The organism is Idiomarina piscisalsi, assembly GCF_003987095.1.
GTDB classification, from domain to species: domain Bacteria; phylum Pseudomonadota; class Gammaproteobacteria; order Enterobacterales; family Alteromonadaceae; genus Idiomarina; species Idiomarina piscisalsi.
In genome coordinates this window covers 1-50,710 of sequence record NZ_PIQA01000015.1, presented here as the reverse complement: position 1 = coordinate 50,710, position 50,710 = coordinate 1, and the positions used below count along the sequence as shown (strand labels likewise).

At 46.0% G+C, this 50,710-nt stretch carries 44 protein-coding genes and 1 tRNA gene; 37 read left to right on the top strand and 8 right to left on the bottom strand.

Annotated elements, in window-relative coordinates; translation table 11 throughout:
* Positions 1 to 157 precede the first annotated feature (157 nt).
* From CWI73_RS11910 to CWI73_RS11865, 10 genes are all read left to right on the top strand, one after another.
* On the top strand, positions 158 to 424 hold the full coding sequence (locus CWI73_RS11910) for a DUF4212 domain-containing protein (protein WP_088768705.1): 267 nt from the start codon (positions 158 to 160) through the stop codon (positions 422 to 424).
* A gap of 6 nt (positions 425 to 430) precedes the next feature.
* Positions 431 to 2,146 (top strand): sodium:solute symporter family protein, encoded by a 1,716-nt coding sequence (locus CWI73_RS11905; protein WP_126752992.1) that lies wholly within the window; start codon positions 431 to 433, stop codon positions 2,144 to 2,146.
* Positions 2,147 to 2,217: 71 nt separating this feature from the next.
* Entirely contained in the window at positions 2,218 to 4,050 is a 1,833-nt protein-coding gene (locus CWI73_RS11900) for a DUF294 nucleotidyltransferase-like domain-containing protein (protein WP_126752991.1), read from the top strand.
* The gene (locus CWI73_RS11895; protein WP_126752990.1) at positions 4,050 to 4,691 is read left to right on the top strand and encodes a 3'-5' exonuclease; all 642 of its coding nucleotides are present in this window, start codon (positions 4,050 to 4,052) and stop codon (positions 4,689 to 4,691) included. The genes CWI73_RS11900 and CWI73_RS11895 overlap by 1 nt, the downstream gene beginning before the upstream one ends.
* Before the next feature lie 210 nt (positions 4,692 to 4,901).
* Positions 4,902 to 7,736 carry a TonB-dependent receptor plug domain-containing protein gene (locus CWI73_RS11890; protein WP_126752989.1) on the top strand — a complete coding sequence of 945 codons (2,835 nt, stop codon included), beginning with the start codon at positions 4,902 to 4,904 and terminating at the stop codon, positions 7,734 to 7,736.
* A gap of 104 nt (positions 7,737 to 7,840) precedes the next feature.
* Positions 7,841 to 8,755 carry an SAM-dependent methyltransferase gene (locus CWI73_RS11885; RefSeq protein WP_126752988.1) on the top strand — a complete coding sequence of 305 codons (915 nt, stop codon included), beginning with the start codon at positions 7,841 to 7,843 and terminating at the stop codon, positions 8,753 to 8,755.
* Positions 8,756 to 8,924: 169 nt separating this feature from the next.
* Positions 8,925 to 11,672: a TonB-dependent receptor gene (locus CWI73_RS11880; RefSeq protein ID WP_126752987.1), complete on the top strand. Its 2,748-nt coding sequence runs from the start codon at positions 8,925 to 8,927 to the stop codon at positions 11,670 to 11,672.
* Between the two features lie 120 nt (positions 11,673 to 11,792).
* Entirely contained in the window at positions 11,793 to 13,742 is a 1,950-nt protein-coding gene (locus CWI73_RS11875) for an alpha/beta hydrolase family protein (protein WP_126752986.1), read from the top strand.
* A 130-nt stretch (positions 13,743 to 13,872) separates the two neighbouring features.
* Positions 13,873 to 14,433 (top strand): FlgO family outer membrane protein, encoded by a 561-nt coding sequence (locus CWI73_RS11870; RefSeq protein WP_126752985.1) that lies wholly within the window; start codon positions 13,873 to 13,875, stop codon positions 14,431 to 14,433.
* Between the two features lie 24 nt (positions 14,434 to 14,457).
* Positions 14,458 to 15,042, top strand: coding sequence for a FlgO family outer membrane protein (locus CWI73_RS11865; RefSeq protein ID WP_126752984.1), 585 nt, complete (start codon positions 14,458 to 14,460; stop codon positions 15,040 to 15,042).
* Between the two features lie 18 nt (positions 15,043 to 15,060).
* On the opposite strand, the gene CWI73_RS11860 is transcribed toward CWI73_RS11865, so the two are convergent.
* Together CWI73_RS11860 and CWI73_RS11855 are read right to left on the bottom strand one after the other, a co-directional pair.
* Positions 15,061 to 16,374: an ATP-binding protein gene (locus CWI73_RS11860; protein ID WP_126752983.1), complete on the bottom strand. Its 1,314-nt coding sequence runs from the start codon at positions 16,372 to 16,374 to the stop codon at positions 15,061 to 15,063.
* Between the two features lie 124 nt (positions 16,375 to 16,498).
* A complete protein-coding gene (locus CWI73_RS11855; RefSeq protein WP_126752982.1) occupies positions 16,499 to 17,221 on the bottom strand; it encodes a DUF1499 domain-containing protein in 723 nt (240 codons plus the stop codon).
* A 151-nt stretch (positions 17,222 to 17,372) separates the two neighbouring features.
* Between CWI73_RS11855 and CWI73_RS11850 the strand changes: the two genes are divergently transcribed.
* From CWI73_RS11850 to CWI73_RS11820, 7 genes are read left to right on the top strand one after another with little or no spacing between them, the layout of a single operon-like run.
* Positions 17,373 to 19,688 (top strand): TonB-dependent receptor, encoded by a 2,316-nt coding sequence (locus CWI73_RS11850; protein WP_126752981.1) that lies wholly within the window; start codon positions 17,373 to 17,375, stop codon positions 19,686 to 19,688.
* Between the two features lie 9 nt (positions 19,689 to 19,697).
* Entirely contained in the window at positions 19,698 to 21,839 is a 2,142-nt protein-coding gene (gene lpdA, locus CWI73_RS11845; RefSeq protein ID WP_126752980.1) for a dihydrolipoyl dehydrogenase, read from the top strand.
* Position 21,840: 1 nt separating this feature from the next.
* The gene (locus CWI73_RS11840) at positions 21,841 to 22,947 is read left to right on the top strand and encodes an ABC transporter substrate-binding protein (RefSeq protein ID WP_126752979.1); all 1,107 of its coding nucleotides are present in this window, start codon (positions 21,841 to 21,843) and stop codon (positions 22,945 to 22,947) included.
* Positions 22,926 to 24,581 carry an ABC transporter permease gene (locus CWI73_RS11835; protein ID WP_126752978.1) on the top strand — a complete coding sequence of 552 codons (1,656 nt, stop codon included), beginning with the start codon at positions 22,926 to 22,928 and terminating at the stop codon, positions 24,579 to 24,581. The genes CWI73_RS11840 and CWI73_RS11835 overlap by 22 nt, the downstream gene beginning before the upstream one ends.
* Positions 24,565 to 25,227 carry an ATP-binding cassette domain-containing protein gene (locus CWI73_RS11830; RefSeq protein ID WP_126752977.1) on the top strand — a complete coding sequence of 221 codons (663 nt, stop codon included), beginning with the start codon at positions 24,565 to 24,567 and terminating at the stop codon, positions 25,225 to 25,227. The genes CWI73_RS11835 and CWI73_RS11830 overlap by 17 nt, the downstream gene beginning before the upstream one ends.
* Positions 25,220 to 25,846, top strand: coding sequence for a CDP-alcohol phosphatidyltransferase family protein (locus CWI73_RS11825; RefSeq protein ID WP_126752976.1), 627 nt, complete (start codon positions 25,220 to 25,222; stop codon positions 25,844 to 25,846). Before CWI73_RS11830 ends, CWI73_RS11825 begins: the two co-directional genes overlap by 8 nt.
* Complete coding sequence (locus CWI73_RS11820; protein WP_126752975.1) at positions 25,839 to 26,636, top strand: sterol desaturase family protein; 798 nt, start codon at positions 25,839 to 25,841, stop codon at positions 26,634 to 26,636. Before CWI73_RS11825 ends, CWI73_RS11820 begins: the two co-directional genes overlap by 8 nt.
* 9 nt (positions 26,637 to 26,645) lie before the next feature.
* Here the strand turns inward: CWI73_RS11820 and CWI73_RS11815 are convergent.
* The 6 genes from CWI73_RS11815 to flgA form a co-directional block, all read right to left on the bottom strand.
* Positions 26,646 to 26,719: transfer RNA gene (locus CWI73_RS11815), tRNA-Arg, on the bottom strand.
* Positions 26,720 to 26,760: 41 nt separating this feature from the next.
* On the bottom strand, positions 26,761 to 27,924 hold the full coding sequence (locus CWI73_RS11810; RefSeq protein WP_126752974.1) for a flagellar assembly protein FlgT: 1,164 nt from the start codon (positions 27,922 to 27,924) through the stop codon (positions 26,761 to 26,763).
* A gap of 107 nt (positions 27,925 to 28,031) precedes the next feature.
* A complete protein-coding gene (locus tag CWI73_RS11805) occupies positions 28,032 to 28,511 on the bottom strand; it encodes an LPP20 family lipoprotein (RefSeq protein WP_126752973.1) in 480 nt (159 codons plus the stop codon).
* Positions 28,512 to 28,569: 58 nt separating this feature from the next.
* Complete coding sequence (locus CWI73_RS11800; protein WP_126752972.1) at positions 28,570 to 28,971, bottom strand: flagellar protein FlgN; 402 nt, start codon at positions 28,969 to 28,971, stop codon at positions 28,570 to 28,572.
* Positions 28,971 to 29,297: a flagellar biosynthesis anti-sigma factor FlgM gene (gene flgM / locus CWI73_RS11795; RefSeq protein ID WP_126752971.1), complete on the bottom strand. Its 327-nt coding sequence runs from the start codon at positions 29,295 to 29,297 to the stop codon at positions 28,971 to 28,973. Before flgM ends, CWI73_RS11800 begins: the two co-directional genes overlap by 1 nt.
* Positions 29,298 to 29,387: 90 nt before the next feature.
* Positions 29,388 to 30,113, bottom strand: coding sequence for a flagellar basal body P-ring formation chaperone FlgA (gene flgA / locus CWI73_RS11790; protein ID WP_126752970.1), 726 nt, complete (start codon positions 30,111 to 30,113; stop codon positions 29,388 to 29,390).
* A 162-nt stretch (positions 30,114 to 30,275) separates the two neighbouring features.
* Between flgA and CWI73_RS11785 the strand changes: the two genes are divergently transcribed.
* From CWI73_RS11785 to CWI73_RS11690, 20 genes are all read left to right on the top strand, one after another.
* The gene (locus tag CWI73_RS11785) at positions 30,276 to 31,211 is read left to right on the top strand and encodes a chemotaxis protein CheV (protein WP_126752969.1); all 936 of its coding nucleotides are present in this window, start codon (positions 30,276 to 30,278) and stop codon (positions 31,209 to 31,211) included.
* Between the two features lie 20 nt (positions 31,212 to 31,231).
* Complete coding sequence (locus tag CWI73_RS11780) at positions 31,232 to 32,065, top strand: CheR family methyltransferase (protein WP_126752968.1); 834 nt, start codon at positions 31,232 to 31,234, stop codon at positions 32,063 to 32,065.
* A 95-nt stretch (positions 32,066 to 32,160) separates the two neighbouring features.
* Complete coding sequence (flgB, locus tag CWI73_RS11775) at positions 32,161 to 32,562, top strand: flagellar basal body rod protein FlgB (protein ID WP_126752967.1); 402 nt, start codon at positions 32,161 to 32,163, stop codon at positions 32,560 to 32,562.
* A gap of 15 nt (positions 32,563 to 32,577) precedes the next feature.
* Positions 32,578 to 33,030 (top strand): flagellar basal body rod protein FlgC, encoded by a 453-nt coding sequence (gene flgC, locus CWI73_RS11770; protein ID WP_126752966.1) that lies wholly within the window; start codon positions 32,578 to 32,580, stop codon positions 33,028 to 33,030.
* Positions 33,031 to 33,044: 14 nt separating this feature from the next.
* The gene (flgD, locus tag CWI73_RS11765) at positions 33,045 to 33,728 is read left to right on the top strand and encodes a flagellar hook assembly protein FlgD (RefSeq protein ID WP_126752965.1); all 684 of its coding nucleotides are present in this window, start codon (positions 33,045 to 33,047) and stop codon (positions 33,726 to 33,728) included.
* A 15-nt stretch (positions 33,729 to 33,743) separates the two neighbouring features.
* Positions 33,744 to 35,111 (top strand): flagellar hook protein FlgE, encoded by a 1,368-nt coding sequence (flgE, locus tag CWI73_RS11760; protein ID WP_126752964.1) that lies wholly within the window; start codon positions 33,744 to 33,746, stop codon positions 35,109 to 35,111.
* A gap of 123 nt (positions 35,112 to 35,234) precedes the next feature.
* Positions 35,235 to 35,978 (top strand): flagellar basal-body rod protein FlgF, encoded by a 744-nt coding sequence (gene flgF, locus CWI73_RS11755; RefSeq protein WP_053952971.1) that lies wholly within the window; start codon positions 35,235 to 35,237, stop codon positions 35,976 to 35,978.
* A gap of 37 nt (positions 35,979 to 36,015) precedes the next feature.
* A complete protein-coding gene (gene flgG, locus CWI73_RS11750) occupies positions 36,016 to 36,804 on the top strand; it encodes a flagellar basal-body rod protein FlgG (protein WP_126752963.1) in 789 nt (262 codons plus the stop codon).
* A 22-nt stretch (positions 36,805 to 36,826) separates the two neighbouring features.
* Positions 36,827 to 37,501, top strand: a complete 675-nt coding sequence (gene flgH, locus CWI73_RS11745; RefSeq protein ID WP_126752962.1) for a flagellar basal body L-ring protein FlgH — start codon at positions 36,827 to 36,829, stop codon at positions 37,499 to 37,501.
* Between the two features lie 16 nt (positions 37,502 to 37,517).
* Complete coding sequence (locus CWI73_RS11740) at positions 37,518 to 38,612, top strand: flagellar basal body P-ring protein FlgI (RefSeq protein ID WP_380298946.1); 1,095 nt, start codon at positions 37,518 to 37,520, stop codon at positions 38,610 to 38,612.
* Between the two features lie 12 nt (positions 38,613 to 38,624).
* The gene (gene flgJ / locus CWI73_RS11735) at positions 38,625 to 39,584 is read left to right on the top strand and encodes a flagellar assembly peptidoglycan hydrolase FlgJ (RefSeq protein ID WP_126752960.1); all 960 of its coding nucleotides are present in this window, start codon (positions 38,625 to 38,627) and stop codon (positions 39,582 to 39,584) included.
* A 93-nt stretch (positions 39,585 to 39,677) separates the two neighbouring features.
* Positions 39,678 to 41,693 (top strand): flagellar hook-associated protein FlgK, encoded by a 2,016-nt coding sequence (flgK, locus tag CWI73_RS11730; protein WP_126752959.1) that lies wholly within the window; start codon positions 39,678 to 39,680, stop codon positions 41,691 to 41,693.
* A gap of 5 nt (positions 41,694 to 41,698) precedes the next feature.
* Positions 41,699 to 42,910, top strand: coding sequence for a flagellar hook-associated protein FlgL (flgL, locus tag CWI73_RS11725; RefSeq protein ID WP_126752958.1), 1,212 nt, complete (start codon positions 41,699 to 41,701; stop codon positions 42,908 to 42,910).
* A gap of 267 nt (positions 42,911 to 43,177) precedes the next feature.
* The gene (locus CWI73_RS11720) at positions 43,178 to 44,587 is read left to right on the top strand and encodes a flagellin (protein ID WP_126752957.1); all 1,410 of its coding nucleotides are present in this window, start codon (positions 43,178 to 43,180) and stop codon (positions 44,585 to 44,587) included.
* 207 nt (positions 44,588 to 44,794) lie between these two features.
* On the top strand, positions 44,795 to 45,196 hold the full coding sequence (locus tag CWI73_RS11715) for a flagellar protein FlaG (protein ID WP_126752956.1): 402 nt from the start codon (positions 44,795 to 44,797) through the stop codon (positions 45,194 to 45,196).
* A gap of 13 nt (positions 45,197 to 45,209) precedes the next feature.
* Positions 45,210 to 46,598, top strand: a complete 1,389-nt coding sequence (gene fliD, locus CWI73_RS11710; protein WP_126752955.1) for a flagellar filament capping protein FliD — start codon at positions 45,210 to 45,212, stop codon at positions 46,596 to 46,598.
* Between the two features lie 16 nt (positions 46,599 to 46,614).
* Complete coding sequence (fliS, locus tag CWI73_RS11705; protein ID WP_126752954.1) at positions 46,615 to 47,037, top strand: flagellar export chaperone FliS; 423 nt, start codon at positions 46,615 to 46,617, stop codon at positions 47,035 to 47,037.
* Between the two features lies 1 nt (position 47,038).
* Entirely contained in the window at positions 47,039 to 47,338 is a 300-nt protein-coding gene (locus tag CWI73_RS11700) for a hypothetical protein (RefSeq protein ID WP_126752953.1), read from the top strand.
* A 77-nt stretch (positions 47,339 to 47,415) separates the two neighbouring features.
* Positions 47,416 to 49,308, top strand: coding sequence for a tetratricopeptide repeat protein (locus CWI73_RS11695; RefSeq protein ID WP_126752952.1), 1,893 nt, complete (start codon positions 47,416 to 47,418; stop codon positions 49,306 to 49,308).
* Positions 49,309 to 49,516: 208 nt separating this feature from the next.
* Positions 49,517 to 50,692 carry a polysaccharide pyruvyl transferase family protein gene (locus CWI73_RS11690; RefSeq protein ID WP_157980642.1) on the top strand — a complete coding sequence of 392 codons (1,176 nt, stop codon included), beginning with the start codon at positions 49,517 to 49,519 and terminating at the stop codon, positions 50,690 to 50,692.
* The last annotated feature ends 18 nt before the right edge of the window (positions 50,693 to 50,710 follow it).

Genomic DNA, 50,710 nt, shown 5'->3' with positions numbered 1-50,710 from the left:
AGACTTCAAATAAATAACCCCGGTGCAAATGCATCGGGGTTTTTTGTATCTAAATTTCAGGCTACGACCAAAGTCCAATTCCCTATATTAACAAACCCTCCTACATTTGTTAGCGACCCAATAACAATATTAATTTGAACAACTGGAGGGGACGTTTATGGCATTTGAAAGTGAAGATCATGCCAAAGCGTACTGGAAAGAAAACCTAGGCTTAATGTTAAAGCTATTAGTGGTCTGGTTTATCGTTTCTTATGGCTTTGGAATCATACTGGTGGATGTACTTAACGAGATAACCTTTTTCGGCTTTAAGCTTGGATTCTGGTTCGCTCAGCAAGGCTCCATTCTTACCTTCATCGTGCTTATCTTCATTTATATGAAAGGCATGGCAAAACTTGATAACAAATACGCCGTTCATGAGGACTAATGCGCTATGGATATTCAAACGCTAACATTTATTATTGTCGGCCTGACCTTTGCGTTATATATCGGTATCGCAATTTGGTCCCGTGCCGGATCGACAAACGACTTTTATGTTGCAAGCGGTGGTGTACACCCGGTAGCGAACGGTATGGCAACAGCCGCTGACTGGATGTCGGCAGCGTCGTTTATTTCAATGGCTGGTATTGTTGCTTTTGCAGGTTACGATGGCTCGGTCTATTTAATGGGTTGGACAGGCGGTTATGTACTGCTTGCAATGTGTCTTGCTCCATACCTACGAAAATTTGGTAAGTTCACCGTACCCGACTTTATTGGTGATCGTTACTATTCGCAAACAGCGCGCACTATCGCAGTATTATGTGCAATTTTAATTTGCTTTACTTATATAGCTGGTCAGATGCGCGGTGTCGGTGTTGTATTTTCACGCTTCCTGGAAGTTGATATCGCAACGGGTGTTATCATCGGTGCAATTATCGTATTTTTCTATACTGTTTTAGGCGGTATGAAAGGTATTACCTATACACAGGTTGCTCAATATATTGTATTGATGTTCGCTTACGTTGTACCTGCGGTATTTATTTCATTAATGATGACCGATCACTTTCTACCGCAAACCGGCTTCGGTGCGACAATAGCTGAAGGCGTCCCAGGGGAAGGGAATTATCTACTTGAGCGGCTTGATGGGCTTTCGAAGGAACTCGGTTTTGCCGCGTATACGGAAGGTGTTCGTAGTAAAATAGATGTCTTCTTTATTACTGCAGCATTAATGGTTGGTACGGCAGGCTTACCGCATGTGATCGTTCGTTTCTTCACAGTACCAAAGGTGCGCGATGCACGTCGTTCAGCATTTTGGGCTCTAACTTTCATCTCTGTTGTTTACCTAACAGCTCCTGCTATCGCATCTTTTGCAAAAGTGAATATCTTCAACACAGTCAACGGACCTTACTTACAAGGTGTTGAATATGAAAATGCACCAAGCTGGGTTAAGAACTGGGAAAAAACCGGTCTAATTACCTGGGAAGACAAAAATGAAGATGGCAAGATGTTCTACTCGGGCGATGAACGCAACGAGATGACTATTGACCGTGACATTATGGTTTTGGCTAATCCGGAAATTGCTGACCTACCAGCATGGGTTGTTGCACTGGTAGCTGCTGGTGGTGTTGCTGCAGCGCTATCGACTTCCGCAGGCTTACTCTTGGTCATATCGACATCGGTTTCGCATGACTTACTGAAACGAAATTTAATGCCGAATATTACCGATAAGAAGGAACTTCTATACGCTAGGGTAGCAGCCGCAACAGCCATTATTATCTCTGTTTACTTTGGTATTTACCCGCCCGGCTTCGTGGCGCAGGTGGTCGCCTTTGCATTCGGCTTAGCCGCAGCAAGCTTCTTCCCTGCGATAATTCTGGGTATCTTCCATAAGCGCATGAACCGTCAAGGTGCTGTAGCAGGTATGGTTGTGGGTATTCTATTTACCTTCTGTTACATTGTATTCTTTAAGTTTGTATCGCCGGAACTGAACACGCCTGAATACTGGCTGTTTGGTATCTCGCCAGAAGGCATAGGTACTCTGGGTATGATTATCAACTTTGTAGTTGCAACAATCGTACACAAAGCAACAGGTGATGCTCCTGAAGACATTCAGGAATTGGTTGAGTCAATACGGTATCCGAAAGGATCCGGTGAAGCTCAGTCTCACTAATTGCTTTCGACTAAGATAAGCCCAGCCTCAGTGCTGGGCTTTTTTAACGGTAAGTAAGGACGAAAACCATTATGGAAGCGTCTGAATTCTTAAAGCAATGCCCACCATTTGATGAGTTAAAAAGCGAGCACCTTAGTTGGGTTATTTCGCAGTTACAGTCGGTGTATTTGAACGAAGAGAACTGCAATGACGTTATGACCTCAATGAGGCCGGCATTATTTATAGTGCGGTCGGGAATTTTTGATCTGCGTGATGCCGACGGTGAACTTATCGAGCGTCTGGAGAGCGGGGACTTATTTGGTTACCCATCGCTGTTAACTGGTCGAGAAATTACTAACCGTTTAAAGACATTAAAAGACGGAATAGTTTACGTATTACCAGAGCATGCGTTCGATCGTCTTCGAAAAACCTCAAAATCATTTGAGCAGTATTTTATAAAAGCTCATGGACAACGTTTATTAACTGAGCGAAAAGCGAACACCACTTCTGACTCAGACTGGAGTCAGCAAATAGTTCGTTCTATTGTTTCCAAAGCGCCGATTAGTTTAAGCAGTGAAACCTCAGTTCAGGATGCTGCTAAACTCATGTCGCAAAGCGGAATTTCGTCCGTCCTGGTTGTAGACGATAATCAATTGGTTGGAATTTTAACCGACAGGGATTTACGAAATCGTGTTATTGCTGAGGGGCTGCCTTTAGAAATAAGAGTTTCAGCGGTGATGACTCAATTGCCCGAGTCAGTAAACGAAAACCGCTCGTTAATGGATGCACTGACGGTTATGACATCGAGTAATATCCACCATCTACCGGTGGTAAATGATAATAATCAGCCGGTTGGAATGATAACCGCTACGGATTTAATACGTCAGCAGCGTAGTGATCCTGTGTTCCTTATAAGCGCTATTCGCAAGGCGACGAGCAAAAAGCAGTTAATAGAAGAAGCTGCGAAGTTACCCGATTACCTGCAAACTTTTGCCAGCCGAGTAAAACAAACCTCGGTATTAGGCCGGCTGATGGCTTCAGTGACAGACGGGATGACGCGTCAACTGATCAAATTGTACGAGCAGGAGCACGGTGCCGCACCTGCCGCATACAGCTGGCTAGCATTTGGTTCTCAGGGAAGAGAAGATCAAACGTTAAGTTCCGATCAGGACAACGGGCTACTACTGAGTAACGGCCTCTCAAAATCGCAAAAAGAGTGGTTTGCCGGCCTGGGCGAATATGTTTGTGAAGGCTTGGGAGAGTGCGGTATTCCTTTATGCCCGGGCAATATTATGGCATCTAACCCCGAGTGCCGAGGTACCATTGATGAGTGGAAGGAAAAATTCAACGGTTGGATAAATAGCCCAACTCCCAAAGCGCTCATGTACTGCCAGATATTCTTCGATAGCCGACCTGTTATGGGTGAAGGTCGCTTTTATCAAACTTACAGAGAAGAAATAGCCAAGTTGGCCAATAACGATATGTTCTTAGGAAACCTGGCTATTTTAGTCAATAAGATACAAGTGCCCTTAGGTCTGTTTAACCGACTACGGACTTCAGATGCGGATGGTGAAGACACCATTGATATAAAACGCTATGGAATTGCGTTAATTAACGATATCGCGAGAATTTATTCATTAAAAGAAGGACTGATAGTTCCAGGTACTGTAGCGCGTTTAAAAGCCTTGCAAAAAAGTCGTCTGCTAAATTCAAAAGACAACCAGTCACTGCTCGAAGCATGGGAGTTTTTGACCCAGCTACGACTCAATCATCAACTGAAAGTTTGGGGAACCGACAAGCCTAAAAACGCGATTGATCCCGATGAACTAAGCACGCTTTCAAGACGACAACTGAAAAGCGCTTTTCGTATTATAAAAGAAGCACAGCAAGGCGTTGGGTTAAAATTCAGTAGGCAGGGCTATTAATGGCCAGTTGGTTACAAAACCTCGCGAATTGGTATGACCGTCGGCAACAATTGAAGCAGCCTTGGCAGCAGCTTAGGTATGTTGCTTTGGACATTGAAAGTACTGGCTTGAGTCCGACTAAGCATGACATATTGTCAATTGCATGGGTGAGCATTCAGCCACCGGCAATACAACTTGGTAATGCTCAGTATCATGTATTTGCTCATGGTCAAGAAATTGACTTAGGGCAGAGCCCAACCATTCATGGATTAACCAAAGACGACTTTATTCACAGCTCAGACCCGAAACAGACCTTTGCAATGTTGAGCCGTGCGCTAAACGATGCAGTGATGGTGTGTCACCACAAGGGCATGGACTGGGGGTTCTTAAAGCAAGCTGAAAAAGTTTACGGTATTCCTATGAAACCGCTCGCTGTATTTGACACTTTAGCGTTTGAAAAAAAACAGCTTGAAAAAGTGGAAGGGGCTGTACGAAAAGACTCACTTACTTTGTCAGCATGCCGTAAGCGATACGGACTACCTGATTATCATTCACATCATGCGCTTACCGATGCAACTGCCTGTGGTGAGTTGTTTTTGGCGCAGGGGTATTCTGTTAATGAACGTGAATTAACTGTGAAACACCTGTTACTGAAAAGGTAACCAATGTTAAATCTATTAATATATCTGAGCGTTTGATAAACATTTTGTTTGATTAATAATCGAACAAACAAACCGCCTCAATAAAACCCCTGTAAAGCCCTTGAAAAGATCCCCCCTGAGAGTTAAAAGGTTAATCCCCTGTTAAGGGATCAGGTTGCTTTTCGCCAATCAAGCAACGTTAAAAAAATAAATGTTCCAGGGAGTAATCTCATGAATAACAAACTGTTTCGTCGCAGCATGACTGCGCTTGCGGTTGCGTCTACGTTATCGTTTCCTGCGGTAGCTCAAGACAATTCAGCTGATAATAATATCGAAAAAATCGAAGTAACGGGCTCGCGCTTAAGCCGCACCAATATGGAAACGCCTGTTCCTGTAACGGTTATCGGTCGTGATGATATCGTTCAGACTGGCGCAATAAATGTTGCACAGGTTTTGAACATGTCTCCAGTAGCTATCGCTGGCTCAGATCAGTCTAACTCAGCATTTACAACAGCGACTGTCGGCTTGAACACTACTGAATTGCGCAATATGGGCGCTGCACGTACGTTAGTATTGCTTAATGGCCAACGTTTTGTATCGGGTGTTGATCCGTCCTCTGGTTACGCCGTTGACTTAAACGCTATTCCAACGGCAATGATTGAGCGTATAGAAATCCTTAAGAGCGCATCCTCTGCTGTTTACGGCTCTGACGCCGTTGCGGGTGTTGTTAACATCATTACACGTAAAGATTTTGAGGGTGTTGAAGTAAATGCGCAAACCGGTATTTCTGGTGAGCATGACCGTCAAACCCAAACCTTAAATATCACAACGGGTAAAAACTGGAGTGATGGTAACGCATGGTTATCATTCGGTATTGATAACGACGAAGGTCTTAAATCAGTCGATCGTGATTTCTCAGCACGAGATAGCGGGATTTTTAACGATGAAAATGGTAATCCTTTTGTTGGTGACGCTTTCTCATCATACCCGACTCAAGGCCGTGTTACTGTAAAAGACGAAGACGGTATTACCGTTGGTAACTATGATGCCGACGGTTCTGACTATTCTGGTGGTTTAAACCGTGCATCAGCTCGTCAGTTGGTGACACCTTTAGAACGTCGTTATGTATCGGCTGAAATTCGCCAAGATCTTTCGAGTGATCTAAACGTGTTTGGCTCTGTTCATTGGAACTCGGCTCAAACTAAAGGCTCTACCATTGAGCCAACACCATTTAATGTTGGCGAAGACCTATGGATGAATAATCGCGTAGACGAACCTGTTGCCGGACTGAGCGTATACTCTCCGTTAGTACCTCAAGAATTGCGCGATAAGTTATTATCACACGGTATCAACGACCTTGGTTCACAGCGAATCGATTTTGTTCGACGCATGGCTGAATTTGGTCCTCGTTCGACTGACGTAACTCGTGATACTTTGCGGGTTGCATCGGGATTCAGTTATGCAATCGATTACAACTGGACTTGGGACAACTACTTTACTTGGGGCCGTACAAACCAAGAGCAGTTAAACGGCGGCCAAATCAATACTGACCGTGCGCGTCTTGCTTTGGATGTCATCGATGACGGTAACGGAAACTTGGTTTGCGCAAGCGAAATTGCCCGCATGCAAGGCTGTGTTCCATTGAACATGTTTGGTGAAGGTACTATTTCTCAAGCCGCTGTTGACTATGTCGCAACCCCAGCTAAAGCAACCGGTACCGCTGAACAATTTGTAGTGCAAAGTGTCGTATCAGGTGACTTACCTATCGAGCTGTCCGGTGGCTACATGGGGTTAGCTGTAGGTCTAGAGTATCGTGAAGAAAAAGGTAGCTATAGCCCTGGTGACTTAGCACAAACTGGCGCATCAAGTACTAACAAGTCAGAACCAACCGATGGTCGGTTTGACACGAAAGATGTGTTTATTGAAACTCGCCTGCCAGTGTTAATGAACTGGTCAATTGACGCAGCTGCACGTTACTCTAAGCATTCCGCATCGGGCAGTGCGCTGACCTGGAACTTGGGTACCGAGTATGAGCCAATCGATAGTTTGAAGTTGCGTGCGTCAGCGGCAACGGCTATTCGTACACCAAACATCTCTGATCTTTACTCTGGTGTTGGCGAAACATTTGCTCGCGTATATGATCCTTGCGAAGGGGTTACTGCAACAAGTGAGGGTAATATCGATACAAACTGTCGTTCGATTGACTCAGTTAACGCCCGTATTCAGTCTTCAGGCGAATTTAACCTGACTGATGCTGAAACTCAGGGCACCGGCGGTTTTGTCGGTGGTAACCCGAATGTTCAGGAGGAGACAGCTGATACTTATAGCTTGGGCGCGATTTGGCAAATTACTGATGATCTGTCTGCGACTGTTGATTACTACAAAATAAAAGTTGAAGACGCTATTTCAATTACCTCTCGCAACCTTGTTTTGGAGCGTTGTTATAGTGTATCTCCTGAAAACTTCGACCCAACGTGTGCGGATCAAACCTTACGCAGTTCTTCAGGTGTTTTAGTTGACGTTAACAGTAGCTCGTCAAACGAAAACATCATTCGTACTTCAGGTGTTGACGTTGAAATGAACTATCGTACCGAACTCGGGGAAGGTATGTTCTCGGCAGACTTCATCTGGAACTATACTGATGAGTACTCAATTGAGTCTATGTACGATGGCAGCACAACATACTATGCTGGCGAGGTTACTATGCCTGAGCAGCGTGCCAACCTAAACATGGCATATACGTTAGGTGATGTAGCCGTTTCGTGGAGACTTCGTCATTGGGACAGCTCAGTAGATTCGTTGAATGGTGAAAACTACAACTATACTACTGGTCAGCCTTATGAAGCGTATAATAATGTGGGATCAGTCACTTATCATGACATTTCAGCTCGTTATTATATGAACGATACTTACGAGTTCAGTGTCGGTATCCGCAACGCCTTTGATAAGCAGCCACCAATTCTCCCTCAGGGAAGTAACAGTGGCTCGACTGGCATCAATACTGCTTCTGAAGCTTATGATGTAACCGGTCGTTACTACTTTGCTGGCGTAACAATGCGCTTCTAAGAATACTGTTTCTTAAGTATTCGATAAATCAGCCCGGCTCTTTGAGTCGGGCTTTTTTGTGGTAGCATGAAAATAATGTCGTAGTAGTACTGGAGTGAACAATAATGAAAACAACAAAAAATCCATGGACTGAGTATTGGCAACGCGGTGCGAAAGCAAGTTTCCTGGATGAAAAGTCGCGTCTGCAAGCTTACCAAATGCGTAAATTCTGGTTTGAACGTTTCGATGAAGCCGATATAAAACAACCGATAATTGATATTGGCACCGGTAACGGGGCTGTTGTGCAATGGCTTACTGAATACTCAGAAGAAAAGGGCAAAAAGTTAGATGTTCAAGGCATCGACTCTGCTGATATTAACCCGCCAAACAAAGCGCTTAAGCTTTCAGGTAATACTCCCTATGAAACTTTCAAACTGCCCTCCAATAAAAAAGTGGGTATGTTCGTGTCACATTATGGCCTTGAATACGGTGATATGGCTGACGGTTTAAAGAATTTGCACACTCAGTTAAAGCGGGGCGGAGTATTAATAGCACTGGTGCATTCGGAAGCATCGGTTATTTACAAGAAAAGCCAGGCTATATATGACTTAATTCCTTCCGCAGTAAAGCACTTGAAGAAGTCTGTAGCGCCACTGCAAGATGCGTTACTGAAACACGGACCCAATAATTTGCCACGTTCAGCGTTGCAGGCACAACAGGCACTTAATCAATTTGCACGGAAACATGAACGCAACCCGGCTTTTCACGCAATGAACTTTGTACCGGCAACAAAGCATGTGTTGCAAGCTGCGGCAAAAGGTAACGAAGTTGAATCACGTCAAGTTTATGCAGGGTACTTAAACTCAATAAATTCAAATAAGGCGAGAACTCAGACTCTGCTGAAAGCAGTAGAACAGTTAGAAGGCATGGAAGAAGCCAAGAAGCAATTAGAGTCAGCAGGCTTTAAAAATGTTGTAATTCAGGAAGTAGAATTTCCAGAAAGTGGCATTTTTGGTCAATGTATCCAAGCGTCAAAATAAGTATACAACCTTTCCTTGCAAAGCCGCATTAGGCGGCTTTTTAACAGCTTTAAAACACTATCAACAAAATTAACACTAAAAGTTTACAACTCCTTAACTTCCTGTTAGATTCTAAACAGCTTCTATAAAAGAAGCGAAATAATAAAAACGTTCCAGGGAGTTTTTACTCATGAAAAATATGACATTTCGTAAAAGCTTAACGGCAGCAGCAGTAGCTGCGTCTTTAGGTTTTCCTGCATTAGCAATTGCGCAAGACGCGCAAACTGACGTAAATGCGGAAGAAGAAGTAGAGCGCATCCAGGTTACTGGTTCTCGTTTGAACCGTACTGATATGGAAGGTGCTTTACCTGTAACGGTAATTGACCGTGTAGACCTTGAAGCTAGTGGTGATATTTCTGTTGCTGACTTCATGCGAGATACTAACTTTAACTCGTTCGGTTCTTACCAGTCTACTTCAGGTAGTAGTGGTGGTGGTGCTGCCCAAGTTAGTTTGCGTGGTTTAGGCGCAGGTAGAACGCTTATTTTAATAGACGGACGCCGTGCACCGACTTCACCTATTCTAGGCTCAGGACAGGACTTGAACTCTATCCCAATGGCTGCAGTTGAGCGTATTGAAGTATTGAGTGACGGTGCTTCTGCGGTATACGGTTCTGACGCTATTGGTGGTGTTGTTAACGTTATTACCCGTAAGGATTTTGATGGCGTAAGTGTTACTTACGGTGTTGGTCGTCCAACTAACGATGGTGGCGACACTGAAGAAATGAGTATCGTAATAGGTAGCTCTAACTCGAAGAGCCGCGTATTACTAGGTGCGTCAATGAACTCTCGCGATGTTATTTTTACGCGTGACCGTGACTACTGGTATGATCCAGAAAACCCATCAGGTTCGACATTTTCTAATAACTTTGGTTTTAAAAACCCTGAGACCGGTCATTCAAGTTCAATTGGTGCTACAAACCGATTAGATCACCCTGATTTCGGCACAGCAGTACCTGGGTTATGTACTAATGAAGACGACAGTGACCTGTTTTTTATGGCCTCAAATGGAAACTGTTTGTTTAACCATGGGGCGACTTCTGCAAACTTAACCAGTACGAAAAACACCTCACTGTTTGGGCGTGGTGATTATCAAATCAACAACGACTGGAATGTGTATTTCAGTGGTAGCTTAAATAAAGTAGAAAGTTTTGGTCGTTTTGCTGCGTTACCATCATCTCCATGGCCTGGTGGGGCAATCGAAATTAGTCCAGATAGTCCAAACCATCCTGGTAATTTAAACGGGTATAACCCAAACGCATCTGACCCGTATTATCAGGGAATTGCGGATCAAACACTGTCTTTGTATCATCGTTTTGATGCCTTAGGTCCACGTGACAACAACGTAGAAAATACCACAACCAGTTTTGATGGTGGTTTTAAAGGTATGATTGGTGATGTTGGTCTTGATTTCGGTGCTCGTTATGTAACGTCACGTGCAATCAACTTAGGTAACAACTATGTTGTTGCAGGTCTGGCTCAACCATTAATCACTGATGGTACTTATAACATCTATGACCCATATAATGTTTATGATCCTGAAACTGGCTCTATTGTTGAAGGTAGCCCTTCAGGGTTAGGTATGACAGCTACAACTAACCGTGACATGTTTTCAACGGTTAAAGAGTTATACGCAAACGTAAGTTTTGACATGTTTGAAATGGGCGCAGGCGTTTCTTCTGCCGCTTTCGGTGTTGAGTACCGTGAAGAAAAATACCAAGACAAATACGACTTACTGTCTGCAGCTGGTCAGGTGTCTGGTTCATCGGGTGCATCAGCAGGTGGTGAACGTGATGTAACTGCGCTTTACGGTGAGATGCTTTTCCCAGTATTGGATTCAGTTGATATTGAAGTCGCAGGTCGTTACGATGATTATAGCGACTACGGTAGTGACTTCTCTCCGAAAGTAGCGGTTCGTTGGCGCCCAAGTGACACGTTATTGGTTCGTGGTTCTTGGGGGGAAGGTTTCCGTGCCCCTACGCTAAGTAACTTAACCCAAGAGCCAGCGTTTAGTGCAGAGTACACTAATGATGAGGCAACCTGTATTGCGTTAACGGGCGAACCTTGTGTTGGCGGCTCAAGTGTTCAGGTTAATACTTATTCAGCAGGTAATGTAAACCTAGAATCAGAAAACTCTGAACAGATAGGTCTTGGTGTAGTCTGGGAAGCTAGCGACTGGCTAAACATGAGTGTCGATTACTATGATATCGAGATTACTAACAGCATCAGCTCTATCGGTCTACAACAAGCTGCTAACTGTTTACGTGGTACAGGAACTTTGTGCCCATCTGGCATCAGTCAATTCGACGAAGGGACTACAATACCTGATCCTGAGCTAGGTGTTGGTGTCATGTTTGCCGGTGACGATGTAAACGCTGCAATAGTTGGTGGACAACTAGGCTTAGTAAACCTTGGTAGTGTAGAAACTGATGGTATGGACTTTAGCGTAAATACCAATTTCGACCTTGGTTTTGGTACTTTAACCAACAACTTCCAAGCGAGTTATGTTAATAATTACTCAGCTAATGGTGGAGAAAACGACGCTGGTGAGTATGGTTATCCAGAGTTACGTGCTTCACTGAATAACGGTTTAGCAATGGGTGACTTTACTGTAAACTGGAACATTCAGTACACAGATTCTACGACTTACAACACAAGTGACGCTGACGGTAATCCGTTAGCATACGGAATCCCAAGCTGGACTATCCATAACGTTCAAGTCAACTATGCAACGCCTTGGGATGCGACTGTTACTTTTGGTGTTAATAACTTAACAGACCGTGAACCAGCTGATGCATCGTTGTTTGGTACTAGCTATGATTACTACATCTACAACCCATGGGGTCGTGTACCTTACATCCGTTACACTCAAAACTTCTAAAAAGTGTGTAATAGGAAAGCGAAACTCAGTTAATTTAAGAGTTTAGCGATTAAAAAGCCTGGCTTCGGATATTTATCGAAGTCAGGCTTTTTTAATTGTCGTTCGATAGTGGAGTAACTAATGACGATTATTAGAGTTATCATAAAGGTCTGTATGATAGTTTTTCTATCTCTTGCCTTAATGCCTGCAGTTGTAAATTCAAAACAACAACCTCGGTCCAACGATATAAATGTAGAAGACTTTTTTTCAAACATCGTTTACAAAGAGCTTAAAATTTCCCCTACTGGTGCGTATTACTTAATTAACTCTGATGCTGGCGATCGGGACCGATTAGTAGTGATAGACCGCGATACGAACAAGCCAATTAGCAGCTTTGAAGTAGGTGAGAACAAACGTATCTCGGAAGTTTATTGGGTTACTGATGAGCGATTTATCTTCCAAGCTCGGACGCGAGTGGGCTTGTATGATGACCGTGAAGGGCCGCCGAATTTATATGCGGCAAATGCTGATGGGCGTTTGCGTAAAGAAATTTTCACATGGGATGTTGCGGGGTTTGAACTTTTAAGCTTGTTACCTAACGATCCGGATCATGTGTTAATTGCCCGCTACTTCTGGCGTGATAAAGGTCAGCCGAAGTCTCATATTATTAATATTCATACGGGGAAAATACGCTATATTGCTGATCAGCCAGATAATTCACAGCAGTTGTTTGCTGATAATGAGGGTAATTTACGCTTAGGCTACTCGTATGAAGAGTCAAGTGACGATAAATTTGGTCAAGGAAGTTCTTATTTATACTTTAAACCATTCGAAGGCGATAGCTGGCAACGATTGATCATTGACTCCTTTAAGCCCGGGGATACGCTGCGCTTTGCTGGTTTTTCTAATGATAATCGGTATACGTATATTTTTTCGGACATGGATTCAGATGTTCAGGAAGTCTATAGGTTTGATACGAAAACGAGAGCGATTGAACAGCTAACAAATGAATCAGATTCTGATGTGAATAGCGCGGTTATGGGCTTAGACGGTAACGTAATTGGTTTTGAGTTTGTGCCGGACACCTTTGCTCGCTCGTATATTGAAAATGGTAAAACAACTGATCTGTTGAAGTCGATTAGTAAAGCGTTTGCTGGTCAACGTGTAACTATTACTAGCGCAACAAAAGATCATAAGCAAGCAGTTATTTCTATTAGCTCTGATGTGAATCCCGGAGAATTTTATTTGTTCGATACCGAGACTTTGGAAGCGAAGTTTATCGCTGCGCGATTGGAGAGCCTAGAGTCAAACCAAATGGCGAAAATGCAGCCTATCAGCTTTAACGCACGAGATGGTGTAGAGCTTAATGGATATTTGACGATGCCGAACAAAGAAAGCGACGTGCCTGCACCGTTAATTGTAAAAGTTCATGGTGGGCCCCATGGGGTTAGGGATTATTGGGGGTTTGATCCAGAAAATCAGTACTTCGCAGCTAACGGGTTTGCTGTGTTACAAGTCAACTTTCGCGGATCAGGCGGTTACGGAAAAGAATTCCTTGAGTCAGGATATGGTGAGTGGGGTCGTAAAATGCAGGACGACGTAACTGATGCAACGCATTGGGCAATTGAGAACGGCTATGCTGACAAAGATAGAATCTGTATTTACGGGGGCAGTTATGGAGGCTACTCATCTTTGATGGGAGCTATTCGTGAGCCTAATTTGTATCAGTGTGCGGTCGGCTACGTTGGAGTATATTCTCTTCCGCTGATGTATGAGGATGGAGATATTCCAGATTCAGATTCGGGAATAAAGTATTTGCGTGAAGTTATCGGGAACGATGATTCAGAGTTACGTGAAAACTCACCGGTCTACCAAGCTGATAAGGTAGAAGTCCCTGTGTTTTTAGTCCATGGCAGTGAAGATGTCCGAGTACCCATGAGCCACTTTGAACAGCTTACGGAAGCTTTCGATAAGCATGGTGTTGAGTATAAGACCTTGGTCCGAGAAGAAGGGCATGGTTTTCAAAAAGAAGAGAATAAGTTTGAGTTATATCCTAAACTTATTAAGTTTTTTGAGAAACACCTAGACTAAAATATAATCCCGACTTCTGTTGTTTAATTAAGCTTGGCTCTTAATCCCGAGCCAGGCTTTTTATTTCCCCTAAACCTTCCCCAACACCTGCCGATAAAAAAGCATCAGCGTTTTGAATATAGGTGCGTTTATGGCTCTTCGCTCGACTCTCTTTGCAATAATAGCTTTGCTGCTCAGTAGCTCAGCATTAGCTCACGTCAGCAACCCTCATGAAAAAATTGGTGATGACTTAGCAGAACAGCTAGCGGAGCAACTACAGCGAGTTAACCAGCATTACGGTTATTCCAATATTGGTGTTACGCGCTGGGTGCTAGCGGAAACGTTAGAGCTTCCACCACAAGGCGACTCAATGTACAAGCTAAGCCATCAGCTAAGTGAAAGCCTCTACGCACACCTTAAAGAGCGTAACCTGGATGTCGTTGAATTTAGAGCTCAGGACTATGTAACGCTAACGGCCGACGGCTCAACCAATATGACACGCAATGTTGATGAGCTGGAAACTCAGCCAAAACTCGACTGGGTCTTAGTCGGAACGTTGTCGCGTAAGGATGATGGTGCCATTGTGAACTTGCGTATCATTGACCGCCGCAGTCAAGAAGTACTGGCAGCGGCAAATCGTTATGTGCCGAAACACTTGTATTGGCCCAATAAGCAAACAGAAATGGTTGATGGTCGGCTACAACGCCATTAAGAACGCAGGAATAGGACAGTCATTATGAATGTATTAAGTAAAGTATTTATATCGGCAGCTGCGTTAAGTTTAGTTTCGGCCTGTACTGTCTTGCCAGCAAAACAGCAGATAGCAAAAGAGCAGCCACCCGAAACTTATTCGCAGCCCTACAGCGCACAATACAGTGCCCAACTTGCTGAACAGCTGGTTGATAACGCTAGTATTCGACTCAGTGGTGTTAAAGTGGGTATTACCAACCTTGTCGGTGTAACGGGTCAGTACAATGAGAGCTCCGCTCTCAGCCAGGTGCTGTCTGAGCAATTAGTGCAAGAGTTGCATCGCCGCGAGCTGAGTGTATTGGACTTCAAAACAACGGACTTTATTCGCGTTACACCGAACGGTGACTTTGCGTTAACGCGTGACTATATGGAACTTGACGAGATCATGCCAATAACGCATGTGATGGTGGGGACTTTGTCGCATCATCGTGATGGTATTATGGCAAACGCTCGCTTGGTCGACATCAACACCAAAGATGTTGCTAGTGTGGCTCAGGTATTTATTCCGGCTCACGTGGTTCATCAATTAAGTGAAGACCACGGCAAGCCGGTTATTAGAAAAGCGCCTTAAATTTTAAAGCGAGTTAAACTACAAAAGCTTCGTAACATACTGAGTAAAATATAAAGGCAGAACAAAGTGCTTTTTCTCAGTAGCGGGTGAGCCTTGAGTCCCTGTCAGCTTTAGTGTTTTTTCTGGTTGGCACTTATTGATATAGGACTGAAGGGAACGTGCTTTTGTCCGGTGGCCGCTTTTAACTTCAACAGGAATGATGTTGCCAAGGCTGTCGCTCAGCAAAAACTCAATTTCTGAACGGGCATCGCTCCATGAAAAGCTTGGCTCAATACCTAAAGCTGAAAGCTCCTGCGCGACAAAGTTTTCAGCGATATACCCTTTGTATTGGTAACTTTGTTGCTTTATTTCTTTGTAGCCTGTATTCAGCATGTGGTTGAGTAAGCCAACATCAAACAAGAAAAGTTTTACTCGGTTCTCTTTCAGGTAAGCTGCCAACGGTGACTTAGCTTGACCCTCGATAGGAAAGTTTTTTAATACCAACCGGCATTTGTGCAACCAACTTATAGCGCTCTCGAAGTCTGAATAACGAGACTTTTTGTCAAAAACGTCTTTAAATTTAAACCGCTTTACTGATTCGTCTCGCACCGCTGAAAGTTGTGCTGGAATGCTGCTAAATACTGATTCGATGAGTTGCGCATTAGTTTTTCCTGAATATTTACCAAAGTCACGTAAGTAGCCATTAAAGAGGTTATCGTGTAGCTCAGAAACGGCTTCTGCTTTACTAATGATGCTTTCTTCTGAATTTTCAAACCAGCGGGATACGACTTCGGGCATGCCGCCAGTGAAGTAGTAGTCGGTGAGTTTATCGAACAGTTGCTTGTGAGCGGCTGTCGAGTTTGCTTGTTTTTCGAAGGCCTTGATTAAGGGCGCCTCTCCTGATGCCCAAAGAAACTCCTGAAAGGTTAAAGGTTGCAGGTTGTATTGTTCGACTTTTCCTACGGGGAAGGACGTTAATAACCCGATATTGGATCCGCTGGCAGCGACGAACATATTTGGCGTTTTTTCAGCAAAGTACTTGAGTGAAGTAACGGCTCGAGGGCACTCACCAATTTCATCCAAAATAAGTAAGTCGGAATTTTTGTTAATTTCCTTACCCGTTATGAGCTCGATACTTGACAGTATATCTTCCGGAGTTAAAGAGTCCTCAAATGCATCCGCAAGTTCAGGGGTTTCTAAAAAGTCGATACGAACAACATTTTTAAAGTGTTGGCCCAAAAGCTCCTTCAGCAAATAGGTTTTACCGGTTTGGCGAGCCCCATCGATGAGTAGAGGTTTTCGTTGTGACTTGTTTTTCCACGAAAGCAGCTTCTCAAGGAGTATTCGTTTCATGCAGCGACCCTTAACATATTCAGAGTTAGCTGATATTACACTTTATTGCGCATAAAAGTGCAAGTGTTATCACTTTTATGCGCATAAAAGTGCGCAAGTATACTTTTTTGTGCGCTTAAAAGTGTTACTTCAATTGAGCTTCCAGCTCACTCATAAATTCTCGAATGCGCTCGGCGTTTTTACCGACGTCGCTGCGGCCCACGCGAGACTTGCTGCGAATATCTAATTCACTACCGTCTTCAGTAGGTCGTATACGTATTACTACGTCGTCTTTAAAGCCAAACCAAGTGGTTGTTGCGGTAGCTTCTATGCGACCGTCTGTCTTGGAACTTTCAACCATTTCCCAACCCATGCTTTTAGAAGCTTCCAGGGCCGCTTCGAACAATTGTGCAGGTGACACCAATGCTTCGTATGTGGTCAGTTCAGGGTAAGCTTTCAGTTGTTGTTTTGCCGTCTCTTCGCCGGCGTACTCAACCGGGTTAGGGGCATCAGCGCGAAGTGGAGCAATAGCAACAAACTCCGGCGGGTTTTGTGTGTCGGTGGTAATATCGTGAATAGGCGGCACGCTTTGAGCCTTCAAATATTGGCTAAACGGCATGTAAACAGAAATGACCCCGGCAACAATGGCTAAACCGCTCAGACCTGCGACTAACCCCTTAGGCCGACGAATAAAATACCAAATAATATTCAGTACGAACGTCGCAGCACCAATATAAAGCGCCCAGCGCAGCATTAAGAATGCGGTACCTAAGTCAGCTGTACCACTTTTATACAAAGGTCCGGACACCGCCAGTAATATAACTGACAGAAAACCAAGAAGAATAAACAAACCGTGTAACGCTTTCATAACGAAACCCTCTTAATAATGTTGCCTGCTATTACGTCACTAACCTCGGTTTGGGTCAACAAATACCGATATTAGTTAAACGAAAAAGTAGTAAACTTCGTAGTAGTGAACATGAAGTATCTAGCTAATAATAAAAACAAGGATAAAACCGATGAAAACCTGGTGGTTTGCCGCATTCCCGCTAGTTGTCTTTCAGGCTTCAGCTCAGGAAAAGCCAATCGAAATCATTGAGGTGATTGGCCGCGATTCCTCATCGGTTGTGCTGCCTTCTGAGGACTCGACAGAAGGTCTTTTCGGTCTGGCAGAAAGCCTGCAGGAAATTCCGCGTGCGGCTGCTGTCATTAATGAGTCGTTAATGGAAGAAGCTGCGATTAATGACTTACACGACATTGCGCGATTCGCTCCAAACAGCTTTGCGGCGGCGGGGTTTGGGAATCCCTCATTGCCAACGTTGCGCGGTCAGCTTGGTGAGCTGTATGAAGCGGGTATGCGTCGTCAGGCAGGTAATAACGGCTTGGGTATTCCTATGTCGTTTAATGCCATAGAAGGCATGGCGGTTGTTAAAGGCGCTCCGCCCGTTATGTTGGGGACTTCGCAGCGCGTTGGTGGTTTCGTCAATTTGCAGCCGAAAACAGCGCGTCTGAATGACATGGACACTCAGGTAAAAGCGCAGCTAGGCCAGTGGAGTCAGTACCGTTTTCAAATTGACCATAACTGGGTGCTGAAAGAAGACGAACAGGGCCTAAGAATAAGTGCCGAATACGTTGACGAAGACAGCTTTTACGATTATCACCATCACCGCAGTGACGATGTCTTGTTAGCGTACAAGTTAGCGCCAAACGACGACACACAGCTGGATGTTTCTCTGGAATATTACGATGTCGAATGGACAGATAACGCCGGTATTAACCGCCCGACTCAAAATTTGATTGATAATAACTTATACATTACCGGACAGGGCGTGCAACCGAATGGCTCACGCGTTCCGGGGGCTGGTGCGGTGATTAGCCCAACCGGTGAAGTACGCATAGACCGTAGTACGACCTTAACCGATCCGCTTGATACCAACACTGCAGAAACAGCGCTTCTGCATGCGAAATTTCAGCATTGGCTAAATGACGAACTGGTTTTGGTGAACCGTACTTATTATCAGTATTTAACCCGCGAGGGTGTTAATCAAAACAGCTTTGTTGAAATTATTGACGACGCACATACCTTTGAAAACCGCACCGAGCTGCACATAAACAAGAAGACGGTAGTTGGTGTTAACCTGCGTATAAACGACGTGCTGGGTTATAGCCAATTTACGACCGAGGCGGACAACCCTATTGACCTCACAGGTCCGCTGGACAATCGCAGAATTCCGTTAAACCCGGGGCAGCAAGCGCGACTGATAGAATTGCGTCCGGGGCTGTTTGTGTCACCCGGTGCCCAGTATGACTTAGACGGTGACGGTTCCGGTGACTTTAACTTGTCCGATACTACCAATTCGACCAGTTATCAGTGGGGCGTTTTCGCACAGCATGAACTGGAACTGACCGACAAGTGGCGTGTAACCGGCGGTGTAAGAGCTGACTATTATGATGTTAAAGCTGAGGACCCTATTGCCCCGCAAGGTGTAAAAGCTAAAAGCGATACCTACAATGACTGGTTAAGCGCCATAAGTTTGTCCACGCAATACGACTGGACGCCGGAGCTAACGCTATACGCAACGGCTTATGAAAGTGATTCAACCTCGAATTCCATGGCCGGCGGTACGGTATTAAACACTGCCGGTGAAATTGATGCACAGAACTTCGCGACTGAAAACACGCTTTATGAAGTTGGCGTGAAGTACGCACCAGACGGAGCGCGCTGGTATGCGGATGCGGTACTTTTTGACCAGAAACGAAGCTTGCGTAATCGCGATGGGTCGAATAGGGGTATTCGAACGGAGGGTGTCGAAACTCAGTGGCATTACGCAAGTGAAGCTGGCTACTGGGTGACTTTAGCAGCCAGTTATATCGATGCGCGTTGGGATGGCTCCGCAGCGTCGCAGGGAACCCGGCAGGTGGCGGATGCGTTTGACAATTCGCGTCCCGATATTATTGAAGGTACAGGCGTAGGCTCACCAAACTTTACGTTATTCCCGGCGTCGAATCAGCAATTGCAGGGAATACCAGAAGTACAGGCGTCCATAGTTGCAGGTTGGAGTATTATGGAGAAATGGTCTGTTGGGGGAGATTTGAGCTATACCAAACATTATCCGTTAGATTACTTACAGACCGTTTTTATTCGCGATCAGCACACATTAAATCTGAATACTCGCTACCGGTTTAGTCAGCAGTTGAATGTGCGGTTAGACGTATTTAATGCGACCGATCAAGACAACTGGTCACCAGTATTTGAAGGTGGTTATTTTGGCGCAACGCTGGCCTTTCCGTCACAACCGGCACATGCACGTTTGAGTGTTAATTATGAGTTTTAAGGAAGACAAATGTCATTGAAAAAGCTGTTGTTGCTGTTGGTTATTGTTGCGCTGTTTATTAGTGCATTTGCGTTCGATTTAACCCAGTATTTATCGCTTGATGTGCTTAAAGAAAAGCAGCAACAACTGAATCAACTTTTTGCAGAGCACCCGTTCAAAGTATTTGCCATTTACTTCGCCATTTACGTTATTTCTACGGCGCTTTCTTTGCCGGGAGCGACTGTATTAACACTTGGCGCTGGTGCTATTTTCGGCTTTGGCTGGGGCTTGTTGTTGGCTAGCTTTGCCGCTTCGCTTGGTGCGTTTCTGTCGTTTTTAAGTGCTCGCTTTATTCTCCGGGACTGGGTGCAGGATAAGTTTGGTGAGCGCCTTGACGCAATAAACCGCGGTATTGAGAGAGACGGCGCGTTTTATCTTCTGAGTCTACGACTAGTGCCTATTTTCCCGTTTTTTGTCATTAACCTGGTTATGGGACTTACCCCGATAAAAGCCTGGACTTACTACTGGGTCAGTCAGGTGGGAATGCTGCTAGGCGCGGCAGTCTACATCAATGCCGGTACGCAGTTAGCGCAAATCAACAGTTTAGGCGATGTGGTATCGGCTGACTTAATTGGTGCCTTTGTGCTTCTGGGCATAATGCCAATTATTGCTAAATTTATTCTCAGTCTGCTTAAACGTCGTAAAGCGTTTAAAGGTTATAAAAAGCCGAAGTCATTCGACAATAATCTTGTAGTTATTGGTGCGGGCTCGGCTGGATTAGTCAGTGCTTACATAGCGGCGGCGGTAAAAGCCAAAGTGACTCTGATTGAAAAGCATAAAATGGGCGGCGACTGTTTAAATACCGGCTGTGTGCCGTCGAAAGCGCTACTGCATGTTGCAGAGCTGGCGCACAATGCTCGAAACGCTGGCAAAGCAGGGATCAATGTGGGTGAGGTGAGTGTCGACTTTAAGCAGGTGATGCATCAGGTTCAGTCAGTCATTAAAGATATAGAGCCGCATGACTCAGTCGAGCGCTATACCAAGCTTGGGGTGAATGTCGAACAAGGCACTGCAAAAATCCTTTCGCCATGGGAAGTTGAAGTAACGGCTGACGGTGAAACCAAACGCATAACCACTCGCAGCATTATTATTGCTACTGGGGCAAAACCCTTAGTCCCTAATTTTGAGGGCTTGGATAAAGTCAGCTATTTAACGTCGGATACCTTGTGGGACTTAGAAGAACTGCCTAAACGCTTGCTGGTATTGGGCGGCGGTCCTATTGGTTGTGAGCTTTCTCAAGCGTTTCAGCGGCTAGGCAGCCAAGTAACGCAGGTGGAAATGACAGATCGCTTAATGGGACCAGAAGACGAAGACACGGCTGAGTTATTAGTGCAGCGTCTGGCTCATGAAGGCATTGATATCAAGTTAAACCACAAGGCCGTACGTTTTGAGAAGAAAGGAAATGAATCTGTTCTTATTGCTGAACATAACGATAAAGAGGTGGCTATAGCCTTCGACAAAGTGCTTATAGCTCTCGGACGCCAACCCAACATTTCCGGTTTCGGACTTGAAGAACTCGGCGTACAAACCAATAAAACAGTGAGCACCAACCAATTGTTGCAAACGAACTTTCCGAATATCTATGCCTGTGGCGATGTCGCCGGCCCTTATCAGTTTACTCATGTTGCGTCGCACCAAGCCTGGTATGCGTCAGTTAATGCGTTGTTTGACCCGTTCAAAACCTTCCGAGCTGATTATTCCGTTATTCCCTGGGTGACCTATACGTCGCCGCAAGTTGCTAACGTTGGGGTAACCGAGCAGCAGGCTAAAAAAGCGAATAAAGAGTATGAAGTGACGGAGTACGATATAGGTGAGCTCGATCGCGCCATTGCTGATGACAGTGCTTATGGTCGAGTGAAGGTACTAACCAAACCGGGCAAAGATGAAATATTAGGTGTAAACATTGTTGGGCCTCAGGCAGGTGAGCTTTTAGCGGAATACGTATTGGCTATGAAACAAGGCATTGGGCTGAATAAAATACTGGGTACCATTCACAGTTATCCGACACTGGCCGAAGCTAATAAGTATGTGGCTGGCGAATGGAAACGCGCCAATGCGCCGAAGAAGCTGTTAGCATGGGTGGAGAAGTTCCATCGCTGGCGCCGGAGTTAATATGCGGGTACTCGCTTTAATTACTCTTGTTCTTTTGACTTTATTTGGCACAACTCTATTTGGTACACCCCTGGCAAAAGCCGAGGTAGTGAACTTTTATGCCTGGGGCGGTTCACCGCAAGTAAACAGTTACTTACGCTGGGCGCAACAGGAGTTAAAAGCCGAAGATATTCAGCTTAGACACAACAAAATTGCTGACGCCTCGGAAGTGGTTAAGCAGTTAATTAATGGTTATTCCAATGCCGATATTATTTGGATTAACGGTGAGAATTTCCACGCCCTAAAAAAAGCTAATGCTCTGCTGCCCATTGTTGACGATATTAAAGGTATGCAGCACATTAACCCAGATCTCAATTGGCGAACCGACTTTGGAGAATCTGTGAATGGACTGGAAGTTCCTTGGGGGCTAGGTCAATTTAACCTTATTGCCCGGCCTGGTGTGTTTGAAACCGAAGCAGTGAGTGCTCATGAGCTAATGCGTGCCGCGCAGAACTATAAAGGTCGAATAAGTTATCCAAAACCGCCGGAGTTTCACGGCACAACATTTCTGAAGTCCTTATTACTGTCGCTTTACCCCGAGAGGCGGTCAGTATTTCAGCAACCGGTAGCGTCCGTTAATGCAGAAGAGATCATTCAACCGCTCTGGAATTACCTCGATAAGCTTCACCCATTATTGTGGCAGCAGGGCAGTAACTTTCCGTCGTCTGCCGGTGAGCAGGTGTCCTATTTAGCGAATGGGCAGCTGGTTATGGCGGTAAGCTTTAATCCCAATGACTACAGAACTTTGGTCAACCAGGGGCGTTTGCCAGCCGGAGTTAAACGGTACACTTTATCTGACCGAGCTATGACCAACACGCATTATTTAGCTGTTCCCAAAACAGCACAGAACCCAGAACTCGCGAAGCAAGTCATAGAGTTTTTATTGTCTGTGCAAGCGCAGCTTCGCAAAGCAGATACTAACCGCTGGGGCGACCCGTCTGTATTAGCGCCGCAATTACTGCAAACTCAAGAAGCCAGTCAGCAGACAGAGCTGTTACCGTCAACCGATGACTTTCACGCCAGTTGGCAGGCGTATTTGGAGCAGCAATGGTCCGAGCGTTATCAGTAGCCATTAAGTTTGTCTTTATTGTGTTACCTGTCAGCGGTGGATTACTGCTGCTGTTGCTTTCGTCTTTTAGCGCCGAGTCAGGCTTAACCCACAACGCTGTTTATACTATTTTGAGTGAGCGCGCGACTTTAGTGTCGACACTACTGGTCGCTGTTGTGGCTCCGTTAATGGCTTGCTATTTGGCGTTGTGGCTGGCGCTTGGGTTATTGAAACTCCCCAGACTGCAACAGTTGCTTTCACCAGTATTGTCGGTACCGCATGTGGCGTTTGCCGTTGGACTTATGCTGCTATTCAGTCCTTCCGGCTGGCTTATTCGTTTGGTTGAGAGCGTCACCGGCCTGTTACCTTTTCCACCGCAAGGCTGGCCCTTACCGGAAAAATCCGTGATTACCGTTATGGTAGCCCTGGTATTAAAAGAGCTGCCATTTTTGCTGCTGATGATAGCGGCTCAGCTCAAACAAGTGCCTGCCAGCTCCTGGCTGACTCAGGCACAAAGCTACGGCTACAGTCAGCGGCAGGCGTGGTGGCGGATTGTTACGCCAGAGCTGCTAAAGCGCTTAACCTTGCCTATGGCTGCCGTTATTATTTATTCGTTGTCGGTGGTCGACATTCCACTGTTGGTGGGCAGTAATACCGAAGCGCTGCTGGCGCAGCGCGTCTATGAATGGACGTTCCAGTTTTCACCGGAAAGTCAAAGTAAGGCAGTCGCCGGCGCTTGGATCCTTATGGTTATCGCGGTACTGCTGCTGTTTCTTAATAGCTTGCATTCTGGTTTGTATCGTAAGTGGGCGCTTACCAAAGCGCTAAGAAAACAATGGTCGAAAACGACATTTTCCGATAAAGCCGCAAAAATCACTTGGATAACCTTTGGTTTTTTGTCACTCGCGATAATTGTTGTGCTCATACTGCAAGGTCTCGCATCAAGTTGGTTTTATCCGACACTCATGCCTGAAGCTCTGAGTTTGAACCACTGGCAGAGCGAATGGCATTACCTCACGGAGCCTTCATTCAATAGCCTTTGGCTGGCCTTAACCAGTGCTTTATTGGGTGTTATTTTTGCGGTCGTGCTGCTTCAACATCAACGCGAACAAAAACAGAAACGCTCCTTAAACGTCTGGGTTCTAATTGCTTTGTTCGTTCCACAAGTGCCGTTAGTTCTTGGCTGGCAGATGTTGCTTGGTGAGCACCTTACTCAGGGCTGGAATGTTCTGTGGGTCGCCTGGTCACATACGGTATACACATTGCCTTATGCGTATTTAGTGTTACACGGTGCCTATACTCAATTTGACGACAAGTGGCTGATAAAAGCCCAAAGTTTGGGCTACTCTGCACGACAAGCCTGGTGGAAAGTCATGTTGCCTATGTTGAAAGCGCCGCTAACAACGGCTTTCGCCATTGCTTTTGCGGTCAGCATTGCGCAGTACTTGCCAACCCAATGGCTTGGGCAGGGGTTAACACCGACACTGACCACTGAAGCGGTAAGCGTCGCCAGTGGCGGTGATTGGCGTATAGGCAGTCTTTATGCGTTACTGCAATCGTTACTGCCACTTATTGTGTTTATTGGCGTAGCGCTATTGAACACAGAGTTAAGACGTACACATTCAAAAGCGAAACGTTATGCTGAACATTCGTAATCTGGCTATATTCTCTCAAACAGAAAACAGTCAAAACACGCTGCTGCTTCGACTGAATAATCTCAGCATCCAACCGGGGGAGGTAGTGACGCTAATGGGCCCCAGCGGCGTTGGGAAGTCGACGTTATTGCGTTGGGTGCTCGGTGAATTCTTGCCTGATTTCACAACCCAAGGTGAACTGATGCTGGATGGCAGAGACCTTAGTGAGCAGTCGATAGCACAACGGCAAATAGGTATGATGTTTCAAAAAGGCGGCTTATTCCCACATATGACGGTCGCCGAGAATTGCCTATTCGCGCAAAAGCCGCGCTCAATACTCAAACGTAACGAGCAAGTAGAAAAAGCGCGTGCAATGTTGAATGACTTGGCGCTTAACGAAAAATGGGATGACTACCCACATAACCTTAGCGGTGGTCAGTATTCGCGCATTGCGTTGCTTTGTGCGTTGCTGGCAGAGCCGAAAGCGATGTTGTTGGATGAGCCCTTTTCAGCACTTGATGCGGGGCTACGGGCAGAAGTTCGTGACTGGACTTTCAAACAGCTGGCAGCAGCGACTATCCCTGCACTGATGGTGACACATGATCGAGTCGATGCCAGCGGGCGTATAATAATGGTCAACGAGAACAAAGAGATAGTCGATGCTTGATCCCAAACTATTACCGATAACCCGAGCGTTGCTGGACATTCCGGCGCGGTTGCTGATCAAGCTGGGCGTGACCGCGGACCAGGTAACGGTGGCAGGCTTTGTTGTTGGGTTACTGGCGGTGCCGTTGCTGGCGTTTGAATACTACACATTGGCGCTTATCCTGATACTGCTAAATAGGCTGGCCGACGGCTTGGACGGGGCAGTCGCCAGAAGAACGCAACTGACCGATGCTGGCGGTTACATCGATATTGTGCTCGACTTTGTTTTCTATAGTGCGGTGGTGTTTGGTTTTTTACTGGCATCTCCAGAGCAGAACGCCGTAGCAGCCGGGGTGCTACTGGTGACCTTTATGGGTACGGGGTCTACGTTTTTGGCATTTGCCAGCTTAGCCGGGAAGCGGGGAATAGAGAACCCTTCCTACCCCAATAAGTCACTGCACTACATGGGCGGTTTGACGGAAGGTTTTGAAACCATACTGGCGTTTGTCGCATTTTGCTTGTGGCCTCAGCATTTTGCTGTGTTGGCGTATATTTTTGCGGCGGCCTGTTGGATAACAGCAATAACCCGGATTGTGGCGGGTTACCGAACCTTAAAAAAAGGAGCGGCTGACCATGTCTGAAACAGCCTGGCGACTGAGCGTATTTGTGGGTGTGCTTATTCTCATGGGGTTGTGGGAATATGCGTCGCCTAAACGGCGGTCGCGTTACAGCCGTAAGCAGCGCTGGCCGGCAAACTTAGGCATTGTGGTTATTGATACCGTGCTTTTAAGAATTATCGCCCCCATTGGTTTAACTGGCGTAGCGGTATGGGCTGAAAACAGCGGCTGGGGCGTATTTCATAGCGCAATAGCGAGCGGTGCGCCGTTTTGGCTGGTTGTGGCATTAAGCATTATTGCGCTCGATATCGCTATTTACTGGCAGCACCGGCTGTTTCACCGGGTGCCTTTGTTATGGCGACTGCATCGGGTACATCATGCGGACCCGGACTTTGATGTAACCACAGGCCTGCGCTTCCATCCGGCAGAAATTATTTTGAGTTTCTTCATTAAAGCGGCCGCGGTTATTGCTCTGGGAGCTCCGGCATTAGCTGTAATTATATTCGAAATTATTCTGAATGCCTGTTCGTTGTTTAACCATGGCAATGTGGCCCTGCCCAAGCCGTTAGAAAAAGCGGTGCGAAAAATTCTAATTACGCAAGAATTGCATCGCATTCACCACAGTGTCGAAAAAGAAGAAACCAACAGTAATTACGGGTTTAGTGTGAGTTGGTGGGACCACCTCTTCAAAAGTTTCACTCCCGCACCTAAAGCGGGCTCAGACAACATTGATATTGGTCTGAAGGAATACCGTGACCAGGCAGTGACAACTAAAATTTGGGGTGTACTGAAGATACCTTTTACTCGCAACTGAGTTGGCTTGCGTCCCCGGCAGGAGTCGAACCTGCGACCTATTGCTTAGGAGGCAATTGCTCTATCCAGCTGAGCTACGGGGACGTGCCGCGAATTATGCCAGAACCGGCAAGCGGTTTCATCCCCTAGTCAATGGGAACAACCCAGTCTCTGACTTGAACATTATGCAGCATATTGCTGCCGGTTAACTGAGCCACTGCTGTGCTTTGCTGAACTTGTTGCACTTCCACTTCAAACTGGCTGACTTCCCATTTTTGGCGAAAACGACCCTGGTCATCGGTAAAGTGGCTCGGGTGCAGGACCTTTAATTTGTCGCCTACTTTAACGCCGTGTTGCTGGCCTAAATTAAACTGTACGGTCTTTTCATCAACAGCAACAACCCGGCCGCGCACTGGCTTACAAACAAGCTTTTCTTTAACGCCACCGGCAAGGTCTTCTAAACCGCTGTCGAGAGCTGCTCCAAAAGGTTCGTCCCAGAAGTTTGCGGTAGCTACATCGACTGTTGCCGAGCGGTCAAAGGTCCACGGTTGAGTGTCTTCAACACGTGCGCGAGTCACTAGCTGCCCAGTGCTGGCATCCAGTAAATAAAGGGTCAATGCATAATGTCTGTCGGGTGTTGACGACCATAACCAGCCCGAATCTGTATTCATCATTGCCAGATCGTCAAACAACCCGAACACCACAAACTGACTGTCATTAGCCAGCCCCAAACTCCGAGCCATACGACCTAACTCTTCAAGGTTCAGACCACTTAAAGCGTTGTTTAGACCGGCGTGACGCTGCAAGGTATGCGCAATATGAATTTGGCTGCCAACACCGCCCAGTGTTCGGGAAAAGCGCTCAGCAGCAACTTCGCCAATGTCCCAAATTTGCCCCCAGGTGCCATGGGCTCGATCACGAAGCTCAAACGGCACAATAGTGACGGAGTTTTTGTAGCTGCTGCGAGTGCAGTCGCCTTCACGGTTCCAGATATCAGCACGTAGTAGAACCACGACACGATCATCCCGAACTTCTTCACGAACAATACTGACTTGGTCTACATTACCACGGCTAGTCCACTGGGTTTCTGTGTTACTTAATACGCCATCAACAACCTGTTGAATACTGCTGATGCTGCCACCGGAGGAGAGTAGGGCTTGCTGAAGAGCGTTTTCAATGGCTTGCTGGCGTGCCTTTTCGACATCACCGTTAACAATACGCGCCGTACCCTGAGCTTCAATCCAGCGGGCGTCGCTTGGAAACGCAAGAAAAATAAGTGACGCGAGTAAAAGCAAGGTCTTCCAGTTCATGTGTCGTATCCCAGTCTTATCCAAAGTGTCGATTTATTGTCGGTCTTTGTGGCTTTCTCTGAAATAAACTGCAAGAACCCTGCCAAATTTTAACTTAACAGCGTGGCTTAATAATAAACAACACGTTTTACTTTTTGCTGGCGGTTGGTGCTTTGATACAAGCGGTGCACTTTCTCAAAGTCTAAACGCAGTTCCGTCGCGTAATACTCGCCTACAGTGTAGGTTTTCACGACCTCGGCCCCGCGAATAACACCGTCTACTGAAGCCTGAAAGCTATCGTTATTTAGCGCCCAGTCTTCCACCGAACTGCTACCGGCAATCCGTTGTCCGTAAACTTGCTCTGCCAGCTCTCGGTACGCAGCGAGTTTTGAGGCTCGCATTGCGTTTAAGTCCTTAACCTGAGCTGAGTCGCCTGCTTGTTTCTCGATGGGGGCATAGCCTACCGCATTTAATACCGGAAAGGTGTCAGGGGTTTGGGTTTCCCATTCGACGTGCTTTTGATCGTACACAAAGTTGTTATAGGCGGCACAACCGCTCAACAGCATTGATGAAAGGACAATACCCAGTGTCAAAATTTGCTTTGTCATAACGACCTCTACGGACTAAAACGTACTAATCGTTATAACGGCTGAAGCACAGAATTCTTTAACGAATTTTGCCTTTACTGTTGTAGGTCAGAGAGTCTTTGCGGGCCGACTGCAAAATACTTTGCTTGAGTTGGTCAATGCTGTTCAGCGTCGACTGAACCACACGTTCATTGACTTGGTTTTGGTGTTGAATATTGGCGAGGGTTTGCTTAATGGACTCAACCGCAGTGTCTAACTGAGGGTCTTCTTTCAACGTGTCTTTATCGGGGTGCTCTGACAACAAAGTGTCGAGGCGTGTCACTTCGGCCAGAGCTTTTTCTTTTTCGGAAGTAATAGCAGGAATGTCGGCGTGCTCGCGATCGACAATGGCATTTAGCTCACGCTGTTGCAGCAAAGCCAGCCTATCTAGCGACTCCGCCATGTCATCAAGCAGTTGGTTAACCGACGCCACTTTCGTCATTACTCGTCGTTACCGCCTGCAAACAGGTCCGACTCAAACTGAGCGAGCTTTGACGCTAACTGCTCAACATTAATTTTGTATGAGCCGCTTTCAATTTCTGCTTTAATTCGGTCGACTTTAGCCTGGTCGATGCCACTGTTGTTCATGGCTTTTTCCTGCAAGCCACCCAGTTGTTGCGCTTCGCTGGTTAAAGAAACCGCGTCACCGCCTTTCTGAGAAACCGATGCAGAGTTACCTGTCTGGCCACCATTTTGGACCTGACGGTTGCTTGACTTGTTGTCGATACTGGCGTTTTTCAGCCCGGCATTATTGATATTAATAGCCATTGTCTTGCCTCGCTAGATAGTAAGTCTCGGTTACTTATCGACCATATCCGAAAAAACTTAACTAAAAAATCCACTTTTTTGTAAAGTATTTTAAAGGTTGACGGTAACCTCGTTCAGCCCTGTCACAACCGCTTCTATCGACTTGCCTGAGCGGGCGTTTTTCACGACAACGGATTCGCCTTTTAATCCGTCAGCTAACGCTTTTCCGTCAGCGGTAATTCTTAATGCCTTATTCTTAGCCACTATTGTAACTGTTTGGTCCTCACAAACAAGGCAGGTATCGCTTGGTCGAATTGCCTGACCGGCGCCAATGCGCTTTTTGACGCGGGCGCCAATCAATAGTTCCTTTGTTGTATAAACGTTTGAGCGTATTTGGTTTAAGTCGACTTCGGCAAAGGTTAAGTCGCTGTCGCTGATCATTTGGCCCGGAGACATAGGACCTGAAGCGGTGACCACATTTTTATAGCGGTAAATTCTGACCGGCACATAGGTTCGCCAACCGTTTGCGGTAGCACATTTAATTTCTACTGTGGTGTAGCCGTCTAACCGTGCGTTGCTCGCTAAGCCCACCTCTGGTGCCGCTGAACATCGCTTTGCTGTCATTCGGGGATCCAGGTTATTCGCAACAACGTCAATGCGACCACTTTCAGGCGCGCTGACCTGAGAGCGAACAAAATCATGCGCCAGAGTCTGTAATGCCTTATAATCGAGGCGTACGTCACTACTTTGTGCCAGCGCATTATTTGGGGTAAAGCCCAAGAGCAAAATCGTTATTGCAAAAAGCGAACTGATCAACAGCGATTTACGTACTATCATAAAAATATCCTGACGTTATCTACTAAGGTTATCTGGCTGCCTGCCGAAAAAACGGTATAACGTCAAAAGTTCGGCGGCTCGACCAATACATATTTTGCTAATAGTAGTTTAAGCAAATACCGTGCCGAACAAAGGTAGCCTGCCATATTACAGGAGTGAAGCATGGCCAGTATTCTCGATTCAGTGAATCAGCGCACACAAATGGTCGGACAAAACCGGCTGGAATTATTGATGTTTAACCTCGCTGGCAAACAGCGTTTTGGCATCAATGTTTTTAAAGTGCGTGAAGTATTGCAATGTCCCAAGTTAACGGCAATGCCACAGCGCAACCCGTTAATCAGAGGGGTAGCACATATTCGTGGCCAGGCTATTTCCATTATCGATTTGAGCATGGCAACCGGCGGGCCGGCTATCACCGACATTGAAAACCGCTTTGTCATTATTTCCGAATACAACCGAACTGTTCAGGGCTTCCTGGTTGGTGGTGTTGATCGCATTATGAATATTAATTGGGAAGACGTAATGCCACCGCCGAAAGGGGCCGGGCGCGACGCTTACCTGACCGCGGTCACCGAAATTGAGAATGAACTGGTTGAAATAATTGACGTTGAACGTATTTTGGCCGACATAGTGCCAATTAACTCGGACGTGAGTGAAGAAGTAGCTAGTGCCGAAATCAATGTTGCCAAAGAAGATCTCACTATTCTTATTACCGATGACTCTTCAGTAGCACGCAACCAAATTAAACGCGCACTGCAATCGCTGGGTATTAATCTGGAAGTTAAGAAAAACGGTAAAGAAGCGCTTGAGTATTTAAAAGAGAAAGCAAAAGAGCTGGGCGGCAATGTGCACACCCATGTACCTGTTATGGTGTCTGACGTAGAGATGCCGGTGATGGATGGTTATACATTAACCGCTGAGGTAAAAGCTGACCCCGATTTACGCGATATTCATGTTATTTTGCATACATCATTGAGTGGAGTCTTTAATCAGGCTATGGTGAAGAAAGTCGGCGCCGATGATTTTATTGCAAAATTTCATCCCGATGAGCTGGCGACAGCCGTTCAAAAATGGCTTAATACCGAAGTAACCATTTAAAGAGTAGCAGTTAATATAACGTGTCGAATCGCGAATTAAGTTTACCGGAATACCAAGAGTTTCGTCAGTTCCTGGAGCACCAGTGCGGTATTGTACTGGGCGAGAGTAAACTGTACTTGGTTAAAAGCCGGCTCAGCCCGTTAATGGGGCGCTTTAATATTGACTCGTTGTCAGAGTTGGTAAAGCGTTCTATGAAAATCAGTGAACGTGCTCTACGGGCGGCAGTTATTGACGCCATGACAACGAATGAAACCTTATGGTTTCGCGACACTTACCCGTTTCAAATTCTGCACGATCGTATTTTTGCTGAATACAAAAATCATACGGGACCGTTAAAAATATGGTCAGCAGCATGCTCCTCTGGGCAAGAGCCCTACTCCATTGCCATTACTTATGATGAATTCAAAGCCAAGAATCCCGGCGCTCTCAGAGGTGGCATCAAAATAACGGCGACCGATATCTCCAATAAAGTGCTCGAACAGTGTGGTATTGGCGAATACGACAGCCTGGCATTAGCACGGGGGTTATCAGCAGAACGTAGACAGAAGTACTTTACTGATGGTAGCAAGCCAGGATCGATGAAAGTAAGGGATAACCTAAAGACGTACATTCACTTCCGGCACCTGAATTTACTGGACAGTTATTCACTACTCGGCAAGTTCGATGTCATTTTTTGCCGCAATGTGCTTATTTACTTCTCCCCGGAAGTAAAGCGGAAAATAATTGCCCAATTCCGGCAATCACTTAACCCGGGGGGCTATCTTATTCTTGGTGCCTCGGAGTCTATTTCGGGTTTAACCGATGACTTTGAAATGATCCGCTGCAACCCCGGTATTATCTACCGTCGTAAATAACGACGCCCCGTCATTTCCTTTTCAAAAATAAGTGTCAGGACTTCTGGCACGATACCTGCATTGTCTTCACCATCGAACACTGTGGAGACAAAAAAATGGCACTTTCCATGGATAAAATTATGGGAATACAGCAACACACGCTGGGCATACGTACCCAACGTGCGGAGCTTATTGCCAATAATATTGCTAACGCAGACACCCCCGGCTACAAGGCCAAAGGGCTGGATTTTCAGCAAGCGCTGCAACAAGCTCAGCGTGGAACTGAAAGCTATAAACTTTCCAGAACTCACGAGAAGCACTTTAACCATGAAGTGAAACCTCAGGGCACAGAAAAGTTTCGGGTTCCAAACCAACCTGATACCGGTGACGGTAATACCGTTGATGTGCAGTTGGAACAAAACTTGTATGCACAAAATGCACTGGAATACGAAATGACCATGAACTTCCTCGACGGGAAAATTAGTGGTGTTAAGAAAGCCCTTGGCGGCGGACAGTAGGTGAGGTGAAAAACAATGAGCCTATTTAATATTTTCAACGTGACCGGTTCGGCAATGAGTGCTCAGTCAGTGCGACTGAACACCACTGCCAGTAACCTAGCGAACGCGAATTCGGTCAGTAGCAGTATCGACGAAACCTACAAAGCGCGTAACCCGGTCTTCGCGACCGCATTGGCAGACGCTAAAGGCGATTATCGTGGCAATAGCCTGACGAATCAGACACAAGCAGGCCAAGCGGCGGGCGTAAAAGTTTTGGGCATAGTCGAAAGTGATGACCCACTGCAAATTGAGTACGCACCAAACCATCCCATGGCGGACGAAAACGGCTACATCTATAAGCCGAACGTTAACACCATGGAAGAAATGGCCAACATGATTTCGGCATCCCGCTCATACCAGACCAACGTTCAGGTAGCGGATACAGCCAAAACAATGACGCAGCGTTTACTTCGCCTGGGTCAAGGGTAAGCAGGAGATAACAAATGGAAGGCGTAAGCAATAACTCCTACATCGACAGCATGAAATGGAAGAAGGACGAAGGCGCGAAATACGCTGATCCTGACGAGCAGCAGAAGCTCCAGCAGGAAGACTTCTTCAAGTTGTTGACGGAGCAGCTGAATATGCAGGACCCGTCCAAGCCGGTAGAGAACGATCAAATGATTGCGCAAATGACCAGCTTTACTATGGCGGAAGGTATCACCGGCCTGTCAGAGCGTTTTGAACAGTTTGCGGAAGACATGACGTCAAACCAGGCCTTGCAGGCGTCGACTATGGTTGGGCGTAAAGTGTTAGTACCAACTGATCAAGCTAACTTGGAAGAGGGGGCTGGTGTGTCGGGCATGATAGCCACGCCGCAAACCGCTCAGAATGTAAAGATTAGTATTAAAGACTCGACCGGTGCGGTGGTGAAAACCCTGAACCTGGGGGATATGCCAGAAGGTACCAAAGAGTTTGAGTGGGATGGAACCACGACAACGGGCGAACAAGCGCCGGCTGGTAATTATACATTTTCGGTGAACGCGACAGTAGGCGGTCAAACCGAAGAGCTTCCATTACAAATGCATGCACGCGTTCAAAGTGTCAGTACTGGCGGTGAGCGTGGCGTTGTTCTGAATCTTAAAGGATTAGGTGGCATCAAGCTTTCCGATGTCTCTGAAATTAGTTAACAGGTGAGGTGACTTATGTCATTTAATATTGCACTGAGCGGTATCAACGCATCTCAAAAAGACTTAGATGTAACTGCCAATAATATCTCAAACGTAAAAACGTCCGGCTTTAAACAGTCGCGTGCGGAATTCGCTGACGTTTATGCGACCAGTATTTTTAACGCTGGCAATACGAAAGTGGGTGACGGTGTTTTGACGTCGTCAGTGGCTCAGCAGTTTAGTCAGGGTACTTTAGATTTTACTGAGAACTCGCTGGATATGGCGATTTCAGGCAACGGCTTCTTTGCCACTACAGACGGTTTAGGCTCTCGCGATATGACTTACACGCGCTCAGGAGCATTTAAGCTGAATAGTGATAAGTTTATCGTTGATAATCAGGGTAATTTTTTGCAAGGATATCAAGTAAACCGCAATAGTGGGGCTGCCTCTTCAACAAGTTTAGCAACAACTCAGCCTATTCGAGTACCTGATGTAGCAGGAGCACCGCAGCAAACCCAAAATATTTTTACAAGCTTTAACGTTGATGCGCGTTTGACTAATATTCCTGATAATGGAGGTGGTCCACCTCCGACGTCAAACTTTGATCCAGATGCGCCATCAACTTATAACGCATCAACGTCTGCTACTGTTTATGACTCTCTGGGCGAGTCACATATTTTATCAACTTATTACGTGAAACGTGGCTCAAACCAATGGGATGTTTACGCGACGTTTGACGGCAAAGAAATTGATATGGGTACTGCTGCAAACGCTAATGGAGGTGCTGAGTCTGCAGCAGGTTCGGTAGGTCGTAGAATTTCCTTTAACCCTGATGGGACGCCTAACGTAGCGGCCCCGAATATCACATTTCCGGAAGCAATTATTGACTTAAGCGGTAATGATCCAAATGGTGACCCTTACCTAACAAATGGCGCAGATAATACGCAGACGGTACAATTCAACTTTCAGGATGAGACTGGTACAACAGCCCCAACACAATTTGCGTCCGATTTCGAAGTAACTACGCTCGATCAAGATGGGACAACTGTAGGCCGCCTCACAAACGTTGATATAGGAAAAAACGGTTTGATTGCAGCAACCTACTCGAACGGTGACGTTCAGTACCTTGGGCAAGTTGCCTTAGTTCGTTTTGCTAATGAACAAGGCCTAACACAAATTGGCGGTACTAAGTGGAGAGAGAGTATCTCATCTGGTGAGCCGTTATCGGGTGAGGCAAATACAGGTACTTTTGGCGCTATAGAAGCGTCAGCGCTTGAAAACTCAAACGTGAACCTGACGAAAGAGCTGGTGGATTTGATTACCGCACAGCGTAACTTCCAGGCGAACTCGCGTTCGTTGGAAGTTAATAACACCATTAACCAGACTATTTTGCAGATTCGATAATTGAATTAGCAATAAAATATAAAACAAAAGACGCCTTAGGGCGTCTTTTTTCGTTTTTGGCACGGAATCTGCATTACTTAGGGTAACGATCGAAAACGACAAAATTTTGGCTGGAGGTCAGCTATGGACAAAATGCTCTGGATAGCCATGAGCGGCGCCAAAGAAAACATGAACGCGGTGTCGGTGCGGGCAAATAACCTGGCCAACGCAAACACTGACGGTTTTAAGGCGGATTTGGAACAAGCCCGATCCATGCAGGCGTTTGGCGAAGGCTTGCCAACCCGGGTGTTTGCCATGACGGAAAGCCCTGGGCAGAACTTTGCCGCAGGTGCGCTGCAAACCACCGGCCGCAATATGGATGTTGCCATAAAAGACCAGGGCTGGATTGCGGTTCAGGATCAAAACGGCAATGAGCGCTACACCCGAAATGGCAGCCTCGAGGTGGGTACTGACGGCCTTCTTAAAAACTCAAAAGGCAACACCATTATTGGTGACAACGGTCCTATTTTTGTGCCGCAGCCTGTCGACAAGCTGACAATAGGCTCTAACGGTAATGTGTCCATTCGTCCTATGGGGGCACCGGAAAATGTTATGGAAGTGATAGGCCGTATCAAGTTGGTGAACCCGCCAAACGGCAATATTGAGAAAGGTACGGATGGTTTATTCAAGCTGAAAGATGACCAAGTCGCGCTAGCCGATGCCAACGTTAAATTACAAATTGGTGCTCTGGAAAGCAGTAACGTCAACAGCGTCGAAGAAATGACAAGCATGATTGCTCTGCAGCGCCAATACGAAATGAACGTCAAATTAATGAAAACCGCCGATGAAAATGCGCAGCGCTCTGAATCGCTGATGCGTATTAGTTAATCGGGCTTTCGTTAAAGGCGTATAGAGGAGACATAACATGAACCCAGCATTATGGATCAGTAAAACCGGACTGGATGCGCAGCAGCGCGATATCTCGGTCATTTCAAATAACCTGGCTAACTCCAGCACCATCGGCTTTAAAAAGAGTCGCGCGGTGTTTGAAGACTTGCTGTATCAAAACATTAACCAGCCGGGCGGTCAGTCTGCGCAGGACACCGAGTTACCGAATGGCCTTATGGTCGGCGCCGGTACCAAAGTGGTCGCGACGCAAAAATCGCATACTCAAGGTAATGTGCAAACGACCGACAACTCGCTGGATGTGATGATTGACGGAAAAGGTTTCTTCCAGATCTTGATGCCGGACGGGACTATCTCCTATACGCGTAACGGTCAGTTTTCACTGAACGAAGAAGGGGAGATGGTGACTTCGGGTAATGGTTATACGTTGGAACCGGCTATTCAAATTCCTGAAGACGCTATGTCAGTCAGCATTTCTCAGGAAGGTGAAGTGACGGTAACTCAGCCTGGTAACCCGGACAACGTTGTGGTCGGCCAAATTAACCTGGTCAACTTCATTAACCCAGCGGGTTTAGAGCCTATGGGTCAAAACCTGTATCGCGAGACAGCGGTCAGCGGCGCACCACTTGAGGCTGTGCCAGGTGTTGATGGTATGGGTAACACCATTCAGGGGGCTCTGGAAACCTCCAACGTGAACGTGACCGAAGAGCTGGTGAACTTGATAGAAAGTCAGCGTGGTTACGAGATGAACTCAAAAGTGATTTCCTCGGTTGACCAAATGCTGAGCTTCGTCACCCAGCAACTTTAATAATCAATAACAGGTGGCTGTGATGCGTTACTTATTAGCAACTTTAGCAATTTTAGCGGTGACGGGCTGTGCAAGCTCACCGCATAAGCCAATGCCGGATGACCCTTACTACGCACCGGTATTGCCGGAAGAGCGTGCACAGCCGGTCGTGCCAACGGGGTCTCTATTTCAGGATGCGTACGCAGACAACCTGTACTCAGACATAAAAGCGCGTCGCTTAGGCGACATTATTACGGTGACCCTGCAGGAGCAGACAACCGCCAGTAAAACGGCAACGACTGAAACCTCTAAAGAAAGCACGGCAGAACTTGGCGCACCAACAGCCTTTGGTCGCGACATTACGGTGGGCGGCAACCCATTGTCAGCTGGCATTAACGGTACGCGAGACTTTAATGGTGACGCCAGTTCGGATCAAAGCAACCAGCTCTCCGGCGAAATAACCGTGACCGTTATAAAAGTACTGCCGAACGGCAACCTAATTGTTCGTGGCGAAAAATGGATGCGCATTAATACTGGCGACGAATACATTCGTCTAACCGGCATGATCCGCCCACAGGACATAACCGCAGCTAACCAAATTCCATCGACTCGTGTTGCCAATGCACGTATTGAATACTCAGGCACGGGCAGCCTTGCCCAAGTGCAGGAGCAGGGCTGGTTAACGCGTTTCTTCAACAGTCCAATTTGGCCGTTCTAAGGAGTTGGGCATGAAAATGACAAGGCTGTTTACTTTAACATTGTGTTTAGTTTCGATGCTGGTTGCCCCTGTGCAGGCATCGCGTATTAAAGACATTGCATCGGTTCAGGGCATTCGTTCTAACCAGTTAATTGGCTACGGCTTGGTTGTGGGTCTGCCGGGAACGGGTGAGCAAACACCGTTTACCGACCAAACCTTCCGGACCATGCTGGGCAACTTTGGTATTAATATCCCCGCTAATGAGCGACCCAAAATTGACAATGTGGCGGCCGTTGCGGTGCATGCTGACTTGCCGGCCTTCGCGAAACCCGGTCAGAAAATTGACGTGACGGTGTCTTCTGTGGGCAGTGCCGACAGCTTAACCGGCGGTACCTTGCTGCAAACTTTCTTAAAAGGTGCAAATGGCGAAGTGTACGCCGTCGCACAAGGTAACCTGATTGTCGGTGGCTTGGGTGCAGAGGGTAACGACGGTTCCCGTATTGTAATTAATACGCCAACAGTTGGTCGTATACCGGGAGGCGCAACGGTTGAACGTGAAGTGCGCACCTCATTTGGTTCTTCGGACTATTTTACCTTTAACCTGCATCAGTCCGACTTTACAACGGCCAAACGTATGGCTCAGACCATTAATAATTTAGTCGGTGAAGGCGCTGCGCAGGCTGTGGATGCAACTTCGGTTCGTGTTCGTGCACCGCGTGATATGAATCAGCGCGTGAGTTATATGTCCACGCTGGAAAATTTAGAAGTTCAGCAAGCGTCTGCATCGGCTAAAGTTATTGTGAATTCGCGCACTGGCACTATTGTGGTCGGTCAGAATGTTGAGCTACGACCAGCCGCTGTTGCGCACGGCAACATGCAGGTGACTATTTCCGAAAACGTGAACGTCGATCAACCGAATCCGTTTGGTGACGGTGAAACTGTAGTGACACCGCAATCGATTATCGACGTTAATCAGGACGACGCTCGTATGTTTGTATTCCAGCCGGGCACAACGCTGAATGATCTGGTTCGTGCTGTGAATCAAATTGGTGCGGCACCAGGCGACATTATTGCCGTATTAGAAGCGTTGAAACAAGCTGGCGCGCTTAGCGGCGAACTCATTGTTATTTAAGCTGAGGCTGATATGACAAGCTCAAACGCACAATTCAAACAAGCTGAATTAGCCATGGACACGCACAGTCTGAATGGCTTGCGTGAGCGTGCGTTTAACCCGGATGACAAGCAAGCCTTGATGGAGGCGGCACAGCAGTTCGAAGCCATTTTCCTGAATATGGTCATGGGCAGTATGCGCAAAGCCAACGCCGTATTTGAAGAAGGCAACATGTTGGACAGCCGCTACACCAAGATGTACCGAGATATGTACGATCAGCAGCTGACGTCTGAACTATCCAGTCAGGGTTCGTTAGGTTTGGCTGAACTGATGGTTAAGCAGCTCGGCGGTGACGACAGCTACCAGCATGGACATCAGAACCGCTCTGGTGCGAACTTAGATGACCCGCGCATGAAAAATAGAGCGGAGCGCCTGAGTGAGCATGGTGGTGTCGACGCAGGATTTTATTACGGTAACAAGCGCGTTAATACCGCTAAGTTAAGCGACGGCGAAGCGAAGTTCACCAGCCCCGAAAGCTTTGTCGCAGCGCTTAAACCGCATGCTGAGAAAATAGCGAAACAGGAAGGGCTGAACCCGAAAGCGCTTATTGCTCAAGCAGCCCTGGAAACCGGATGGGGTCAGCGATTAGTACCGGGGCGGCATGGCGGCTCAAGTAATAACCTATTCAATATAAAAGCCGACCAGCGCTGGGCAGGGGATAAATCTCATGTCAGTACATTGGAGTTTGACGGTGATGTTGCCCGTAAAGAGCGTGCTGCTTTTCGCTCTTACTCTAACGTGGAACAGAGCTTGCAGGACTATGTTGACTTTATAAAAGGGCATCCGCGTTATCAGCAGGCACTAAAAGTGGCCGATGACCCGGCACAGTACGCTGAAGCCCTGCAGTCAGCAGGCTATGCGACAGATCCGAAATACGCACAGAAAATTCAGTCGGTGTTAAATAACCCGGCATTTGCGGACAAAGCAATTTAAATCGTCTGCAATGGGCGGCAAAAAATTGCCGCCTAAACTAAACATTATTTACTCAGTGCCGATACAGGGCACAGAGTTACTGGAGAGACATCGATGAGTTTTGACTTATTAAATATCGGTAAGAACGGCATACTGGCTCATCAACAGAGCCTGCAAATTACCGGTAAAAACATTAATAATACAAACACTCCGAGCTACGTTCGTGAACGCACCGAGTATATGGAAAGCGAGTACGGCGGCTTGGAGCGCCTGCGTGTGCAGCGCATGATCGATGAATTTGCCAATCGCCAGTTACGAAATGATATTTCAAACGTCAGTTACTACGAAGCTAATTTAGAGCAGGCTGAGCAATTAGATACTCTGTTAGGTGATAGCACTACAAACGTCGCTTCGTCAGTAGAAAGCTTTTTCAACACACTGCAAGACGCGAATAACGACCCAGGGTCAGTGACCGCTCGTCAGCTAGTATTAGCAGAAGCTGATGCTATGGTCACGAAGTTCAATGATTTCTCGCAGTACTTAAATGATCAAAAAGGCATCATCAACGACCGTCTGACGTTATCAACAGATAGAATTAACTCAATTTCAAAGAACCTGGCTGAGTTGAATTCAAAAATCCAAAACTCTGCGGGAAAAAATAACGATAATGGCGACTTGAACGCATTATTGAATAAGCGCGATGAGCAATTAAGAGAGTTGGCTGAGTTAGTAGAATTCAGTACCGTAGAGCAAAAAAGCGGTGCAGTAAGTGTTAACTTGAAAAACGGCCAGCCTATAGTACTGGAGAATGGTCGCTTTAATGCCGTTGCTATGAAAAGCAACCCCGATACCGAACGTTTGGAAATGGTGCTAAAAAAAGAGCACAGCGGTGGTAGTGTCAGCGAGTTCTATGTGCCGACAAACGAGCTGGGTGGTTCTATAGGGGGTTACCTTGAGTATCGCGATGAAGTACTAATGCCAACGCAAAAGCGTTTGGGACAACTTGCGGTACGTATTGCAGATTCCATGAACACTCAAAACCAGAAAGGCATGGACTTAGACAACCAACTGGGTCGCAAAATATTCGATTTGTCACAAACTGAGTCGCAAGCGTTACAGTATGCAGACAATACCGGTACCGGTGAAATGACTGTGCGTATTTTGGAAGGGGATAGTAAGTCGTTTCCTTCAGAAAATTTACGTATTACTAAAACGGGTAACCCAGACGAATACGAAATAGTACCGGTTAATGAAGATGGTTCGGTTGTAAGTGGTGCGGATACAATTACGGTGACGCAAGCGTCGCCGGGAACTATTGATATTAGTGAGCTGGGTATTTCGTTAGATTTAACTGGCGCAGCGAACGCAGGTGACCAGTTCCTGGCGAAACCGGCTGACCGCGCAGCATCAGAGATTAGCTTGGCCATTCGCCGCCCAGAAGACATTGCATTAGCGAATCCTATTCGGGTGAAAGATGGTATGGATAACCAAGGTGCGGCTGGTATTGAAATAGCGGCGATTAATACACCGGATGATTATTTCGACACGGCAAACAATACTCTACTGCCCGGAGCCCCAGCCCGTATCGAAGTCACAGGGCAGACGGGCAACGCTTATGACTTGGAAGTTTTCGCTAAAGACGGCACCAGTTTAGGCACCATTACGGGTACAACGGATCTAAACGGCATTTTAGACCAAGCAGGCTTAGCCGATCCTGATTACGAAATAGACATTAATGGTGAACCCGCTGTAGGTGATGAGTATTTGATTGAATACAACACCAATGGTTTTGATGACAACAGTAACGGCCAGGCAATGGCTGATTTGCAGCGTCAACAACTCGTTCGCCGCTCTGGTGGGGAAGAAGCAGAGCCTACCATGACTTTTAACGAAAGTTACGGTCGTTTGGTGTCTGATGTCGGTAGCCGAGTGAGTCAAAACCGTGTATTGCGAGACTCAGCTGAAGCCATTAAGTCACAAACAGAAACGTTGTACGACTCACAAGCTGGTGTGAACCTGGAAGAAGAAGCAGCAAACCTAATTCAGTATCAGCAAGCGTACACAGCGTCGGCCCGAATTATTACGACATCACAGACTATTTTCGACACCTTGCTGACGTCATTGAGGTAAGAATTATGCGACTAAGTACTAACTTATTTTTCCAGCGTGGGCTGGACAGCTTACAAACCTCACAGAGTCGGCTGGATAAAATTCAGCTGATGCTGACTAAGCAGACTAAAATTCTAAGTCCTGCGGATGATCCCATTGGTAATTCGCAGGTACTGGCGCTGAACGAGAAGATTGGCCAGAACGAACAGTTTGAACGTAACTCGGTAACGCTTGAAAACAACCTGCGCCGTGAGGAGAGTGTGTTAAATAGCATCACTGACTCTATTCAAAAGGCCCGGACGCTGGCTGTTCAGGCAGGTAACGCAAGCTATGATCAAACGAACCGTAAAGCGATAGCCTCAGAGTTACGCAATATCGAGGCTTCTATTTTTGATTTAACCAATGCACAGGACGAGTCAGGCGAGTATATATTTGCGGGTTATCAAAATCGTATTCAGCCCATGGAGTTTAATGATGCAAATCAAGCTTATGAGTATGTAGGCGACCAAGGGCAGCGTACGATTCAGTTGTCACCGACATTGTATCTACCGGCAAATGACCCGGGCAGCCGTGCATTTTCTAATGTGTCTAAGCGAGTAGACTTTGAGCTAACCGGTGGAAATAATTTTATCGAGAAAGTCGAAGTTACTGATCGCGACGCACTTATTGCCGACACTGAAGCACGTATTGATGCAGGGGATTCGACAGATTTTACGGTGACCTTTACCGGACCAAACGATTATGAAATTAGTGATGGTACCAATACAGTGACAGGTACGGTAACGGACGGAAAAGTTGAATACAACGGCATGACCCTGGAGTTAAATCCAGACAATATGCCAACAACTGGTGACTCGTTCAGTTACTCTATTGGTGAGCCTGTATCGCGCAATTTGTTAACCCAAATTCGAGACTTGGCCACCGCACTGGAAGAGTCGGGTCCCGAGAGCAAAGGCTTTCATGAAAGCGAAATTGCTTTTGCACTAGATGACTTTAATACCGTTATAAGCGATTTAACTGATACTCAGGCTTCTGTAGGTGCGCGTTTGAATGTGATGGATAACGCTAAACTCAGTAACGCTGACATTGAAATTGTGAACAAAAAAGCACGAGCCGATATTTCCGACGTAGACTATTCAGAAGCCGTAACCGACTTAGTCAAAAACGAAACGATTTACTCAGCCGCACAACAAGTGTTTACCCGTATAAGTCGCCTAAGCTTATTCGATTACCTATAAACAGAGGTAGCCTGACGCTATTGCGTCAGGTGCGATACTTAAATGACGAACTGAGCGTTCTTTAGTATCGCTCCCCACCAGACATCAATGTCAGGCTACATAAAAAACTTCAAATTTTTTCAAAAAAATACTAAAGCTCCCCAAACCCCTGCCGATACCCTTTGTGAGAGGAAAATTTAACCAGGCGAAACACGAAGCCGAAACATTCCTCCAGCTTGGCAACAACGATTGAATCCAAGCTTAGGCTAGAAACTGAGGAGCAATATCATGGCACTATATGTAAACACTAACGTCAGCTCACTGAACGCACAGCGTCAGCTGATGGGCTCAGGTAACCAGCTTGACCAAGCATTTCAACGTTTGTCGTCAGGCTTCCGTATTAACAGCGCTGCAGACGATGCTGCAGGCTTACAAATCTCTAACCGTTTGAGTTCACAAATTAGCGGTTTGAACCAGGGTAACCGTAACGCTAATGATGCTATTTCTGTAGCTCAAACGGCAGAAGGTGCACTAGACGAATCAACTAATATTTTACAGCGTATGCGTACGTTAGCAGTACAGTCGTCAAACGGCTCTAACTCCGCAGAAGACCGAGCTGCGTTGCAGAAAGAAGTAACAAGCTTGCAACAAGAGCTTTCTCGTATTGCTGAAACCACTACATTTGGTGGTAATAAGTTATTGGACGGTTCTTATGGTTCTCAAGCTTTCCAAGTTGGTGCTAACTCTGGCGAAACCATTAACGTAACCATTGGCAACGTATCATCTAACGCGATCGGTTCAAATAAAATTGATACCGTTGGTACCACTCTGGGAGCGGTGGGCAACACGGGTTCAACCTCTACTGTTGCTAACTCAGGTTCAGTAAGTATTTTCGGACCGAACTCAAGCGAAACCGGCTTGAGTTTAACCGGTCAAACCGTTACTGAAGCTGCGGAAACTATCAATTCTAAGGGGACTGGAGTGACTGCAGAGGCCGTGGTAGACGTTGAGCTGTCAGGTTTTGACAATGCCTCTACAGGTACGTTGACTATTGACGGAGAGAGTTACGACTTGTCTAAGTACGGTGATGATGTTTCACGCTTGGCTGAAGACTTGGGTAAGCAGGGTATCAACGCCTCGGTAAGTGATGACAAGTTACGGATAACCGAGAGTGGTATTGATGGGGTAACTCTGACAGGTGGTAACGGCTCAGGTAACACTGGTGCTATAACGTTTACCGCATATAACGCCGATGGTTCGACTGGCACGTCAGGCGACACTGCGTCAATCGACTATACTGCACGACTTGAATTGTCTGCTAGTGAGAAGTTTAGTGTCAGTGGCTTTGGTGCTGAGGATTTGGGGGCATCAACGTCAACGTTGTCTAAAGTCTCAGATATTTCGATCACTGACTTTTCCGGTGCTCAAGACGCGATTGGTGTAATTGATTCAGCTATTGCTAAGATCGATTCTCAACGTGCAGACTTAGGTGCGGTTCAAAACCGTTTCCAAGCGACGATTCGTAACCAATCGAACATCGCAGAGAACCTGGAAGGTGCGAAGTCTCGAATCAAAGATGCTGACTTTGCGGCAGAGACTGCGAAGCTGACTCAGGCTCAGATCCTGCAGCAGGCTTCTCAGACCATCCTGGCGCAGGCTAACCAGCGTCCACAGGCGGCACTGCAGTTACTGGGCTAATTCCTCAACTAACTCAACCGTCACTAAAAACCGGAGCTTTTGCTCCGGTTTTTTTATGCCTGTAATTCAAAGAGTTAACAATAAAACCGATACCGCTTAAAAAAACTTCAGTTAAACGCTAAAGTTTTCAGCATGGCTTACCGATAACATACATGGATAATTGTTTTAGTGCTAAACTGCACAGTAACTAAGGAAAAGGTGAGTATTATGGCAGACATGTCAGTTGAAAGCCGCGCGTTAAGTCCCTTAAGTAGTGCTGCGGGTGGTTCACCGAACAAGGCGGAGCGGCCGCAGGACCAAAAGGTCATGGACGCGGTCAGCCAAGTTCAGGAACGCACCGCTGATAAAGTGGAAAAGCAGGCAAGTAGTGAGAGTATTGCAAACACGGTAGAGGAAATGAATCAGTCATCGACTATTCGGAATACCAGTTTGCAGTTTGTATTCGATGAAAGAGACGAGCCACCGGTGGTTAAGGTGATTGATACAGACAACGGTGAAATGATTCGTCAAATTCCATCAGAATTGGTTGTGAAGTTATCTAAAGCTATTGAAGAAATGGCCGATAACGAGAACAGTCGGATGGGATTTTTATTCGACAACCAGATTTAAGTGAGGTGTTGATATGCCATTAATTTCATCAATAGGTGCGCGTTCAGGGTTAGACCTGCAGAGCATTATAGATGCGACATTAGAGGCCGAGCGTGTTCCTAAGAAAAACCGCTTGGACCAACAGGAAGGCCGCTTAACCGTGGAGCTATCGGCTGTTGGTGAGATGCGTTCGGCATTATCAAAGCTTCAGGAGAGTGCAGAAAAGCTGACTGAAGGTAGCTTGTTTAGTGCTATGAAAGCGTCGGTTACTCAACCCGACTCCGGCGATGTTGTTAGTGTGGAAAGCTCAGAGAATGCCAGTGCGGGTGAGTTTGAACTATTTGTTCAGCAGTTAGCAAAAGGTAGCCGAGCAGTGTCTGCGGATGGCGCTTTTGCCAGTGCGGATGACGAGGTTAACACCAATGCGGGTTCGTTAACCTTTGGTGCCGGAGATGAGAGCTTTACGCTAAATATTGAAGCGGGCTCAACGCTGGAAGATATTCGCAATGCGGTCAACTCATCTGATGATAACTTTGGCGTTACAGCGGATATTATTAATACCGGCACTGAGGCCAAGTTAGTCTTCCGCTCAAGTGTCACTGGTGCGGGTAATGACTTAACCGTTACTAACGACAACGCTGAGTTTGATGCTATTTCAACTCAAGCCAACGGCGGTGGTGCTGGGGGCATGGCCATTGCCGCAGATGATCAGGCGACTGATGCCATTATTGAGATTGACGGCATTCAGGCTACCAACGACACCAATACTTTCACTGATGTAATTCAGGGATCGACCATTACGGCTCTGAAAGAATCGGAAGGCACTGAAAAGGCGCAGTTGTCGATAGCTCGTGACGACGCCGGTGTTCAAAAGTCCATAGACAGCTTTGTAAAAGCCTATAACAGCACTGTTGATTTGCTCAGTGAAATTGGTGGGGAAGACAGCATGCTGCAAGGCGATGCTACTGTTCGTACACTAAAAAGCCAGCTCAATAATGTGTTGACTAGCACATTTGGCGAAGGGCAAACTTTGTTCGATTTAGGCTTTGGTTTAGACAAAGAAGGTCGCCTGCAGCAGGAAAACCCGGTCACCAACGTCAAGGATGTACTCGCTGAAAACCCATCGGCATTGCAAAATGTTATCGGTGGCGAAAACGGCTTGGCAGCGCGCATGGAAACTCTGCTAGATGGTTATGTAAGTGCCGGCGGCTCACTGCAAATGCGCCGAGACTCTATCAATGAAAGTTTGGACCGTGTCGAAGAAAGCCGAGAGTCATTGGCATTGCGCATGGAATCACTGCGCGAGACACTAAACTCAAAATATCAGGCACTGGATTCCTTAGTTGGCCAGCTACAAAGCCGTGGCAATGCAGTCACTGCACAGTTAGCAAACTTACCGGGTTTTACCCGGGACAATGATTAATTAGAGGTAATTACGTATGAATATGAAGCTTAAAGGCTATACTAAAGGCTCACTAGAAACCCGTGTTGCGGGTGCAGACCCTTATCAGCTAGTACAAATGCTGATGGCGGGTGTGTTAGAGAACCTGAATTACGCCAAAGGAGCGATTCAGCGTAAAGACCTTGAGAAAAAGAGTCATCATTTAGGCAAGGCTCAAGCAATTGTTGACTCGCTTCGTTATAGCCTGGATGACACTGCTGGAGCGCAAGCAACTGGCAACTTACGCGAGCTGTATATGTACATGAGTACGCGTATTGCTGACGCTTCTATTGAGCTGGACGTTGATGCAATTGACGAAGTCGCACGTTTAATGCTGGACATTAAAGGCGCATGGGACCAAATTCCTGCCGACCAGCGTGACGTTGCTATGAACCAAATGCAGCAGGCCGCTGGAGCTTAAATTGTCTGAAGAGACACGCTCACCAGAACAGTTAAGTGGGCTCTACAAGCAGCTAAAACAACAAGTGGCAGACTCAGAGTATGAGTCTGCCGCTGACACCCTCCCTAAAATACTTTTCTTTCTAGAACAGTTACCTGATGGCTGGACAGAGTCTAGCGAATGGGTAACTGCAGTTGCTGCGGTTGATAGCTACCTCAATGAAGTACAACCAGAGCTAGAAAAAGTCCTCGAAGAAACCAGCGCAGCTATTACCAAAATCGGTAAAAGCAAGAAAGGCGTCAGAGCTTATACAAAAACCTGAGAGATTGACCCTATAGTCTTGGACAGTGGCCATTTAACAGCTAAACTGCTTAAAAAACTAAAATAAGATTTCGTCAAATGAAAGCAGACACTTTAGAAGATATCGTTCGTTATTATGAACAACACTATGGTAACGGTCAGCAGGATGTTCATGAACTCACCTTCGAGATGTTAGAGGCAGTTCGCTTGATAACGCAACGTGATGGAGGAGTCAGGGAGCGGCAGACTGAGAACTGGAAGGTCTCACACTGGTATACACGATTAGCGTCCGCGCTAACGCTACATTTCTTGTCGAACCAACCAAAACTAGAGTTCAATTATATTTTTCAGCTTGCTTATTATCGAACCGTAATCCTGAATATTTTTGCGGCAAGCGGATATCGCGGCGCTCAACATCTATTCGAAATCGTAGCGTCTCCAAATGAAGAAGGACGAGTTAGCCTGGATAAAGACAAAGCAATTATAATTCACTTGGTTACACAGTTAGATGACGTGAGACCTGAAATGATTGACTTTTTTGCTCAGGGGGATGCAGACGTCTTTTTTATTCTAGGAATACTTTGGTTAGCAGAAATAGCAGTTGTTACTCCACAAGGAGAGGAAAATCGTAACAAGTTATTGGGATATCACGAGAAGTTTCTCAATGTTTCCGATCAGATGAATATTGGTCAGTTAATGACACCTGTCGAGAATGCTTGGATGTATTGTAGTTACGCTAATATTCCAGAAAAGCATGAGCTCAAGAGAACACTCAATTCAATTATCAAGCGCTTTTTCCGCGCTCAAGGTGTTGCTCCAAGGCGAGTAACTTACAAAAAAACCAAACACCAACAGAAAAAGCCAAGAATGCTTGTGATAATGGAGTTATTCACGTCTGGTCATGCGATGTTTAGGTGTTATGCGAAATTGATTGCACAAATGTCTGAACATTTTGAGCTTTACGGCTTAACGTCAGACGACCAAATTGATGAAGATAACTCTAAGCTGTTTAGAAAAATCCTGAGTTTTGAAAAAGGGAACTGTTCTGTAAATGATATGGTAAAAATTGCGCAGTCTTTGAATCCAGATGTCATTTATTACCCGAGTTTAGGAATGGTCGAGTGGTCTTTGATTTTAGCCAATTTTAGATTAGCACCAATTCAAGTATCAGGAGCGGGTCATCCAGCAACAACCCAAATACCAACTATTGACTATTTCTTCGCACCTAGTCCTGAAGGGGGGTACGGCAAGGATTTTTCTGAGACATTAGTACTGGAGCGGTCTAGCCTTGACCATACCTTACCAAAGGTTAGTGAGAAAAAGTTGAGGAGATTGATAGCGGATAGGCTTAAAAGGAGAAAGTGTGGTGCTCAAATCAAGATTGCTATAAACGCCACAGCGATGAAGTTAAACAGCTCCTTCCTTGATATTTGTAAAAAAATTGAAAAAGAAATGGGTCGTAACTGTGAGTTTCATTTCTTTCCATTGTTCGGTGCAAGCTTATTTGACGCTATCTCACAGAAGCTTATAAATAGATTAGATAGTGCCGTAGTGCATAGACCCAAACCTTATGAGCAGTTCCTTGAAACATTAGCCGAATGTGATATTTCATTGGCGCCTTTTCCTTTTGGTAATAGCAACAGTACAGTTGATGCGATGTGCCTGGGGATTCCGGTCATTTGTTTCCTTGGTGACGGTATTGCGAGTCAGACAGATGCAAGGACTTTAAGGTTTGCAGGGGCGCCTTTAAAAAATTTAGTGAGTCACTCAGAGTCGGATTATTACAGAAATGCTATTGCGCTTATTCAAGACAGCGAACAACTAAGCATTATTACTGATGAGTTACTTCGCATTGACTTTTATTCAATTTTGAAGACTGCTAAGGGAGCGGGAAAGTCAGTCACATACGCCGAACTTATGAATTATGTTTATAGCCACCATGAAGAACTACAGGCGAAGCAATTAACAGAGATAACTTATAAGGACTTGTAGTTGTTATTTCAGGCCAAATCCGCTCTCTATCAAACAATGTGTCCACCGGAGTTCGTTCAAAGCAAGTTTTTGAGCGTAATACAAACCTCACAACTTGTCAGGATAATTGCCAGGAAACATGCCAAGGTAATTGACGTTACACAACCCTACATTCCCAAGTGAGAACTAAGACTCTAAAAATTACTTCATAAAGAGGGAGATGAAATCTATGAATATTTTGATAATTGGTCAATGCTCCCTTCATTGGGGCCGTATGGAGTTTGGCAATATTGGAAATTATTATATTATTGAGCCATTTTTTAGACAGCTTCATAATACCTTTGAACATGCTGAGATAAAAACTACTATGCAATTATCAGAGCGATTTCAGAGGGCGGAGCAGGTTAAAAGTTTGCCGTTAAACTTATATTATGATTGGCGAGATAATGAATTGCAGTTATCTGACATAGAAGTTGAACTCTCTGAAGAGTATAAAAGAACAGGTATATTGATAGAGACTACAGAATATATAGAGCAAGTTAAATGGGCAGATTTAGTTATAGATTTTAGTGGTGATATTTGGGGCGATAATGCGAACTTTCTTGGTAAAGATCGTTTCAACGTAGGACTGAACAAGGTGCTAACTGCCCAAAACATGGGAAAAAAAACTGCAATGTTGGCAGGCTCACCTGGTCCCTTTGGTAATGAGGTTACGAAAAGGTTAGCGAAAAAAATTTACAAGTCGTTTGATATCGTAACTAATCGAGAGCCTATCAGCACTGATTTGCTGAATGCAGAAGGCTTTGATTGTTCAAAAACACATACATTGCCCTGTCCAGCCTTTTTATTTGAAGCCGCACAGAAGAATAGTGTTGAAGATACTGTTAAAGTTGTTCGGAACTTTGGCGGAAAAAAGGAAAAGCCCGTCGTTGGTTTTATAATTTGTGGATGGAATTTTGAGAAAGGACCTTTTGATAAGTGGCCGAGAAATGACGAAGAATATGATAATTTTGTAGAGTCTGTCGAGTTTATTTGTGGCCAGTTGGGAGCAAGAGTTTGCCTAATGTCGCATTCAAACGGGTTTGATATACCTCCGTTGCCATTCAAATTAAAGCATGGCAGAGACTATCCTATAGCTAAGCAGTTACAAAGTATTTTGCTAAAGCGGGGGATCGCAAAAGATATTGTTTGTATAGATGAGCTTTTTGAACCATGGGAGACTAAGGCTTTAATAGGAACGTTCGATATGCTCGTAACTGGCAGAGTTCATGCTGCTGTAGCTGCTTTTGCACAATCTATACCCACAGTAGTCATTGATTATGGCCATGAGCCCAAAGCGCACAAGTTAAAGGGTTTTGCTAAAATAGTAGGTGCACTTCAATACGTTGCTCAGCCATCTGACTGAATCGCCACTAGTTCACTA

Coding starts and splice junctions, on each gene's coding strand:
- CWI73_RS11910 (WP_088768705.1), top strand. CDS start 158: ATGGCATTTGAAAGTGAAGATCATGCCAAAGCGTACTGGAAAGAAAAC.
- CWI73_RS11905 (WP_126752992.1), top strand. CDS start 431: ATGGATATTCAAACGCTAACATTTATTATTGTCGGCCTGACCTTTGCG.
- CWI73_RS11900 (WP_126752991.1), top strand. CDS start 2,218: ATGGAAGCGTCTGAATTCTTAAAGCAATGCCCACCATTTGATGAGTTA.
- CWI73_RS11895 (WP_126752990.1), top strand. CDS start 4,050: ATGGCCAGTTGGTTACAAAACCTCGCGAATTGGTATGACCGTCGGCAA.
- CWI73_RS11890 (WP_126752989.1), top strand. CDS start 4,902: ATGAATAACAAACTGTTTCGTCGCAGCATGACTGCGCTTGCGGTTGCG.
- CWI73_RS11885 (WP_126752988.1), top strand. CDS start 7,841: ATGAAAACAACAAAAAATCCATGGACTGAGTATTGGCAACGCGGTGCG.
- CWI73_RS11880 (WP_126752987.1), top strand. CDS start 8,925: ATGAAAAATATGACATTTCGTAAAAGCTTAACGGCAGCAGCAGTAGCT.
- CWI73_RS11875 (WP_126752986.1), top strand. CDS start 11,793: ATGACGATTATTAGAGTTATCATAAAGGTCTGTATGATAGTTTTTCTA.
- CWI73_RS11870 (WP_126752985.1), top strand. CDS start 13,873: ATGGCTCTTCGCTCGACTCTCTTTGCAATAATAGCTTTGCTGCTCAGT.
- CWI73_RS11865 (WP_126752984.1), top strand. CDS start 14,458: ATGAATGTATTAAGTAAAGTATTTATATCGGCAGCTGCGTTAAGTTTA.
- CWI73_RS11860 (WP_126752983.1), bottom strand. CDS start 16,374: ATGAAACGAATACTCCTTGAGAAGCTGCTTTCGTGGAAAAACAAGTCA.
- CWI73_RS11855 (WP_126752982.1), bottom strand. CDS start 17,221: ATGAAAGCGTTACACGGTTTGTTTATTCTTCTTGGTTTTCTGTCAGTT.
- CWI73_RS11850 (WP_126752981.1), top strand. CDS start 17,373: ATGAAAACCTGGTGGTTTGCCGCATTCCCGCTAGTTGTCTTTCAGGCT.
- lpdA (WP_126752980.1), top strand. CDS start 19,698: ATGTCATTGAAAAAGCTGTTGTTGCTGTTGGTTATTGTTGCGCTGTTT.
- CWI73_RS11840 (WP_126752979.1), top strand. CDS start 21,841: ATGCGGGTACTCGCTTTAATTACTCTTGTTCTTTTGACTTTATTTGGC.
- CWI73_RS11835 (WP_126752978.1), top strand. CDS start 22,926: ATGGTCCGAGCGTTATCAGTAGCCATTAAGTTTGTCTTTATTGTGTTA.
- CWI73_RS11830 (WP_126752977.1), top strand. CDS start 24,565: ATGCTGAACATTCGTAATCTGGCTATATTCTCTCAAACAGAAAACAGT.
- CWI73_RS11825 (WP_126752976.1), top strand. CDS start 25,220: ATGCTTGATCCCAAACTATTACCGATAACCCGAGCGTTGCTGGACATT.
- CWI73_RS11820 (WP_126752975.1), top strand. CDS start 25,839: ATGTCTGAAACAGCCTGGCGACTGAGCGTATTTGTGGGTGTGCTTATT.
- CWI73_RS11810 (WP_126752974.1), bottom strand. CDS start 27,924: ATGAACTGGAAGACCTTGCTTTTACTCGCGTCACTTATTTTTCTTGCG.
- CWI73_RS11805 (WP_126752973.1), bottom strand. CDS start 28,511: ATGACAAAGCAAATTTTGACACTGGGTATTGTCCTTTCATCAATGCTG.
- CWI73_RS11800 (WP_126752972.1), bottom strand. CDS start 28,971: ATGACGAAAGTGGCGTCGGTTAACCAACTGCTTGATGACATGGCGGAG.
- flgM (WP_126752971.1), bottom strand. CDS start 29,297: ATGGCTATTAATATCAATAATGCCGGGCTGAAAAACGCCAGTATCGAC.
- flgA (WP_126752970.1), bottom strand. CDS start 30,113: ATGATAGTACGTAAATCGCTGTTGATCAGTTCGCTTTTTGCAATAACG.
- CWI73_RS11785 (WP_126752969.1), top strand. CDS start 30,276: ATGGCCAGTATTCTCGATTCAGTGAATCAGCGCACACAAATGGTCGGA.
- flgB (WP_126752967.1), top strand. CDS start 32,161: ATGGCACTTTCCATGGATAAAATTATGGGAATACAGCAACACACGCTG.
- flgC (WP_126752966.1), top strand. CDS start 32,578: ATGAGCCTATTTAATATTTTCAACGTGACCGGTTCGGCAATGAGTGCT.
- flgD (WP_126752965.1), top strand. CDS start 33,045: ATGGAAGGCGTAAGCAATAACTCCTACATCGACAGCATGAAATGGAAG.
- flgE (WP_126752964.1), top strand. CDS start 33,744: ATGTCATTTAATATTGCACTGAGCGGTATCAACGCATCTCAAAAAGAC.
- flgF (WP_053952971.1), top strand. CDS start 35,235: ATGGACAAAATGCTCTGGATAGCCATGAGCGGCGCCAAAGAAAACATG.
- flgG (WP_126752963.1), top strand. CDS start 36,016: ATGAACCCAGCATTATGGATCAGTAAAACCGGACTGGATGCGCAGCAG.
- flgH (WP_126752962.1), top strand. CDS start 36,827: ATGCGTTACTTATTAGCAACTTTAGCAATTTTAGCGGTGACGGGCTGT.
- CWI73_RS11740 (WP_380298946.1), top strand. CDS start 37,518: ATGACAAGGCTGTTTACTTTAACATTGTGTTTAGTTTCGATGCTGGTT.
- flgJ (WP_126752960.1), top strand. CDS start 38,625: ATGACAAGCTCAAACGCACAATTCAAACAAGCTGAATTAGCCATGGAC.
- flgK (WP_126752959.1), top strand. CDS start 39,678: ATGAGTTTTGACTTATTAAATATCGGTAAGAACGGCATACTGGCTCAT.
- flgL (WP_126752958.1), top strand. CDS start 41,699: ATGCGACTAAGTACTAACTTATTTTTCCAGCGTGGGCTGGACAGCTTA.
- CWI73_RS11720 (WP_126752957.1), top strand. CDS start 43,178: ATGGCACTATATGTAAACACTAACGTCAGCTCACTGAACGCACAGCGT.
- CWI73_RS11715 (WP_126752956.1), top strand. CDS start 44,795: ATGGCAGACATGTCAGTTGAAAGCCGCGCGTTAAGTCCCTTAAGTAGT.
- fliD (WP_126752955.1), top strand. CDS start 45,210: ATGCCATTAATTTCATCAATAGGTGCGCGTTCAGGGTTAGACCTGCAG.
- fliS (WP_126752954.1), top strand. CDS start 46,615: ATGAATATGAAGCTTAAAGGCTATACTAAAGGCTCACTAGAAACCCGT.
- CWI73_RS11695 (WP_126752952.1), top strand. CDS start 47,416: ATGAAAGCAGACACTTTAGAAGATATCGTTCGTTATTATGAACAACAC.
- CWI73_RS11690 (WP_157980642.1), top strand. CDS start 49,517: ATGAATATTTTGATAATTGGTCAATGCTCCCTTCATTGGGGCCGTATG.